Origin of the sequence: Pseudomonas sp. PLB05, assembly GCF_021106615.1 — a bacterium.
GTDB lineage: Bacteria > Pseudomonadota > Gammaproteobacteria > Pseudomonadales > Pseudomonadaceae > Chryseomonas > Chryseomonas benzopyrenica.
The window spans coordinates 806,090-860,393 of sequence record NZ_JAJOHO010000002.1 but is presented as its reverse complement, the minus strand read 5'-3'; the positions used below and the strand labels follow the sequence as shown (position 1 = coordinate 860,393).

Genomic DNA, 54,304 nt, shown 5'->3' with positions numbered 1-54,304 from the left:
CATTGGTCTGGATCTGCAGCGGCGCGAAGTCAGCATCGCCCGCCTGCGCGGCAACGGCCTGGATGCCTGGGGCAATCGCGAGCAGGACGGCACGCTCGACTGGCAGAAACTCTTCCCCACCAGCGATGCCCCCAGCAGTGGCCCGGCCTGGCGCGTGCGGCTCGACGACGCCGAGCTCAGCGACAACCAGCTGCACCTGGTGGACCGCGTGCCCCAGGACCCGGCCAGTCTCTATTTCAGCGGCCTGGACCTGGCGCTCAAAGGCTTCGATACCGCTGGCGACAAACCCTTCGACTTGGCACTCAAGACCACCCTGGGCGACCGCGGTCGCATCACCGCCAGCGGCCAGCTGACGCTCAGCCCCCTGCAGGGCAACTTCGACGTCGACATCGACGAACTCAACCTGCGCCAGGCTCAGCCCTATCTCAGCCCCTATGTGCGCCTGGAGATCCGCAGCGGCCAGCTGGCCAGTCGGCTTAAGGTGGCCCTGAAACCCGGCGAGCCGCTGGGGCTCACCGTCAGCGGCACGGCCCAGGTCACCCAGGTGCATGTGCTCGATACCCTGCACCAGCAGGACTTCATGCGTTGGCGGCGGCTGGACCTGCAGGGCATCGCCTTTACCCTTGGTAAACAGCTGGTCATCGACAGGATCGACCTGGAAAAGCCCTATGGCACCCTGGTGATCAACGAAGACCTGAGCAACAACTTCAGCGCCCTGCTGGTATCCCAGCCGAAAACCGCGTCGAAGGACAGCTCGCCACCGCTGCAGATCCGCATCGGCGGCGTGAGCATCAAGGACGGCAGCGCCGACTTCGCCGACAACAGCCTGAAGCCCGGTTTCGCCACCAACATCCAGTCGCTGGAAGGCGGCATCGGCACCCTCGATACCGCCGCCTCCAAGCCGGCCGACATCCACCTCGCCGGCAAGGTCGACCGTTTCGCGCCGGTGGAGATCAAGGGCCGTCTCGACCCCCTCGATCCCTTGCAGCAGCTGGACGTGACCGCCTATTTCCGCCAGGTCGAACTCACCACCCTGTCGCCCTATACCGGCAAGTTCGCCGGCTATGCGGTGCGCAAGGGGCGCCTCGACCTGGATCTGCAATACCGCATCGACGACGGCCGGCTGCAAGCGCAGAACCATGTGGTGCTCGACCAGCTGGAACTGGGCGAGCGGGTGGACAGCAAGGACGCCGTGGACCTGCCGGTGCGCCTGGCCGTGGCCCTGCTCAAGGACAGCCACGGTCGCATCGACCTGCGCCTGCCGGTGGCGGGCAATCTCGCCGACCCCAACTTCAGCATCATGCCGGTGGTCTGGCAGACCCTGCGCAACGTGCTCAGCCGCGCCGTCCAGGCGCCCTTCCGCATGCTGGCGGGACTGGTCGGCGGGCACGAGGCGGATCTCAGCGCCATCGACTTCGCCGCCGGCAGCACCACCCTCTCGGCCCAGGCCCGCGGCGAGCTGGACAAACTGGCCGCGGCCCTGCGCCAGCGCCCGCAACTGACGGTGGAGGTCAAGGGCCATGCCGGCGCCGCCAGCGATGGCCGCGCCCTGGCCGCCAGCCAGCTGGAAAAGGATTTCCAGACCCAGTACTTCAACCTGCTGCAGCGCCGCGGCGACAAGGTGCCGGCCGATCCCAGCCAGTTGCAGGTGCCCGCCGACATGCGCGCGCCCCTGCTGGAAGGCCTGTATCGCCTGCGACTGCAGGCGCAACCGCCGCAGGAATGGGATAGTCTTGACGATGCCACCCGCACGGCGCGCCTGCGCCAAGCGGTGCTCGAAGCCTGGAGCGGCAACGACGGCCTCCTGCGCAGCCTGGCCCAGCAACGCGCGGGGGCCATCAAGACCTATCTGGTGGAGACGGCGAAACTGGATGCCCAGCGGGTCTATCTGCTGGACGTCAGTACTCAAGCCCAATCCGGCGAATCGCCCACGGCCGCGCAATTGCAGCTCGGGGTGCTCTGACCGGTCAGGAGACTCCCATGCGTTGCCTGCTCGCCGCCCTCACCCTGCTGGTCGCCACCGGCGCCGCCGCCGATTCCATGAGGTGCGGCAACGCCCTGGTCAGCCGGGGCGATCGCGCTTTCGAAGTGCTGCAAAAATGCGGCGAACCCGCCCATCGCGACCTGGTGGGCTACGAACTGGGCCGCAACGAACGCCGCGAGGCGGTGATCGAAGAATGGGTCTACGGCCCGAAGAACGGCGCCAACTACATCCTCACCTTTGAAGCCAACCGCCTCAGTCGCATCGAGTTCCAGCGCCAATGACTCCTCGCGCCCTGCTGTTGCTGCTCCTGCTCGCCACCGGTACCAGCCAGGCCGCGTCGTTGCGGTGCGGCAGCGCCCTGGTCTCCACCGGCTCCACCACTCACGAGGTTCGCGGCAAGTGCGGCGACCCCCTGAGCGTCACGCCCCTGGGCGAGCGCCAGGTCACTGACGGCTACGGCTATCGCCAGGTCGAATTCGTCGAGGAATGGGCCTACGGCCCTTGGAACGGCATGCTGTATTTCCTCACCTTTCGCGGCGGCCGCCTGGACCAGGTGGACAGCAAGAGAGCCAACTGAGACGTTTCGCAGGTTGGCCCTGCACCCGTAGGTTGGGTTGAGCGCCAGCGAAGCCCAACACCGCCCAAGTTCCAGCCACGCTGTTGGCACGGTTCCCGTAGGTTGGGTTGAGCGTAGCGAAGCCCAACATTGCCCAAGCCCCCAGCCACGCTGTTGGGCTTCGCAATGCTCAGCGCCAACCTACGGCGCTTGGCCTCGTGAGCTAAACGCCCGCCTGACCAATCGACTCTGTGCATGGACGGCATACAGAGGTTTGGTTATTCATCTCGTGCCCTGGCCCAGCATCCTTGGTCGCCCTTTACGAACGCTGCAGGACTGCCCGCAGTCGCATGCTTCGTCTGTTCCTTTTCCGGAGTCCGCCATGGCCAAGCTACGCCTCTTCACCTCGCCGTCCGCCTTTCCCAATCCCCAGCGCCTACGGCTGTTCATCCATGAAAAGGGCATCGCCGACCAGTTCGAGGAGGTCATCCTCAAGATGGCGCCCGAGGGCGAGCAGCGCCAGTGGCAGCACCTCAAGCGCAATCCCTGGGGCGAGACGCCTACTCTGGAGCTCGCCGAGGGCGGCTACCTGGCCGAAAGCGCGGCCATCGCCCGCTATCTGGATAACAGCTATCCCGGGCGCAAGGTAATGGGCGAAACGCCGCTGGAGCAGGGCCAGGACGCCATGTGGAACGACCGCATCTTCGTGCACGTGCTCTATCGCATCGTGACCATGTTCCATGTGCAGCACGAAGGCCTCGGCCACAAGCTGGAGCTGACCCACAATCCGCAGTGGGGCGAGCATTGCCGCAAGGAGGCCCTGATGCACGCGGCCCTGGTGGATCGGCACCTGGCCGATGGTCGCGAATGGCTGCTGGGCGGCGCGGCGCCGACCTTTGCCGACATCACCCTGTGCACCGCCATCGCCTTCGCCAAGTTCCCCACCAACCAGACGCCGCTGGACGAGCGCTTCGAGCACCTGGCGGCCTTCTGGGCGCGCTGGCAGCAGCGCGACAGCTTCCGCGCGGCCTATGCCGACGGCCACAGCGGCCTGGACGAACTGGCACCCCTGGCGCGCGGCTGACCGCGCTTTACCCACCCCCTCTCCCCCTGGGAGAGGGCCGGGGTGAGGGTCCTGCCCACCTGACCCCTCTAGCCCAACCGCTCGCGCAACACCGCCAGGGCAACCTCAGGTCCGCCGACGACGAGCGTGGCGGGCACCGCCAACATCAGGTTGAGCGGCAAGCCGAATTCCTCCAGCGTCCAGCCGTCCTTATCCAGCAACCCCTTTCCCACCCACTCGGGATGCCGCGCGCGAATCCGCTCGGCCAGGCTACCCGTCTCCGGGACATAGCCCACCACCGGCTTGCCCAGCGCCACCGCATAGCCCACCTCGAAGCAGGTACCGCTGTCGGGCTCGGCGCCGCGAAAGAAATCCAGACTGGCCAGCACCCCATCTGCCTGCTCGATCAGCGCCAGATTCGCCCGATAGATCCAGGCTGCCTGTTTACGCGGCTCGCTCAGCTCCGGCGGGATGGCGTTGTCCAGTGGAAACAGGCCCGTGCAGCCGTGACGAGCGCACAGCGCCTTGAGGGCCTCGCCATGGGCGACGGCGTCGGGGCGAAAGACCTCGGGACCGGCCAGATAAAGACGGGGTGGCATAGGGAGTCCTCGCTCAAAACTGCCAGTGTAGAGGGCGGGCGAAACCTCGTCTCGGTGGCGAAGACTTCGCGCTGTACGCCAGGGTCGGCTAGACCGGCACCGCCGCCGACCGCGCCAGCGCCTCGTCGAGTAGCCGACAAGCCGTTTCACCGACGCGCCGTACCCCCTCCTCGATCCCCGGGCGCTGGGCCTGGGCATAGTTCAGCCGCACGCAGTTGCGGTACTTGCCCGAGGCGGAAAAGATGCTGCCACAGGCGATCTGGACGCTCTGGGCGAGCAATTCGCGATTGAGTCTGTGGCTGTCGCAGGCCTCGGGCAACTCCACCCAGAGCAGGAAGCTGCCCTGGGGCTGGCTGACCCGGGTGCCGGCCGGAAAGTAGCGCTGCACCCAGGCGCTCATCAGGTCGCGATTGCGCTGGTACTGGGCACGCATCCGCCGGACATGGGCCGTGTAGTGGCCAGCGGCGATGAATTCGGCGATGGCCAGCTGCGGCTGGGGCGCGGTGCAGCCGGTGCCAATGTACTTGAGGTGCAGGATGCGCTCGGCATAGCGCCCGGGCGCCACCCAGCCGACCCTGAGCCCGGGTGCCAGGGTCTTGGAGAAGGAACTGCAGAGCACCACCCGGTCGTCTTCGTCGAAGGCCTTGAGCGCCCGCGCCCGCGGATAGCCATAGAGCAGATCGCCGTAGACGTCGTCTTCGATCACCGCCAGGTCGTGCTTGCGCGCCAGGGCCACCAGCTGACGCTTGTTGGCCTCGGGCATGCAGTAACCCAGGGGGTTGTTGCAGCTGGGGGTGAGTTGGATGGCGCGCACCGGCCATTGCTCCAGGGCCAGTTCCAGCGCCGGCAGGCTGATGCCGGTGCGCGGATCGGTGGGGATCTCCAGTGCCTTGAGGCCCTGCCCCTTGAGGGTCTGCATCACCCCGTGAAAGGTCGGCGAATCCACCGCGACGATGTCGCCCTCCTGGCAGGTGGCGCGCAAGGCCGTAGCCAGGGCTTCGTGGGCACCGCTGGTGATGACGATGTCATCGGCGGTGAGCACGCAGCCGGCATCCAATTGCAGGCGTGCGACCTGCTCGCGCAAGGCCGCCACGCCCTGGATGCTGTCGTAGGACAGCCCGGCATTGCCCGGTCGCCGGGCCAGCCGCGCCATGCCGGCGAGCAAGGGCGCCAGGGTCGGCGCCTCGGTATCCGGCAGGCCACGACCGAGTTGCACCCGCACCGAGTCGGGGGTGGAGGTCATCAGTTCGCGCACCGGTTCCCAGCCGGAGACCTCCACTGGCCAACGCGCCGGTCGGGTCACCCGCGGCAACTCGATGACGCGTCTTTCCAGGCGGACGAAGTAGCCGGACTTGGGCCGTGGCTCGACCAGGCCGCGATCCTCCAGCAGCCGATAGGCCTGCTGCACCGTGGCCAGGCTCACCCCGTGCTCCTGGGCCAGGGCCCGTACCGACGGCAGGCGTTCGCCCGGTCGATAGAGGCCCTGTTCGATACGGCGGCCGAGGGCATCGGCCAACAGCTGATAGCGATTCATGCCCGGACTATAGCGGCGCAGACAGGAATCGCGCGCCATACAGATGGCCATGCCAATCACCATACAGCTGCCCGCTGTAAGGCGGCTGTATGGCGGACAACCGACCGCCCTGGATCTGCCGCTGAAGGTGCCGACGGCGGAGCATGGAGACAGCCCAGGAGAGCCGCCATGCCCAGAAACCCAAGCCTGCACGATCAAACCCGCGCCAGCGGTTGCTGGCTGCTGTTCCAACGCCAGCTGAGCACTCGCCGCAGCCTGCTGGAGCTGTCGGACGAAGAACTGGCCGATATTGGCCTGGATCGGCTGACGGCATTGCACGAAGCCCATCGCCCCTGGTGGCGGGTGCTGCTGGACGCCTGGCGTCAGTCCGGCAGCCGCGACAGCCGCGCCGCCCAGTCCGCCACCGGTGCCGGCAGCTCCGGATGCCAGAGTCTGCGCCAGACCACCGCCAGCTGTTCGCGACCGCCTCGCTCCCGCGGCCACAACGAAGGTTCGGCCACCAGTCGCCAGCCACTCGCCTCGCGCTGAGCCAGCACGAAGCGAAAGCTGTGGTAGCCGGTGGCGCCCAGGCGCAGATCGGTCACCACCAGGTCATCGCCCAGGCGGTCGTACCTCAGCCAGTCGTCGGTGAACCAGCGCAGCCGCTCCTCGGCCGGGGAATCGGCAAGAATTGGCGCCAGTTCGCCGCCCCGCGGCAGCGGCACCAGCTGCGGCGGATGGTCGTCGAACAGCCCGACCCAGGTTTCCCGGTAGCGCTCGGGGCCATCGTCCACCATGACCCGCCAGAGCAGACTGGTGAACGGCAGGGGTGCGCTGAACAGGCGCGCGTCCGCCTGCCCCTGGGCCGCCAGCACCTGGCGCACCTGGCGCTCCGCGGAATACTTGGCCGCCAGGGTCCAGCCCAGGTAGGTCGTGGAGAGCAGCAAGGCCGCCACGGCCAGCCGTGGCGTTCTGTCCCGGGGGCCGAGCACCAGGCCAGCCAGCACTGCCAGCAACAATGGCAGGGTATAGAGCGGATCGATGATGAAGACGCTGGACCAGGCCACCGGAGTGGTCGGCAGTGGCCAGAACAACTGGGTACCGTAGGTGGTGAAGGCATCCAGCAGCGGATGGGTGATGAGCACCAGCCAGAGGGTCAGGAACAGTCGTCGCTGGCTGTAACCCGGATCGCGCCAGCGCCCGCACAGCCAGGTCAGCAACAGGGCCACCCCGGTCAGCACGAACAGCGAATGGCTGAAGCCGCGGTGGTAGGTCATCTCGTTGACGGCGTTGCCGTAGTCGATGACCACATCGAGATCCGGCAGGGTGCCCAGAGCCGCGCCATAGAGAAGGGCGCGGCGGCCCTGCCAACGACCCAACAGCGCGGTCTGGACGGTGGCGCCGAGTACGGCCTGAGTCAACGAATCCATGGATCAGAGCTTCCGGGCGAAATCGAGCATCAACCGCGCCAGGGCCTGGGGCGTTTGCAGCGGCATCAGGTGACCGGCACCGGGAATCACCTCCAGTCGGCTATTGGGAAAGGCCGCCAGGGTGGTCCGGCGCTGTTCGTCCGGACCGGGCACCTGCTGGTCATCGGCGCCGCAGACCAGCAGCACCGGATAGTCCAGGGTCTCGATCCGATCGCTCCAGTCTTCACGACTGCCGTGATCGACCCAGGCACGCCAGGCCTGAAGATTCAGCCGCTGGGCGTCAGCGATCACCACCTCGCGAATGGGATCCGGCAGGCGATGGGCACTGGATTCGTCGACGAAGGCCTCGGCCTCCGCCCGGCTCTTGCCATAGGCGCGCTGGGCATCGCGGTCCGCCTCGCTCATGGGTTGCGGCCCGGGCGGCGAAGGCGCCACCAGGATAAGGCCGACCAAATACTCCGGCCGCCGCGCCGCCAGCACCACAGCCACCTTGCCGGTCATCGAATGGCCGACCAGGATGCAACGGTCCAGACCCAAGGCGCGGATGCTGGCATCCACCTGATCGGCCATCTCCGCCACGCTGTAGCCCTCGACCTCGGCGGCATCGCCAAAGCCTGGCGTATTGAGCGCCACGCAGCGATGTTTGCCATCTAGATAGGGCACGGTGGGAAACCAGGTGCGGTGGGAGCCGCCGAGAAAGTGCATGAGCACGAAGGTGGGCGAACCGCTGCCCTGCTGGCTGTGGGGAAGCATGGAAAATCCTCGGTGCGGGCTGAAGGCGGATACGTCTCAGATGGAGAGGTAGGCAGCGCGCTAAGTTCCGCTTCGCTGGAGGCCTGGCAACCCGGGCCGCGCCGGCCGGTCTCACTCAGAGCCGCCCCTTTCCGGAGTCCACCATGGCCGATCTGTCCCGCTTTCCATCACCCACCGCTGGCCCGCCCGGCATCCCGAGCGCCTGCAGCTCTACTCGCTGCCCACGCCCAACGGCGTCAAGGTCGCCATCCTGCTGGAGGAGCTCGGCCTGCCCTATGAGGTGCATCGCATCGACTTCGACCAGGACGATCAGCACACCGCGGAATTTCTTTCGCTGAGCCCCAACAACAAGATCCCCGCCCTCCTCGACCCCGACGGCCCCGGTGGCGAACCCCTGGGCCTGTTCGAGTCCGGCGCCATCCTGCTCTATCTCGCGGAAAAGACCGGGCGCCTGCTGCCCGAGGATCCGGCCCGGCGCTACCAGGCCATCCAGTGGCTGATGTTCCAGATGGGGGGTATCGGTCCGATGTTCGGCCAGCTCGGCTTCTTCACCACCTTTGCCGGCAAGGACATCGAAGACCCGCGGCCCCGCGAGCGCTATGTGGCCGAAGCCCGGCGCCTGCTCGGCGTACTGGATGGCCAGCTCAAGGGCCGCGCCTGGATCCTGGGCGCGGACTACAGCCTCGTCGACATCGCAACCTTCCTCTGGATCCGCGCTCTGCTGGAGGTCTACCAGGTGGCCGACCTGGTCGGCTTCCAAGACTTTCCCGAGGCCCGTCGCGCCCTCGACGCCTTCCTCGCCCGCCCGGCGGTGCAACGCGGCCTGCGGATACCGGCCGCACCCTGATGCTCGCCAACGCTGGTATGCAGCTGCGCCAGTGGCGAGCGGAGGATGGCCGGGTGTCGGCGCGGCTGAATGCCGATCCGCCCCTAGCGCAACTGACTGTCCTTGCTCGCCCGCCGGTTGTAGCCGCCGGCGCGCTGGTCTTCGGCGTCCTGCTCGGACTGGCAGCGGATGCACAGGTGTACACCCGGGACCGCCTGGCGGCGCGCCTCGGGGATGGCGTCGCCGCACTCCTCGCAGTGGGTGAGGCTCGCGCCTCGATGCAGACGACTGCGGGCGCGCTGCACCGCATCGTCCACCGTGCTGTCGATCTGTTCCTGAACCGCGCCGTCTCCGGCCCACCCATTGGCCATGGCTGACTCCCAGCTGCGTTGCCTTGATACCCATTGGAAGCGAAGCTCGCGCAGATGTTCGCTGCCGTCCAGCGTCCGTCCGTCGTGCTGGCATCTGCTGTCGCTGCTGATGCTGGGATTGGCGCTGACGGGCTGCTCCAACCGCGAGCTGCTGCGCCAGGTCACGACGGCACTCTGTGTGCCCAATGCCCGGCTCACTGGCCTGGCGGCGCCCTGTCGCCAGGTGGTGGAGGATCCCGGCTTCGCCATGCTGCGTGCGCCCGGCGAGCGTCAGCATTTCATCCTGGTGCCCCTACGCCCCCTGCGCGGGCTGGAGAGTCCGGCGCTCTGGCAGCCAGGCCAACCCAATTGGTTCGGCCTGGCCTGGCGCCAGCGCTGGTATCTGAGCGCCTGGGGCCAGGCACCCGTGGCGGATGAGCGGATCGCCCTCGCCCTCAATGCCCCCAGCGGGCGCAGCCAGGATCAATTGCATGTGCACCTCGCCTGCCTGCGGCCCGAGTTGCGCCAACAGCTGTGGCAGCTGGCGCCAGACATCGATGAACACTGGCGCGCCCTGCCAGTGGCGCTGGCGGACAGTCGCTATCAGGCGCAGCGCCTGAGCGAAACCCAGTTGCAGGCCACGGACTTCTTCCAGGTCCTGGCCAGCCAGCCGCCCTATCCACTGCCGGATCCGCGCCTGTCACTGGCGGTGGTGGCGCTGCCGAGCCAGGACGCCGGTCGCCAGTTCCTGCTGCTGGCCGGACGCGCGGGCAGCCAGCCGGGCGATTTCGGCTCAGCGGAACGGCTGCTGGCCGGGGATTGCCAGGGAACGACCACGGCCCCGGCGACTCAATAGCGCCAACGCGCCAGGAGGCCCCCCATGCCGCAGGAATTCCAAGACCTCTTCGACTTCATCGATCAGCTGCTCGCCTGGTCCGACTTCTATCTCAAGTCCGGCCTCCTGCTCTGCGGAGTAGGCATGGTCGCCGGTGCCATCGCCTGGAAACGCTGGTGGGGCAAGGCGCTGGCCTTTGGCTGCGCCGGTCTGGGCGCACTCGCGGCCTTGAGCCTGGATCTGCTCCACCGCCTCTGAAGCACCGCAAGATTCTGAACGGCTTTGCGCCTTCCGCTGCCCAGTACATGGCGGCAAGATGACACTGGCCGTCGCTTTCCGCCGCCAAAGCTTGAACTGCTTCACCGTCTCGAACAGAGGGCGCTACGGGTTGGCGGATAGATCGCGGCAGCTTGCTAGGGTACTGCCCCACAATAATCCGGCCTGTTCACCACGGCCTTCATCTTTTCAGCTCATGCATACAGACCCGATCATGCCCATGTCCCCTTCTCGCCTGTTGTCCCGCCTACCGCATCTCGGCCTCTGCCTGGCCGCCTCCCTCGCCTCCCTGGCCGGCACCGCCGTGGCCCAGGAAGGCAATGCCCGCTGGGTCAGCGACAGCCTGACCACCTATGTCCGCAGTGGTCCCACCGATGGCTATCGCATCGTCGGCACCCTCAAGTCCGGGCAGAAGGTCGAGCTGATCAGCACCCAGGGCGACTACAGCCAGGTGCGCGGCGAAGGCGGCAGCACCGTCTGGATTCCCAACAGCGACCTGCAGGACAAGCCCGGCCAGGCCGAGCGCCTGCCGCAGCTGGAACAGCAGGTGGCCGAGCTGAGCGGCCAGCTCAAGACCATCGACGACAGCTGGAAGAATCGCGTCCAGGGGATGCAGGAGACCCTGGATTCGCGCAAGCAGCAGATCGACGAACTGGAGAGCCGCCGCAAGGACCTCGACGCCCAGCTCACCCAGGCCCAGTCGGAACTGCGCAGCACCCAGGCCAAGCTTGGCAACGAGAACAAGCAGGCGCTGATGCAGTACATGGTCTATGGCGGCAGCATCGCTGGCGCGGGCCTGCTGGCCGGGCTGATCCTGCCGTCCATGACGCGGGGCAGGAAGAAGAACGACCGCTGGTTCTAAACGTCGGGGGCCAGCCGTTCTCGCGGCTGGGCGGAACCCGGGGTCACGGTGCGTGCCTCAAAAAAGGCACCGCTTCTGCTACCGTGGCCCGAAGCCTCCTGTCCAGACGAGCCCCCATGCCCGACACCCCCCGCTTTCGCATCCAGCAGGTCGAGACCCTTTCCGCTGACTGGGGCCTGCTGAAGAAGACCACCTTCGACTACCTGCGCCGCGACGGCAGCTGGCAACGCCAGACCCGGGAGACCTACGACCGCGGCAACGGCGCCACCATCCTGCTCTACGACCGCGACAGACGCACCGTGCTGCTGATCCGTCAGTTCCGCCTGCCCACCCTGGGCAACGGCCTGGACGACGGCCTGCTGGTGGAGACCCCCGCCGGCCTGCTCGACGCGGCCGCGCCCGAAGCGCGTATCAAGGCCGAGGTCGAGGAAGAGACCGGTTACCGCCTGGACAACGTTCAGCACCTGTTCGACGCCTTCATGAGTCCCGGCTCGGTGACCGAGTTGCTGCACTTCTTCGCCGGTGAATACCGCGCCGATCAGCGCATCGCCGACGGTGGCGGACTGCACGAGGAAGGCGAGGACATCGAGCTGCTGGAATTGCCTTTCGACGAGGCCCTCGCCATGGCCCGCGACGGTCGACTGCTAGACGGCAAGACCATCATGCTGCTGCAGTACGCCGCCCTCTACCTGCTGCCACACTAGCCCATGGAGCTGATCCGCGAGCGTATCGAGCGGCAGGTGATGAGCCTGACCGGACTGTCCCTGGGCGAGGTCGATTACGAGCAGCCACCGGGCGATCCCGGGCTGTTCGGACCGGGCAGCGTTCCCTGGCGGGTGCACAGCGACTTCACCTGCATGCTGATCGGCGGCATCGCCGCCCTGCTGATGCAGACGCTGCACCCTCTGGCCCTGGCCGGGGTCTGGGACCATTCGAAGTTTCGCGAAGACATGCTCGGCCGCTTGCGGCGCACTGGTCAGTTCATCGCCGCCACCACCTTTGGCGGTCGCGGCGACGCCGAGCGGCTGATCGCCCGGGTCCAGGCCATCCACCGTCATATCCGCGGCCAGGCCGCCGATGGCCGCCCCTACAGCGCCGAAGACCCGGCGCTGCTGACCTGGGTGCACGTGGCCGAGGTCAGTCATTTCCTCGCGGCCTACCTACGCTATTTCGATCCCCAGTTGCCGGGCGCCGAACAGGACCGCTACTACGCCGAGATCGCCCTGGTCGCCGAACGCCTGGGGGCGACCGACGTCCCCCGTTCACGGGCGGAGATCGCCGCCTACTACCAGGGGATCCGTCCCCAGCTGGTCTGCGACGAACGCAGTCGCGAGGTCTGCCGGGTGTTGCTGCAGGCGCCTGCACCCAGCGCCCTGGCCAAACCCTTCGGGTCCCTGATGATGCAGGCCGGCATCGACCTGCTGCCCACCTGGGCCAGCGAAGAGCTCGGTTTCCACCAGGGCCCGCTGCAAAAACGGCTGATTCGTACCGGAATTAGCGTCACCGCGCCGGTGCTGCGTTGGGCGGTGCGCAATGGCTCCTCGCATCGCGCCAGGCGGCGGATGGGGATCGAGGGTTAGCCTGCACTTAGGTGCGATGGGGCACCGTTGGGCTTCGCTACGCTCAACCCAACCTACGCCACTATCGCGGCCATGGGCCGCTCCTACGGATAGGTTGGATACCTGTAGGAGCGGCCCATGGCCGCGATAGATCAACCTACAACATCCGCACCTTGATCGATCGCCCCTTGATCTTGCCTTCGCTCAGCCGCTGCAGCGCCTGGCGGGCGATATCGCGTTCCACGGCGACGAAGGCCTGGTTGTCGAACAGGGTGATCTTGCCGATCTTGGCACCGGGCAGGCCGGCGTCGCCGGTCAGGGCGCCAAGGATGTCGCCGGGGCGCAGCTTGTCCTTCTTGCCCGCCGCCAGGGCCAGGGTGTGCATGGTCGGCACCAGCGGCTCCGGGGTGTCGCGCAGGGCACCCAGCGGCTGCCAATCCAGCGGCGAACCCTGCTGTACCTCGATGGCCTGGGCGCGGCTGGCCTCGGCCGGTGCCACCAGCGACAGCGCCAAGCCCTGTTCACCGGCGCGACCGCTGCGGCCGATGCGATGCACGTGCACCGCCGGATCGCGAGACAGCTCCACGTTGATCACGGCTTCCAGACCGGCCACGTCGATGCCACGGGCCGCCACGTCGGTGGCCACCAGCACGCAGAGACTGCGGTTGGCGAACATCGCCAGCACCTGGTCCCGCTCGCGCTGCTCCAGGTCGCCATGCAGGGCAGCGGCGGAGATGCGCTGGGCGTGCAGCGCCTCGACCACCTCCTGGCACTGCTGGCGGGTCTGGCAGAAGGCCACGGCGCTGGCCGGGCGATGGTGCCTGAGCAGGCGCACCACGGCAGCCAGGCGATCCTGGGCGGCGATCTCGTAGAAGCGCTGACGGATCTGGGTCTCGCTGTGCTGACTTTCGACGCTGATGCGCAGCGGCGCGCGCAGATAATCCTCGGCCAGGCGCTCGATGCCTTCCGGGTAGGTCGCGGAAAACAGCAGCGTCTGCCGCCGCGCCGGGGTCTGCCGAAGGATGTCGGCGATGGCGTCGATGAAGCCCATGTCGAGCATGCGATCGGCTTCGTCGAGCACCGCGACGTTGAGACCGTCCAGCACCAGGGTGCCCTTGCGCAGGTGTTCCTGCACCCGCCCCGGGGTGCCGACGATCACCTGGGCGCCGTGCTCCAGTGAGGCGATCTGCGGCCCCAGCGGCATGCCGCCGCACAGGGTCAGGATCTTCAGGTTGGGCGTGGTGCGCGCCAGGCGCCGCAGTTCGCGGGCCACCTGATCCGCCAGCTCGCGGGTCGGACAGAGGACCAGGGCCTGACAGCCGAAATAGCGCGGGTTGAGCCCCGTCAACAGGCCGATGCCAAAGGCCGCCGTCTTGCCCGAGCCGGTCTTGGCCTGGGCGATGAGATCCTGGCCCTTGAGGATGATGGGCAGGCTGGCCGCCTGGATGGGCGTCATGCTCAGGTAGCCGAGTTCGGCCAGATTGGCCTGCATGGCCTCGGCCAGCGGCAGGGAAGCGAAGGATGAGGGCACGGGAGTCCTGTGAAACGGCTGGTAAAGGTTTACCAGTCTAGCAGAAGGGTACCGGCTCTCCCGTGAATGGACGCTGGAGCAGGGCCTACCTATGCTAAGGGGTACGACAACTCAAGGAAGTTACACCATGTTCGACCGGCCTGTGCTCTATACCCATCCCATGTCGCGCGGACGCATCGTGCGCTGGCTGCTGGAGGAGCTCGGACAGCCCTATGAAGTGCAGCGGGTCGACTACGGGCCGGCGATGAAATCCCCGGCCTATCGCGCCATCAATCCCATGGGCAAGGTACCGGCGCTGCGCCATGGTGCCGCCGTGGTGACCGAGACGGCGGCCATCTGCGCCTATCTCGCCGACGCCTTTCCCGCCGCCGGTCTCGCACCACCCCTCAACGATCCGGCGCGCGGTGCCTACTACCGCTGGCTGTTCTTTGCCGCCGGCCCGCTGGAGGCCGCCGCCACCAACCAGGCCCTGGGCGTGGTCCTGCCCGAGGATCCGCAGAAACGCGGCGCGGTGGGCTACGGCAGTCTCGCCGAGGTACTCGACACCCTGGAGGCCGCCCTGGCCCCGGGTGAATACCTGGTGGACGACCGCTTCACCGCGGCCGATGTCTACGTCGGCGCCCATCTCGCCTGGGGCATGGCCTTTGGCACTATCGAAAAGCGTCCGCACTTCGAGCGCTATGTGGCCGGGCTGGTAAGCCGCCCAGCCGCGATACGCGCCCGCGAACTCGACGACGCCGAACTCGCCACGCTCAACTGAGCCTCGCCTACAACTCCACCGGTCCGCGCGGATGGTGCAACGGGCAGCCGTTGCGCTCGCTGCGAAACTGCGAAGACATCTCGTAGGCCGGCTGCCGCGATCTCATGATGCCGCCAAGGGGACGATGCGCGGCCAGACCGTGCCAGGGGCTGAACACCATGGCGTCGTCCACCTCGCGCGAGCGTGCCTCGTTCCAGGCCGGTTGCGGCTGGACCTCCAGGCGCGCCACGGTCACATAGGGGGTCAGGTCTTCCGGCCAGACCACCGAGGCGTCCTCGATCGGCGTCAGATCGATGTCTACCCCCAGTTGCACGCGGATCTCCCAGACCCCGCCGTGCTGGGCGAAATGGGCGTTGACCGCTTCGCGCAGGCCGTCGGGCTTGCCGTTGACCTCCACCGCGGCATCGGTCAGGGCGGTCAGCTCCGGCGCCACCGGCACCACGCTGAGCTTGGCGAAATAGGGGCCGTAGAGAAAGGGCACCATGGTGTAGAAGGTCTCGCCGAGCGGATGGGTCTCCGGGTGGCCACCCAGGCTCTTCAGCGTCGGACTCTCGCCGCCAAGGGCCTCCACCACCTTCTCAGCGCCGCGCAGCACCGCCGACGCCACCTTCTTCAGGCCCTCGCCGCGGCCGGTGGTCTTGGTCAGCAGCTTGAGCGTCTTGAGAAAGGTCTTGGGATCCGGCGCGGTAAAGGCCTGGGCGTTCTGCATGACGAAATCCTGGGTCACCTGTCCTTCGCTGCCAGGCCGGCGCTCGCCCGGCACGCCGATCAGCTTGAGCGCCAGGCCACGCGGGGTGGAAACGCTGTCGGCCAGGATGTCGCCGGGGTTGGTAGAGAATCTCAGCACCGCGGCATAGCTGCCCGGGGTGGCGAAGGCGCCCTGGCATAGGCCGGCGGCAGACCATCCAGCACCGTCACCTGGCCGGTGAGCAGACCATGACTCTTGGCGTGCACGCTGCGGATGGCATGACCACCATTGGCATAGGTGGTCTCGGTGATGTCTCTCATGGCTGCGACCATCTCGCGAACGGTGTCGGCTTCATCATCCGGCACCTGTTCGAAGGCGGGCTGGAACGGCAGCGGATGGACAGCGGTAGGCGTGGTCATCACGAGACTCCTCGGATGCCGTCATTCGGATGAGACGGTCAGCCAATGGACCGCTATCGCGCTAACGGCGTTCGGCCATTGCCACTCAGCCGACACAAGGTCGCGCTCGACGGGGTGCTCGGGAACGGCCCCGCCCAGGGGGGTTCGATATCTCCACCACCCACCCAGGAGCCCACCATGAGCGACGCCGACCAGAAGACCTACGACAACCCCAGCAATACCCCGCCACCCGAAGAGCTGCCTTATGCCGACATGGAGCCGGAGGAGTTTCCGGACGACCCGGACGTGGCCGGCGAGACCGAATCGGGCACACCCGGCTAGGCAGTGCCTTGCCCCGCGGACGACAGCCTGAGCGGCGTCCGCGACACTTTATGACTGGCTGGTTTGACGGGGACCCAAGGCCCCGCGAAGATGGGCGGGCGTCTGCCGCATCGAGTCCCCCATGCTTTCCACCAAGGTTCCCTTGCTTCTGCGCAGCCTCATCGGCCGGCTGGTACGGATCGCCATCGCCTCCGGCGTGACCTACCAGACCTTTGATCGCCTGCTGCGCCAGACCTATTTCGAGGTCGCCCAGGATTTCGAACCGCTGCGCGACAAGCCCAATTCCGACAGTCGCATCTCGGTGCTGACCGGCCTGCCGCGCCGCGAGGTCCGCGCTCTGCGCGAAGCCAGCCCGGAACGCACCCCCTGCACGCCCAGCCTGGAATGGCAGGTGCTCAGCGCCTGGACCTCACGACTGGATCTGCTCGATGCCGAGGGCAATCTGCGCCCCCTCCCCCGCACCCAGCGGCGCGGCGGCGAACAGAGTTTCGACGCCCTGGTCGCCAGCGTCGGCAGCGACGTCCGCGCCCGCACCGTGCTGGATGAATGGCTGCGCAAGGGGTACGCCCGTCTCGACGAGGAAGATCGCGTGGTGCTCACGCCCCGCTCGCTGCTGCGCGGCACCGAGAGCCAGGAAGGCGCGGGGCGGCTGCTGGCCCACTTCACCGGCGACCTGCTGGCCGGCTTCGAGCGCCTCTATTTACAGGACCGCGCCGCACCAGACTTCACCTTTCACGTGGTCTACGGCCACAACCTGACCCAGGACTCGACCCTGAGTCTCTATCGCACCGCCTACGACGAATCCATGCACCTGCTCAACCGCCTCAACCGCCTGGTGGTCGAACACGAAGCCCGCGACGCCGGCAAGCCCGACGCCACCCAGAGGGTCACCCTGGGCTTTGGCGGCTATCGCGTGGAACAGGCCCGGGATGCCGGCCTGGTACAGGGACGGGAGGATTAGCGCCAGCAGTCGGCAGCATTGCCGGAACCCTTGACCCCTTTCACGCCCTGGGCATTGAGGGTGAGATCGCCACACACCGTGTCGCGGGTCTGGGTACCACTGCGGGTAGCGGTCAGCAGATAGGGACCGTTGCTAGCGTAGTCCGCGCTGTTGGCGGCATAGATGGCGGCACTCAACTGGTAGTAGCCGCTGGTCGAGGTCACCGTCTGGCTGCCCGCCGGCGTCCTGTTGTTGACGATGTTCAGATTGGCCACGCTGGTGGGATAGGCATTGTTCTGCGCATAGAAACGCTCCATCCGCGCTGCCGCCTCGTTGAGCAGGGCCTGACCCTCGCTGCGGTTGGAGCGCAGTACGTAGTTCTGATAGCTGGGATAGGCGATGGCCGCCAGGATGCCGACGATCGCCACGACGATCATCAGCTCGATCAGGGTAAAGCCTCGTGCTCGCATCGCTACCTCAGGGATCGGGATTCTGATTGGAGAAGGTACGCCAGGTCTGCCGTTCGCGCAGTCCGGCCAGTCCAACGTCTGAACCGGGCGGCACCTTATCAGGCTTCGACTTATCAACACTGCCTGGCAGGATGGTACCGCCCACACTGATAGGACCATCGCCATACACAAAGGCGTTCAGTCCGCTCAGCAGTCCGGCCATCTGCAGACGGGCGTAGCGGAGCTGACTGCCCAGTTGCAGGTGATCGGTCCCGCCACCCGTGTAGGGATCCACTGCATAAAGATAGGTAACCGCGCCCGAATCGCAAGGATTGTCATTGGGCACCAGGGCTGCAGCGAGCAGGGTATCGGCCAGGTAGAGCGGCTTGGTGACGATCATCTCCCCCGTCGACGGCAGATTGAGGTACCAGCCGTACTTGCCGGTCCTGGTGCTGTCGCTGTACCAGTCCACCGCATTGGTGCTCAGGGTATTGGCCGTCGTGGTGATCGAAACCTGGGCCGTACTGGTATAGGTGAGTTGAGTGTCACTGCCCAGGGTCTGCACCTGCAGATTGGCCGTGGTCAGGGTCGGGGTGCTGTCGGCAGCCTTGCCTGCCGTCTGGCGATCCCAGATACCATACAGGCTCATGGCCTTGCCGGTGACGGCGGTGGCATCGCCGGTCTCCAGGTACTTGCCGGTGCCAAAGAGCAGCAGATGGCCGATCCCCGAGGGATGCCGCAGCAGGCGCGGCGCCGCGGTGATGGCCTGGACCTGGTTGGCGTCGCCGCTGGTGTAGCGGGACGCCCGGGCGCGATACAGGGGCGCTCCGCCAAAGGCGACCTTGAAGGCGCTCGCGCTGGCGTTGGCCTTGAGCTCGCTGCCGATCAGGTCGAAGCGCCAGAGATTGCCGTGCAGGTCGCCCGCGTAAACGTAGTCGGCGATCAGATCACCATCGACATCGGCCACCGTCGGCGCAGCCAGGCCATTGGGGGTGGTCAGACCGTCCTTGGGCTCGGGCGTGAACGCGGCGAGGCGCTTGCCGGTCTTGACGTCCAGGGCATAGAGCACCGCCTTGTCACTGGCACCGTTGTAACCGTTGGCCAGCAGCACCGCCCAATCGCCACTGTGCAGCCGAGCGACCACGGGCTGGCTGTAGGTCAGGCCGAGCTCGCTGAAATCCGGATCGCTGGCACTGAGCTCCCAGAGAACCCTGGGATTATCGGGATCGGTGATGTCCAGGGCGAACACCGCCCGATCACCGCCTCTCAGGGTGCCGATCAGCACGCTATGCCAGTCATTGTCGTAGTAGACATCCTGCACCACTGGCGCGCCATCGACATAGAACTGATGGGTACTGCTGGTATAACTCGGATCGGTAAGCTTGTAGAGATTGGGGATGACCGCACTGGGGACGAAGGCAAAGGCCTCGTCGCCATTGTCGTCGAAGGCATGCAGCATGCCGTCGTTGGCACCGACGTAGATCCGCGTGGCTCGCTTGGCCCATTTCTGCTGGAAGGCGCTGTAGCTGCCGGCAGCGCCGAGCGCATTCATCCTGGCAGCGGGACTGCTGGGTGTACTGACCAGCGCCGGTGTCGAATCGATGATGTCGCCGAGCAGATGGTTGCGGATGCGCAGGGCCGGCGTGGCCGTCTGGCTTTCCTTGCTGCGATCGCCACGCAGGTAATTGACCCGGGCCTCGCCATAGCTGTCGCGGGTACCGTTGGCGTTGCGGTTCAGTGTCACCTTCTGGTCGTCGCTCAGATTGCTCCAGATAAATGGCTGACGCACCCCGCCCACGTTCATGTACACCTTGCGCGCGGCAAAGCCGCCCGCGCCATAGGTCGTATCCAGACGACTCTGGGCACTCCAGACCTTGTTGGTGCTCGTCGAGGTCCGCAGGTGCTTGGCGAGATCGCCGCTCCAGTCGCTGCTGGAGAAACTGGGCACATAGCTGTAGTTGGAGCTCTGGGTGCTGTCCAGCAGCGGTGACGAGGCCTGGCCGGCGCTGGCCGTATTGGTCTGGGCGATACGATTGACCACCTGATTCAGGGAATCGACCAGGCCATTGGCATCGTCGGCGCTGAAGAAGTCGCCGCGCGAGTTGATCGCCGCGTGCCAGAGGTCATAGACGTTGTTGTCGCTGTCGCTGCTGGCGGCGGGCCAGCTCATGGTGGGGCTGTAACCGCCGGCGAAGGTGCTGCCGCCCCAGGCCGGATTGGTCAGTGATGAACTCAGGCCGAAGCCGACGGTATAGGTGACCAGATGCTGCCAGGTCGCCGGATCGTTCTTGGGATTCCAGTACTGGGTATCGGTGTTGCTGCTGGCGTCGCGGACATAGGGCGAAAGCTGGTTCGGGATGCCTGGCTGGGCATCGGTCGCCCAGTACTTGAACGCCAGGTCGGCCAGGGTGTTGCTCGCGCTGTCGGTGAAAGGCGCCCGCGGCGAGTACCTGGTGCCGTCCGGGAGCGTCTGCCCACTGCCATCCACGTTACCGGCCCCGATGGTGTCCGAGTTCCACTTACCATCGGTCATCATGATCTGATAACTCGGGCGGCAGGCGTATTCGGGACTCTGGGTCACCCCGGGGTCCTTGGCGTAGGGCGCGTCCTTGCCGCTGCTCTGCAGGAAACGCCCGGCACGATCCAGGGCACTGCGCAGCGGCGTGCCGGTATTGAAGTTGATATCGCCCAGCCACCGGAAGAAATTGGCCCGCGCCTGGCCGTCGAAGGTGCGCAGCTGATTGCTGCCGCGGTAGCTGATTCCTTCACAGTCGGTGCCGGAGTTCAGGATGGTACAGTTGCTCAGGTCCTGCCAGGTCAGCCGCACCGAGCTGGAAAATTGCGAGAAGGCCAGATTGGCCGACGACTGCATGCTCAGGGCGCGATTGCGATAGAAGGCATACCAGATGGCGAAGTTCTGCCGATCCGCCGCGGAAGTGGGATTCACCAAGGCGTAACAGCTATCGTCCCAGGTCCTGCAATTCGGATTGTCGCTGTTGAACCGATAATAATAGGCAGGCACCCCGGTCTCGGTTCTATCGTTCCGCCGATCATAGAAGTCCGCTTGAGGATTTTCCGCCAGGTAATAGATGACCCCAGTGTTTCCACCGTAATTGGTCCCGGCGTTGTAGTTGGTATCCTGGCCACGAGCGGTGTCGTACTCCCAGGCGACGCGATAGTCCCGGCTCAGATCCACGGTGCCGGCCCCAGGTCGGAAGCCGTTCACGTATACCCGGGTGAAATCGAAGCCGGTGCCGCTACTGACCGGATAGTCCGAGGTCGTCAGAACCCCATTGCTGAAGGTGACCTTCTTCGGCACGGCATAGCTCACCGCCGGGTTGTAGTAGAGCGCATTGAAGGCGGCCGACTTGACCCGCCGCGTGGTGCGCAGGCCATTGGCGCTGTAGCCCAATGAGTCCGGAATGAAGCCCCACTTCATGCTGTTGGAGTTGTCCAGCGTGACGATGATATTGGGGTCGACGCCGGTACTCAGGAACAGCGGTTGCTGGCTGATGTTCAAGTTGCTGGCGCTGGCGCTTAGGGAAGCAAGCAGCGTGGTTAGCAGCGCCAGACGGGATGAAAGGTTCATGGCACCTCCAGCTTGACGATGCTTTGCAGAATGACCGGGAAGCGTGCGCCACCGCTGCGTGCAACGGCGGTGACGCGGTAGTAGTAGGTGCTGTCGTAGAGCTCGCTGCTGGAGCTGCCTATCGCAGTGATCACCCAGCGCGGCGCCAGGCGATAGCGGGATTGGCCATCGAAACCGCGATAACCCACGGAGTTTTCCCCTGGTACCGGGTCCAGGGTCTGCAGGGCGACCTTGGCCCAGGCCTGGACCTTGGCCTGGGTGTCCAGATCCTTGCTGTCGCTGAGGATGCACAGATTCTCGACAGTGGCCGCCAGAGCATTCGCACTGGTCGTGCAGGAGTCGAAGCCGCCGCTGGCATTGCCGAAGGCCAGGGTCCCCCGCAGGCTGCTGAGCCGCCGTTCGGCTTCGCGCAGCGCCGATTCGGCGGCGTTGTAGGCGCGTTTCTGTTCGGAGACGTTGCCACCCACCCGATTCTGCAAGGTGGTCTCGCGCATGCTGGTAACGGCCAGCAGGGTGAGCAGCAGAAGCATGACCAGGGCGATCAGCAGCACCGCGCCCCCTTGCTTCCGGGGTGAACGGGACGTCATGGCATCAGATTCCGCAAGGTGACGCTGCCCTGGACGATCTGCAGCACCTGGGTGCTGGCGCCCGCGGGCAACTCGCGCCCGGTGAGGGGCTTCCAGTTGGCGGCCATGGCGTTGGCCATACCCTCGGTGGGAACGGCGCGACTGGAAAACAGCGCGGCATAGCGCACGGCCTGACTCGGCTGGCTGGGGGTGGGCAGTGTGAACCAGACGAAATCCGCCAGGCCGGCGACGATGACCTGGGCCGGCCTGCCCTGGGCGCTGCACTGCAGGGTGCCGCGGCCAAGGGCGCCATTGGGATCGGCGACGTAGCTGATACGGGTCAGCACCTCGGTGCCGTTACCGTTGGCATCTTCGGCGATGGGATTGCCCAGGCAGTCGCTGTCCCTGCCCTTGGTCTCGCCCTGGTAGCGCAGGCACAGCCCGGTCTTGTCGTCGGTCAGGGCGATGACCTGGCCGCTGCTCATCGCCGGACAGCCGTTGGCAGCGGGACGCGCGGCAAAGGCGGTCTCCAGCGTCGTCTGCAGGGTCGGATTGGCCCGGAAGCCCGCGCGCGCCAGTTGCTGGTCGAGCAGCAGCAGGGCGGTCCGGCCGTTTTCCTCGTTGCTGACCTGGCCTTCCTGGAACAGCGCGTGTCGCTTGTTGTTCAGGTACAGCTGGGTCACCGCCAGGATGAGAAAGCTGCTCAGGGTCAGGGCTACCATCAGTTCGATGATGGACAGGCCGCGCTCTGCCCTCATAACGCGCCCCTCAGGGTGTAGAAGCACAGGCCGCCACTGCAGCCGGCGCTGTTGCCGGTATTGTCCTGCCAGGCAAGGACGATCATGACCATGGAGGCATCGGGTGACACGCAGGCATCGGGGTCCGCATAGGGCGCGGCGCTGCCCACCTGCGGCGGCTGGCGCGTCGGGCATACCGCGAAGTTGGCCTTGAGGATGGCATCGCTGACCGGCAGCAGCGTCCGCACCTGCTGCAGCCAGCAGGCGAGATCCTTGCCGGCGATGGCCTCCCCGCCCTGACCGCGAGCGAGGGTGGCGCAGGAGCCATCGGCCGCGTCCAGGGCCCGGGTGGCGAAGTCCTCAGCGACTGGCTTGGCATAGGGGCTGTCGATGCTGAATCGACCCTTGCCGTCCAGCGCGGCCCCGGCATTGCTGCGCATCAGCTCCAGCAGGTCGCCGGCCAGCATGATGGCGTTGTTGCGCTGGATGGCATCCTGGGACAGCACCAGGCTGCGCGACTGCAGCGCCACCAGTCCCAGCACGCCGATGCAGATAATCACCAGGCTGACCAGCACCTCGATCAGGCTGAAGCCTGCCTGGGAAGACTCGCGACTCAACTGCATCCGGTGCTTACCGATGTCGGTGTGAAGTCGGCCACTTCGGTATGGCCACCCTGGGTGACGGTAAGGACCTTGCCCGGGGTGCTCCTGTCGTTGCTGGCGCAGAGCCGGATGGTGAAGGCACTCGCCAGGGTGCCGTTGGGCCTGAAGGTCAGGCGCGTGGCGGTCCCGGTGCTGTTGAGGCCGCTGGGCGCCAGGCCGGTGCCCTCGAAGGTCCTCAGGATTTCCACGCCACCGGTCACGGTGGTGCTGGCGGTAGCGACCTTGAGCGCCCCGGACCAGTTATTGACACCGGGAGCCTCGACGCTGACGTTGAGACCTCGGGTCAGGGCTTCGCTCCGGGCATAGGTGAGCAGATTAGTCAGCTCATTCGTGGCGACGAGGACGCGATTGGCTCTTGTCATGGCGCCGAAGCCGGGGGTTGCGATGGAGACCAAAATCGCCACCAGCGCCATGACTATGAGCAATTCGGTAAGAGTGAAGCCCGCAGCCTTCTGCATGCCAGGTCTGCCTTGTGCGTGACGGAATGGCGAGGATGCTGCACTCAAGCGGGCTGTAAATCAGCAATAGCGGGATATTCGGCCATCTTGGCGGGATGACTGGACGGCGCGGAGATGAGCGAAACGAGTGATGGCAGCGTGGCGGATTCCTTTGCATAACGTAAATAAAGCCACCTATCAATATGCTATCTAAGCATCTGTCGCTTGCTCGCATGCTCTGAAACGCGGGTCTTGATCGGTTGACGCTCTGGAAAAGGCAAGACTTTTAATGGAGATGCCTCACGGCCTGCTGACCATGGCTTTCCCTACCCTCCCCGCCTTCCGCCGCTCCCGGCGGTGTGCTCGTTCTCTCCTACCCGGAGCTGCGCCAGGAAGAGCGCCGCTGGGTAACTGGTCAAGTCCATTAATTGAACGAACAAATAATAAACTGATATTTAAATTGAAAGAACGAACAATCAAAAACAATTAAAACCACCAACTTCTCATCCAGGCGAGATAACACCAGACATAACTAGCCAAACACCGTTAGATTGTTCTAAAACGGTAACAACCCTATCTGGAGCAGCCGCTACGCCTGGCTTGCAGGCCGTGGACAGTCAGGCGGCAGGCCATCTTTCAATCCGCACGACGAAATAGCGAAGCGCCTTTATCCACTCATAGATCGCACTTATCACCCTCGGACGCCGCGCCGAATTCGCTTCGTAACGCCGCTGCTTTCATCTACCGACAATGACAAGGCCGCTATGCACGACTCGAAGAAAATCGATTACTCGCTGAATACTGCCGACACCTCAGCTCCACACTCCGCGCTGGACAATGCGGCCATCATTTCCGCGTACCGGCGCTGGGCTAATGTCTATGACCGGGTGTTCGGCGGCGTTTCCGCCCCCGGCCGCAAGCGCGCGGTGGCGGCGGTCAACGCCCTGGCGGGTACCCGGGTACTGGAAGTGGGGGTAGGGACGGGGCTGGCCCTGCCCCACTACAGCGCCGACAAGCGCGTCACCGGCATCGATCTCTCGCCCGACATGCTGGCCAAGGCCCGGGAGCGCGTCAGCCGCGACGCCATCACCACGGTGGACGCCCTGCTCGAAGCCAATGCCGAGGACACCGGGCTGCCCACCGGCTCTTTCGATATCGCCGTGGCCATGTTCGTGGCCTCCGTGGTGCCCAATCCGCGCAAGCTGATGCAGGAGATGCGCCGGGTGGTGAAGCCGGGCGGTCAGCTCCTGCTGGTCAATCACTTCCAGGCCGAGAGCGGTCTGCGGCTGCTGGCGGAAAAGGCCCTGGCACCGGCCTCGCGCAAGCTTGGCTGGCACCCGGACTTCGCCATGGACTCCATCCTCTCCCGCGAAGACCTGCGCCGCGCCAGTCGCAGCAGCGTGCCGCCCTTCGGGCTGTTCACCCTGGTGCAACTGACCAACGACTGAGCGTTACTCCAGGCGATAGCTACTCCACGCGATAGCCACGCCCCGCCAGACAGGCCGCCAAGGCCTGGCGGAAGCGCTGGGTGAGGTAGGGATCGGCGACCGCGCCGGGTCGTTCGGGATCGAAGCCCGACTCTCCGGCGGCGTAGCGCCGACAGTCGTAGCGATCCGTGGCGTAGCGCTGCGGCGACTGCCCCTGCAAGGGATAGGCGGTGACGTCATAGGCGTCGTAGCCCGTTCCCGCCGGCGCTGCCGTCGTGGTCGGTACGGCCGCCACGTTGGGATCGGCGACGGTGACGAAGCCGCCGCCCGGATCGGTGCGGTAGTAGCTGCCCGCGGCGAAGTAGTAGGTGGTGCCGCCCATCCACAGGGTCTCGGCAAAGGCCGGCAGAACGCTGACGCGCACCCCAGTCGGCGGCAGGGTCACCACATAGCGCGGCCCCTGGGGTCGATACCAGTAGCCGTCGGCATAGTAATACTGGCTGTCCCGGTACCAGACGCGGGTGAAGCCGGCCGGCACGCCCGGCACCTCGAAACCCGGTCGCCACTGGGGATTGGCGCCCCAACCCGGACGCTGGCCGGCCCAGTGCGGATCCCGCTGCGGACGCGGTGGCGGGGGCGGATAGTTCCGACCCGGCTGGTCGGGCGCCGGCATCATGTAGCCGGGACGCGGCACGGGGACGGGTCGATCCTGCCAGGCCGGCTGATAGCCCGGCCGCGGTGGTGGGGGGTCGTTGCGCTCCCAGCGCTCCATGGCCGGACCATTGCCGCGCCCGGGACCGTCGCCCCGCCCGGGCGGGCCGCCATTCCAGTCACCCTGACCGCCGCCCTGCCAGCGTCCGGCATTGCCTGGGGGCATGACCGGTGGTGGCTGGGCGCCCCCCGGGGGCGTGACATAGCCGCCACCGAGGCGATAGTTGTTATCGGCCCAGGCGGGCCCGGCGCTCCACAGGGAAACGCCGGAAAGGACAAGCGCACACAGCACGGCAGGCGATTTCATCGCACGGCTCCACGAGGGGATGACCCAGAGTACCCCAAGGCTTGGACCCTGCCCCAGCCTGGCTGTTAGCCCCGCGCCGATCTGCCATTGAACGGCCACTGCAGGTGCCGAGAGCACGCCGAGAAACCCGGAGCCCGCAAGGACGGAGCGAACGTCCGCGCCTGCAATCATCTCGGGCTTCGGGCATTCCCGGGGTCGATCCCTGGGGGTAGCGGGGAAGTTTCTGCCCCTCTGTCATCGCACTTCTAGCGGTCCGCTCGGGTCTATGGCCCCACGCAAGGAGGAAAACACATGTCGAAACACCATCATCACGTTGGCTGGTTCAAACGCCGCCATGAGGTAAAGCCGGACGACCTCACCATCGTCGACAATTCCCTGGTCAAGCGCGCCGTCGGCGCCGCCGCCCTTGGCAATGCCATGGAGTGGTTCGATTTCGGCGTCTATGGCTACCTGGCCGTGACCCTTGGCAAGGTCTTCTTTCCCGACGGCGATGCCGCCGCCCAGCTGATCGCCACCTTCGCCACCTTTACCGTGGCCTTTCTGGTCCGCCCCCTCGGCGGCATGGTGTTCGGCCCCCTGGGCGACAAGTACGGTCGCCAGAAGGTGCTGGCCCTGACCATGATCATGATGGCCCTGGGCACCTTCAGCATCGGCCTCATCCCCAGCTACGAGAGCATCGGCATCTGGGCGCCTGCCCTGCTGCTGCTGGCACGTGTCGTCCAAGGCTTCTCCACCGGCGGTGAATACGGGGGAGCGGCGACCTTCATCGCCGAGTACGCCACCGACAAGACCCGCGGACGCATGGGCAGCTGGCTGGAATTCGGCACCCTGGCCGGCTATATCGCCGGTGCGGGAACGGTCACGGCGCTCACCGCGGCCCTGACCCAGGAACAGTTGCTCGACTGGGGCTGGCGCGTGCCCTTCTTCATCGCCGGTCCCCTCGGCCTGCTCGGCCTCTACATGCGCCTGAAGCTGGAAGAGACTCCGGCGTTCAAGGCCCACACCGAGGCCAACGAAGGCAAGGCCGCGGACGGTCCGGCGCACAGTCTGCGCGAGCTGTTCACCCTGCACCGGGTCGCCCTGCTCAAGTGCGTCGGCCTGGTGCTGGTGTTCAACGTCACCGACTACATGCTGCTGACCTACATGCCCAGCTATCTGGCGGTGACCATGGGCTACGCCGAGACCAAGGGTCTGCTGCTGATCCTCATCGTCATGGTGGTGATGATGCCGCTCAACATCCTGGGCGGTTTCTTCAGCGACCGCTTGGGGCGCAAGCCGATGATCATCGGTGCGTGCGTGGCGATCCTGATCCTGGCGATTCCCTGCCTCAAGCTGATCGGCAGCGGCCACGACTGGCTGATCTTCCTCGGCCTGATGCTGCTGGGCATGGCCCTGGCCTGCTTTACCAGCACCATGCCGTCCACCCTGCCGGCGCTGTTCTACACCCCGATCCGCTACAGTGCCCTGTCCATCGCCTTCAACATCTCGGTGTCGCTGTTTGGCGGGACCACTCCGCTGGTCACCGCCTGGCTGGTGGAAAAGACCGGCGACCCCCTGGTGCCGGCCTACTACCTGATGGCCGCGGCCGTGATCGGCATCCTGACCATGCTGACCGTGCGCGAAACCGCCGGCCAGCCCCTGCGCGGCTCGCCGCCCTCGGTGGCCAGCGAAGAGGAGGCCAGGGAGTTCCTCGCCAGCGACGCCCCCCTGACCGTGGACAAGCAGCCGCCTGGGCAGGCGTGAGTTTCACGGATTGATCGCGGCCGCTCCTACAAGCATATACCGCTGTAGGAGCGGCCCATGGCCGCGATGCTCTTCCCCCTTACCCAACCTTCCCCAGACGCCTCCCCGCCCCCCTCCAAATCCCACACAAAAGAAAAGGGGGAGACCTTGCGGCCTCCCCCTTGAATTCGTTGTCCTCTCGCACCGCTCGTGACGGTGGCTGCGATCGACCAGGAATGGTGACCTGGGCGGGCCCGGGCGCGGCGGACGGGATACCGTCGTTGGCGATGCGAAAGGCCCTCCTGGGGCGCCTTCGTTGGACAGCTCTACCGGGCTATCGAAGTTGAGTTCAGCTTACGCCCCTGCCGCCGGCAGAGGTTTGCGTTGTGCGCACTCTTTCCTGCCTCTTGCGCAATCCATGACTAGAAACCTAGGATTGGACGCAACCCGATAGCGCAAGGCATGCAAAATGGACAAACTCGATCGCTTCGATCTGAAAATCTTGGCAGAACTGCAGCGCGATGCGCGTCTCTCCAACCAGGAACTGGCCGAACGCATCGGGCTATCGCCTTCCCCCTGCTCGCGACGGGTCAAGCAACTGGAAGACAGCGGCTACATCACCCGCCAGGTCGCCCTGCTGGATCGCAAGAAACTCGGCCTGTCGCTGACCGCCTTCGTGCTCATCGGCATGGACAGACACACCCCCGAGCGCTTCGAGAACTTCCAGGCCATTATCGCCCAGTGTCCTGAGGTGCTGGAGTGCTGCCTGGTCACCGGCATGGATGCGGATTACCAGCTCAAGGTGGTGGTGCCCGACATGGAGCACTACCAGCAGCTGCTGCTGGGCACCCTGACGCGCATCGAGGGCGTCTCCAGCGTGCGGTCGAGCTTCGTGCTCAACCAGATCCTGGCCAGTACCGAGCTACCGCTCAATCATCTGCGGTCTTGAGCGCGGCGCGGCTTCGACGCCGGAGTCGAGAAAACGCGATAGCACCAGCATGTGTGGCACGGCGAAGGCCGCCAGCACGGCGAACAGCGCACGGATGCCGGTGCGTTCCTGTATCAGGAACACCAGGCCACCGGCCAGGGTGAAGAGCGCAGCGCTCAGCAGGATCGGCCACGTCAGGCGCAGATAGGCCTTGAAGGTGGGCGCTCCCAACAAACGTTGGCGCACCCCGGTCTGGGGCGCGGCGTGCAGCAGATAGAAGCTCAAGGCGAAACCCACCAGGGGCGGCGCCAGCACCACGGCGAGCAGCGTCACCGCCAGCCTGGGACAACGTTGCTGCCAGGCCGCCAGCAGCAGCACCGGTAGCGCCAGCAGCCCGCTCAGGGCGAGCACGCGGGCCAGCCAGTCTGCGAGGGCCAAAGAAGCAGTCGGCCCCATGGCCAGAGCCAGCAACCGGGCGACAGCGGCTTCGTGCACCAGCGCCGGACCGCAAAGGATGAACAACCCCAAGGCCAGCGAGGTGAGCCGATTGGGAAACAGCTCGTCTTCATGAGCAAAATGCCAGGCCGAGAGCAGCAGGAACAGCAGCAGCGCCGCCGTGCCTGCCCATTGCCAGCAGACCAGACAGGCCAGGGCTGTCGCCAGATAGCAGCCGAGAAAGACCAGGCGCCGCCCGGGAGCGACCAGACGCAGATCGCTGGCGCCATGCAGCAGGCCCAGACCCAGGCCTACCACCAGGGCATAGGCCAGTTGCCCGGCCCCGCCCGCCAGGCTGGCGAGCCCGGCGGTCAACACCAGCGCCAGCCAGCCTCGCCCGGTCTCTTGCATCTTTAGACGCCGATCCGCGCTAGGGCCGCGCGCAGATTGCGCTCGGAGGTGAAGGCATAGACTACCTTGGCCAGCACGTCGAGGATCAGGAAGACCCAGACCGTGGCGGCATCGCTCACCGCCCAGACGCCCTCCGGCCCCACGGCGAAAACCACCGGATAGATCAGCCAGAGCACGCTGAGAAAGCCGACATTCTTGCGATAGGCCGCGCCGATCGCAGTGTGCTGCCCAGCCAGAGCCGCCAGCGGCTTCCACAGCAGATAGAGCACCCCGACAAAGGCCGCGCAGGACCAGGCGAAGAACACCCACTTGATGGTGCCGTAGGGCGCCAGGGAGGCCACCAGGCCAGTCACGATCATCACCACGTCCAGGGTCACGATGGAGGCCACGAAACCCGCCTGACCTTCTTGCTCGCAGGCACCCAGGTAGGCCGAACTCACCACCCCGGCCAGCAGCAACGGCGTGGTGAAGGTCCAGTCCAGGTAGCGGGCGACGTAGGTGATGCTGCCATCCGGCTTGATCAGATTGCCGACCCCCAGGTACATGGCCAGATAGGCCGTGGCGGCGATGAAGGGCACGGCGGCGTGGACCAGGGTATGACCGCGCAGCGGACCGCGGTGCGCACCCTTGGCATAGATGGCCAGGGAGGCGAGCGACATGATGACGAAGCCGATTAGCAGAGGGGTCTGACTCATGGGGTTCTCCAGGGGACGTTAGTCGCGCCGCGACGAACCAGACCCTCTGGAGTAGGGGTTTCTCGGCTACCGCTGCGCCTAGGGTAGAGAAGCGGCCCTGTGAATTGGTTCAAAATGTTTCAGGGCGGCAAACTGGCTGTCACCTGACCCGGATCAACACGGCCGGCCCCGCGCCCAGGCAGGCTGCGCCGCTTCATGCCTGCCCAGGAACCCGCATGCTGCCGGCCCAGAACGTGATGCTGAGCTACGGACGCTGCTGCGCCAGCCCCACCTTCTTCGATGATTTCTACCAGCGCTTCCTAGCCAGCTCGCCCCAGGTCCGGGAAAAGTTCGCCCACACCGACATGGCTGCCCAGAAGCTGCTGCTGCGCCACGGCATCATGAACCTGGTCCTGGTGGCCCGCGGCATGCCCACCACCAAACTGCGCCAGCTCGGCGAAAGCCATTGCCGGGCACGGCTGGACATAGGCCCCGAACTCTACGAAGGCTGGGTCGACTGCCTGCTCGCCACCCTGGCCCAGCACGATGCCGAATTCTCTCCAGCGCTGCGCCAGGAATGGAGGGACGTGCTGGAGGCAGGGATCGCGGTGATGCGCAGCTACTACTAAGCGGGGCCCTGATTGTTGGGCTTCGCCCCGCTCAGCCCAACCTACGAAACCCGTAGGTTGGGCTAAGACAGCTCCACCGTCGAAGCCCAACACCCCAAGGCACCGCTCCTCACCCAAACGCCCCCTCTCCCCCAGGGAGAAGGCCGGGGTGAGGCAAACCAGACCTCGTAGGTTGGGCTGAGACAGCTCCATCGTCGAAGCCCAACACCCCAAGGCACCGCACCCTACCTAACGCCCCTCTCCCTCAGGAAGAGGGCCAGGGTGAGGGCAAACCACACCCCGTAGGTTGGGCTGAGACAGCTCCATCGTCGACGCCCAACACCCCAAGGCACCGCACCTCATCCAAACGCCTCCTCTTCCCCGGGAGAGGGCCGGGGTGAGGGCAAACCAAACCCCGAAGTACCGCTATACCCCCAAGACAGCCCAATACCGGCCACCTGCCAGCCACCATCGGTCGGCCAACTCGGCCAATCGCCCGGCAACACCCGTCTCACGCTTTACCCGCCGCACCTGCCTGACTAACGTATGACGAAAGGACTTTTGTGCGACAGATCACGGTTTATCCGCCCTGCCCCACACCACGGATGGATGACCGATGGCCCGCTTCTTCCCCGCTCGCAGCCAGTGCCAGTTCGATACCCCCGGTGAACGTCGCTTCGCCGAACGCCTGGAAAAACTGCTCGAAGACGACTACCTCTGCTGGAGCAACGTCCCGGTCGGCCCCAAGGCGCGCTACCCGGATTTCGTCGTACTTCATCCACGGCGCGGCATCCTGGTGCTGGAGGTCAAGGACTGGAAACTCGCCACCCTGGAATCCGTCACCCACGGCAAGGTGCGCCTGCATACCCAGGACGGCCTGAAGACCGTCGCCAATCCCCTGCTGCAAGCCCGCTCCTACATCCTCGAAGTCGACCTGCTACTCAAGAAAGATCCGCTGCTGCGCCAGAGCGCCGGCTCGCCCCATCCGGGCCAGCTGATCATGCCCTGGGGCTGGGGCGTGGTGCTGACCGGCATCACCCGCCGCCAATTCGAGCAGACCGATCTCGCCGACGTCCTCGATCCCCAGCGCGTGCTCTTCCAGGACGAAATGACCGAATCCGCCGACCCGGAAGCCTTCCAGCAACGCCTCTGGGACATGTTCCCCCACGTCTTTCCCTGCGCCCTCAGCCTGCCGCAGATCGACCGGGTGCGTTATCACCTCTACCCCGAGGTACGGGTCAACAGCCAGCCCGGCCAATTCGGCTTGTTCGACGCCGCCGAGGCGCCGCTGCCCAGCCTGATCAAGGTCATGGACCTGCAGCAGGAACAGCTGGCGCGCTCCCTGGGCGACGGCCACCGCGTCATCCATGGCGCCGCCGGCAGTGGCAAGACCATGATCCTCGGCTATCGCTGCGCCCACCTGGCCAAGGTCTCGGTCAAACCCATCTTGGTGCTCTGCTACAACAAGTCCCTGGCCGGCCGGCTGCGCCAGGTGATCGAACAGAAGGGCCTCGGCGAACGGGTAGTAGTACAGAACTTCCACGCCTGGTGCGCCGAGATGCTCACCGCCTACCAGGTCGACAAGCCAGACCACCGGTTGCCGGTAGCGGCCAAGATGGAGCAGTACGTGCTGCGCACCATCGACGGCGTCGAGCGCGGCCAGATCCCCCGCGGCCAGTACAGCGCCGTGCTGATCGACGAAGGCCACGACTTCGCCCCCGAGTGGTTCCAGCTGGTGGTGCAGATGGTCGACCCCAGCACCCAGTCCCTGCTGGTGCTCTATGACGACGCCCAGGCCATCTACCGCGGCAAGGGCGGCAAGAAGGCGCTGGACTTCAGCTTCGCCAGCGTCGGCATCCAGGCCCAGGGCCGCACCACCATCCTCAAGCTCAACTACCGCAACACGGTGGAGATCCTCTCCGTCGCCCGCGCCTTCGCCACCGAACTGCTGACCAGTCGCGACGCCAGCGAAGACGGCGTACCCCTGATCGCCCCAGAAAGCGCCGGCCGCCGTGGCCCCTTCCCCGAACTCATCCAGTGCGGCAGCGACCGTGAGGAATGGGATCTGCTCATCGCCCGCATCCGCGACGAACAGGCGGGTGGCCGCCAGCTCAGCGACATGGCCATCCTCTACCGCAGCACCAGCCAGGCCTACCAGGCCGAATACGAACTCAAGAAGGTCGCCATCCCCTACCGTTCCGGCGCCAGCAACAAGGGCCGCGCCCAGCTCTACGACGCCGAAGACAGCGTGAAGATCGTCAGCATGCACTCCAGCAAGGGGCTGGAGTTCGGGCTGGTGCTAATTCCGGGACTAGGCGAAATGCCCAAGCAGGGCGAGCCGGAGGCGGATGAGGCGCGGTTGCTGTATGTAGCGATGACGCGGGCGATTGATCGGTTGGTTATGACGTATCAGCGAGCTTCCTCATTCACAGAAAAACTCGTCAGAACAATTATATAAACGGCCTCATCTTAGAAAAAGATAAATACCTTTAAAAGCACTAAAGCAAGGAGAGAAAATGGAAATAGAAGGAATTATTGCAGCCCTTTCCCTGGCGCTGTCGACATGCCTGGCTTTTTTCTATCTAAAGGACAGAAAAGCGGCGCGATTCAACCTGATAAGTACTCACGCCACGGCGATCCAAGACTGGCATGAGAAGGTTGTTGTTTTGCTTATTTCAATGAAAAACCTGAAGCTCTCCAGAGACTCAGTGGAGCACCTTACTCACCTGGCGCAACTCTCAGCCCTGATAGAGCAAGGTAGATTCCTATTCCCCAATATCGACAAAGGCGACCACTATGGAAAGGACAAACCACCCGCCTATCAAGGGTATAGAAATCTTACCCTAGACTTTCTAGTCGCATCGCACAAACTACTCAAACAGCAACCAAGTGATGCAGCAAACTCAAAACTAGAGCTACTACAAAAACACTTTACCTCCATAGTTCATGAAATAGTAAATCCGAGAGACCGCCTGAACACCATCCGCAGCCTCACTGACAGATACTTCATCAAAGACAGCTCTTTTGAGGACTTCCTCGAACACCGAGACAACTCCATAATAAGTCACATCTGGTCAGACCCCGAAGCCAGATTAAGAACACACGCCGAAAGAAGAGCACAAAATCAAAAAAGCAAAGTTTGATTATCCTCCCCTCAATAACCTTTGCGATTACTAGCCAACATCAGGCTTTGCCTAGCAGGATCGCCACAAACGCCTCCGCCTGCGGCGACACCTCATCCCGGCGCCGCAGCAACCACACCGCCGATGTCGCCTCAGGATCATCCAACTCCCGATACACCAGCCCTTCCATCTGGGTGCGCTGGTAGGTGGCGGGCAGCACGGTGACGCCGAGGCCGGCGGCGACCAGGCCGAGGATGATGAGGACTTCGCTGGCCTCCTGGACGATGCGCGGGGTGAAGCCGGCGCGGGCGGCGAGGGTGTGGAGCTGTTGGTAGAGGCCGGTGCCGAAGCTGCGTGGGAAGTAGACGAAGGGTTCTTCGGCGAGCGCGGCCAGGGGCAGCGGCGCGGTGCCCTGCTGGGCCAGTGGATGGTCGTGTCTCAGGGCGACCACCAGGGGTTCGCGGAAGAGTTCGACCGCCACCAGGGCATCGGGCAACTCGATGGGGCGGATCAGGCCGATCTGCAGGTTGCCGGCGAGCATGGCGTCGATCTGTTCACGGCTGCTCATCTCCTGCAGTTGCAGGCGCACCTCGGGATAGGCGCGGCGATAGGCGAACAGCGTCTTGGGGATAGTGGCGACGAAGGGTGAAGAGGCGCTGAAGCCCACCTGCAGTTGCCCGGTCTCGCCACGGCCGGCGCGGCGGACCCGTTCGGCGGCGCGCTCGCTGGCCAGGAGGATCTGCCGGGCCTCGTCGAGAAACAGCCGGCCGGCGTCGGTCAGGGCGACGCGTCGGTTGGTGCGCTCCAGCAGGCGAGTACCCAATTCGGTTTCCAGGGCCTGAATCTGCTGGCTGAGCGGCGGCTGGGAGATGTTCAGGCGCTCGGCCGCGCGACCGAAGTGCAGTTCTTCGGCTACCGCCACGAAGTACCTCAGGTGCCGTAATTCCATACCCCTCCACTGAGTCGTACAACCTATCAATTGAGACGAACAATATATTGGATATATGGCAGTCACCAGCCTAGGGTGATGAGGTCAGACTTGCCCCGAGGTACCCGTGAACACGTCCCGGTCGTCCGCCACGCCCCCTGCCCCCCCGCTGCAAACCCGCCCTGCCGCCAATGAGCCGCAGCACGAACCGGATGCCTTCATCGAAAAGGGCACGCCGCAGTTCATGCGTACCGCCCTGGCACTGTTCTGTGGCGGCTTCGCCACCTTCGCCCTGCTCTATTGCGTGCAGCCACTGATGCCGATCTTTTCCCAGGCCTTTGGCCTGACCGCCGCGGCGAGCAGTCTGTCGCTGTCCCTGGCTACGGGCCTCATGGCCTGTGGCCTGCTGGTGACCGGACCGCTTTCCGACGCCATCGGCCGCAAGTCGGTGATGGTCTATGCGCTGTTCGCCGCTGGCGGCTTCACTCTGCTCAGCGCCCTGATGCCGACCTGGGACGGCATCCTGGTGACCCGTGCCTTGGTTGGCTTGTCGCTGGCCGGGGTGGCGGCGGTGGCCATGACCTACCTGGCCGAGGAGGTGCATCCCGAGCACCTGGGCTATGCCATGGGCCTCTACATCAGTGGCAACGCCCTGGGCGGGATGTCGGGTCGGGTGATCAGCGGGGTCCTGGTGGACTTCGTCTCCTGGCGCATCGCCCTGGGCGCCCTGGGGGTGCTGGCGCTGGTGGCGGCGGTGCTGTTCAAGCGCAGTCTGCCAGCCTCGAAGCGCTTCCAGCCGCGGCCCCTGCGGCCGCGTAGCCTGCTCGCTGGCTATGCCCTGCACTTTCGCGATGCCGGCCTGCCCTGGCTGTTCCTGGAAGCCTTCCTGCTGATGGGCGCCTTCGTCACCCTGTTCAACTACATCGCCTATCGCCTGCTGGCCGAGCCCTATCACCTGAGCCAAGCCTGGATCGGCGTCCTCTCGCTGGTCTATCTGGCGGGGATCTACAGCTCGGCCAAGTTCGGCAGCCTGGCCGATCGTTTCGGCCGGCGGCAGGTATTCGCTGGCGCCATCGTTCTCAAGCTGTGCGGTCTGCTGCTGACCCTGTTCACGCCGCTGTGGCTGGTGCTGCCGGGGATGCTGCTGTTCACCTTCGGCTTCTTCGGCGCCCATTCGGTGGCCAGCAGTTGGGTCGGGCGGCGGGCGCGCCAGGCGCGGGGCCAGGCCTCCTCGCTCTATCTGTTCAGTTACTACGCCGGTTCCAGCGTGGCCGGCACCCTGGGTGGCTTCTGCTGGCACCTGGGCGGCTGGACCGGCGTCGGCCTGTTCATCGGCGCCCTGCTGCTCGCGGCCCTGGCCGTAGCGGTCCGGCTGTCTAGGTTGCAGCCGCTGCCAGCGGCGTAACGCCAAGGCTCGACCGCTCCCTTGAGGTTGAAACGCCTCTGGAGCGGTCCCTGCAGCCATGATCGCGATAACCGTCAGCGACAGCTTCACCTTTACCTTCACCTCTCTTCCCCAAATCACCGCTTCCACTGCCGCTCGTCGCACGGAGCGGCGTTTCGTGCCCTGAAAAGGGGCTCTCTACCTCCCGCCACGCTAGCCTGTCCCTGGCTTCGCGGCGCGACTGTCACCTCTTAGCAAAGTTCAGACAAATGTTTGCCTAGGGTAATAGCCGCTTGGATAATGCGCGCCGAACGCTGCAATACCCTGCTCATCAGGGATAGATGAAACGGCAAGCACGTAGGCTCCGGGGTAGATTCAGCCGTGAACATACATTTCCAGATTAGCGATTGGCGCGCCTGGGCGCCTGGTCTTGGCGACCAGGATGCCTGGCGGCAGTGGTGCGCCGCGCCCTGGTGTCCGGCGGACGACGGCAGCCAACCCGATGCCAGCTTCCTGCCGGCCATGCAGCGCCGCCGTCTGAGCCGCCTGGCACGCATGACCTTCCAGGTGGCCTGGCCGTTGGCCGACGCCCATGGCGAGCCGCTGCCGCTGATCTTCGCCTCACGCCACGGCGAGACCCCGCGCACCCTGGCGATCCTCCAGGAGCTGGCCCGCGGCGAGCCGCTCTCCCCGACCCAGTTCAGCCTTTCGGTGCACAACGCCATCATCGGCCAGTGGTCGATCCTGCGTGGCGATCACAGCGAGATGAATGCCTTGGCCACCGGCCGCGATGGCCTCGAACACGCCGTGCTGGAAGCCTCCACCCTGCTCGCCGAAGGCGCCAGCGGGGTGCTGGTGGTGATCGCCGAAGAGGCGCCGCCCACCCTCTATGCGCCCCAGATCGACGATGTCCCCTTTCCCTATGCCGTGGGCCTGCTGCTCACTCCTGGCAGCAGCCATGGCCTGAGCGGCGAGCCGGCCCCGGCGGACGCCGCGACCAGCGCCTGGCCGCATGCCCTGGAAGTGCTGCGCCTGCTGGAAGCCCGCGGTGCGCGGCACCTGGCCTATGCCGGGCGCGCCTGGCACTGGCAGGCGGAGACCTGCTGATGACTGGCCGGCTGGACTACGGCTACCGGCTGCTGGCCACGGGGCTCAACTTCGTGGTGTTCGGCTGCGGCGCCCTGGTCTTCCGCTTGCTGATCCTGCCGATCCTGCTGGTGCTGCCAGGCGATCCGCTGCAGCGGCGTCAGCGTGCGCGGCGGGCCAATGCCCGGCTGTTCCGCTTCTTCGTCGACTTCATGGTGCTGACCCGGGTAATGAACCTGCGCATCCAGGGCCGCGAGCGGTTAGGTCGTCCAGGCCAGCTGATCATCGCCAACCATCCCTCGCTGATCGACGTGGTGGTGCTCATCGGCCTGGTGCCCGACGCCAATTGCGTGGTCAAGCAGGGGCTCTGGCAGAACCCCTATCTCAAGCGGCAGATCCAAGCCGCCGGCTACATCAGCAACAACGGCAGCGCCGAGATGCTCGACGAAGCCGCCGACGCCCTGCGCGAGGGCCAGACGCTGATCATCTTTCCCGAGGGCACCCGCACCACCCCCGGCGAGCCGCCGCGCTTCCATCGTGGCGCCGCGGCCATCGCCCTGCGCGGCGCCCGCTGCATAACCCCGGTCACTATCCGCGTGGTGCCCAGCACCCTGACCAAGGCCACGCCCTGGTATCGCATTCCCGCGCGGCGCTTCGACTTCCAGCTGGAAGTGGGCGCCGACATCGACCCCACCACCTTCGCCGGGCGGCCGTTGCCGCTGGCGTCGCGTGAACTCAACGACCAGCTGCACCAGCTCTACCTGAAGGAAACCGGCAACCATGACTGATCTCAACCTTGAGCTCAAAAGCCTGATCATCGAGGCGCTCGGCCTCGAGGACGTCACCGTCGACGACATCGGCGACGACCAGATCCTGTTCGGCGACGGCCTGGGCCTGGATTCGGTGGACGCCCTGGAGCTGGGCCTGGCGATCCAGAAGCGCTACGGCATCCGCATCGACGCCGAGGCCAAGGACACCCGCACCCATTTCGCCAACGTCAACGCCCTTGCGGCCTTCGTCGCCGCCCAGCGCGCCGCCTGAGGAGATCGCCATGCAAAGCCGTGAAGCCATCTTCGAGACCCTGCGCAGCGCCCTGGTCGAACTCTTCGAACTGGAGCCCGAGCGGGTGACCCTGGAAGCCAACCTCTACGAGGACCTGGAGATCGACAGCATCGACGCCGTCGACCTGATCGACCACCTGCGCCGCCAGACCGGGCACAAGATCGCCGCCGAGCAATTCCGCCAGGTGCGTACCGTAGGTGATGTGGTCGAGGCTGTTTATCGCATCAGCCAGGCGGACGCCTGATCCGCCGCTTATGAGTGTCCTGCCTTCCCGCTCCCCCCTGGGCCTGGTCGCCAGTGCCCTGCTGCTCCTGCTCGGCCTGGCCTATCCCTTCGCCGTCTACTTCGGCCTGCAGCACCTCTCGCCGCGTCTGTTCGCCGCCGGCCTCGGCGCCCTCTGGGGCCTGCGCCTGCTGCAACCCGGCCTCAACGGCCTGCAGCGCGGCACCGCCCTGGTCGCCCTGGGCTTCTGCCTGCTGCTGGCCCTGAGCGACGCCGCCGTGCTCTTGCGCTGGTATCCGGTGCTGCTCAGCCTCTTCCTGCTGGCGGTGTTCGGCCTGAGCCTGCTGCGCGGCCAGCCGCTGATCGAGCGCCTGGCGCGGCTGAGCGAACCCGAGCTGCCAGCACGGGCGGTGCGCTACACCCGCAGAGTGACCCAGGCCTGGTGCCTGTTCTTTCTGTTCAATGCGCTCACCGCCGCTGCCCTGGCGCTCTGGGCGCCCCTGGCCTGGTGGACGCTCTATACCGGGGTGATCGCCTATGGCCTGATGGGCCTGCTGTTCGCCGGTGAATGGCTGGTCCGCCAGCGCGTGCGGAGGCTGTCATGACGTTCACCCCTCTCGCCGACCTGCTGGGCGCCGCGAGCCCGCTGGATGCGGCCCTCAAGCAGCGCGCCCTGAGCCTAGCGGCGGCCTTCCAGGCTGGTGGCCTCAGGCGCCTGGCGCTGCACCTGGACGACGCCGAGGACCTGGCCTGCGCCCTGCTCGGCGCCTGGCGCGCCGGCATCGAGGTCGTCCTGCCGGCCGATGCCCAACCCGCCACCCGTGCTCGGCTGATGCCTACGCTCGATGCCTGGCTCGACGATCTTGCCGGCTGGACGGCCGCCGAGCCCCTGGCGCCCGCCGCGCTCGACCTCCAGGCACCGCTGCTGACCCTGAGCACCTCGGGCTCCAGTGGCGAGCCCAAACTGATCGCCAAGCAGCTGTTCCAGCTGGCCAACGAGGTCGCTGCCCTGGAGCGCCTCTGGGGCGAGTCCCTGGGCGAGGCGACCATCCTCGGCAGTGTCTCCACCCAACACATCTATGGCCTGCTGTTCCGCGTGCTCTGGCCGCTCTGCAGCGGTCGCCCCTTCGCCCGCCAGGCGCTGCCCTTCACCGAGGAGCTGCAGCGGGAGACCGCCGCCCTGCTACGCGCGGGTCGCCGGGCGGTGTGGATCAGCAGTCCGGCCTTGCTCAAGCGCCTGGGCGAGAACCTCGATGACGCCATCCTCGGTCAGGTGGTGCGGGTGTTTTCCTCCGGCGGCGTGCTGCCGGAGGCGGCGGCCACGGCCTGCCAGGCGCGCTTCGGCCAGTACCCTACCGAGGTCTATGGCAGCTCCGAGACCGGCGGCATCGCCTGGCGCCAGGGCCCGCAGCCCTGGCAGGCCTTCGCCGACCTGGAGCTGGGCCAGGACGCTGACGGCGCCCTCTGGCTGACCTCCCCCTATCTGCCCCAGGGCGTGCGCGAGCAGACCATGGACGGCGTCCGCCTGCTGGGTGACGGTCGCTTCGAACTGCTCGGGCGTTTGGATCGCATCATCAAACTGGAAGAGAAGCGCATCGCTCTGCCGGCGTTGGAGGCGCGCCTGCTCGACCATCCCGCCGTCGCCGATGTCCGCCTGGGCGTGGTACAGCAGGGTCGCGCCCTGCTCGGCGCCCTGGTCGCCCTGAGCGAAAGCGGCCTGCATCAGTTGCGCAATGGCGGTCGCCGCGCCCTGGTGGCCGAGTTGCGCGAACACCTGGTCGGCCATTGCGAGGCCATCGCCCTGCCGCGCCGCTGGCGCCTGCTGCTGGCACTGCCCTACAGCGCCCAGGGCAAGCTGGCCCAGGCCGAAGTAGAACGCCTGCTGGCCCAGCCACGGCCAGTGGAGATCGAACCGCTCGACGTCGAGCGGACGGCAGACGGCTGGTGCCTGGAGCTGGAAGTAGCCCCGGACCTGGCGTTCTTTTCCGGCCACTTCCCCACGGCGCCGGTGGTGCCCGGGGTGGTGCAGGTCGGCTGGGCCCAGCGCCTGGCCCGTCAGCACCTGGATCTGCCAGGGGAATTCGCCGGCATGGAGGTGCTGAAATTCCAGCAGCTGCTGCGCCCCGGCGACCGGGTGACCCTGACCTTCCACTTCGACGCCACCCGCAGCAAGCTGCACTTCGCCTTTCGCCAGGGCACCGCGGCCTGCTCTTCCGGGCGCATCCTGCTCAAGGAGGCGCAGCCATGAGCTTTCGGGCCTGCGCGGTGATCCCGGTGTTCGACCATGAGCACGCCCTGCCGCTGGTGGTCCAGGCGCTGCGCCAGCGCGCCCTGCCCTGCGTGCTGGTGGACGATGCCTCCAGCCCCGCCTGCGCCCAGGTGATGGACGAGCTGGCGACCCAAGCCGACGTCCATCTGCTGCGCCTGCCGGTCAACCAGGGCAAGGGCGGCGCGGTGATGGCCGGACTCGCCGAGGCGCAGCGCCTGGGCTTCACTCATGCCCTGCAGGTGGATGCCGACGGCCAGCACGACCTGGCCGACGTGGCCGCCTTTCTCGCCGAGGCCCAGGCCTATCCCGAGGCGCTGATCTGCGGCTATCCGCAATTCGACGACTCGGTGCCCAGGGGCCGGCTCTATGCCCGCTACCTCACCCATGTCTGGGTGTGGATCAACAGCCTGTCCCTGGCGATCCGCGACAGCATGTGCGGCTTTCGCGTCTATCCGCTGGCGCCGACCCTGGCGGTGATCCGCGCCGGTGGCCTGGGCAAGCGCATGGATTTCGACCCGGAGATCCTGGTACGCCTGGCCTGGCGCGAGCAGCCCATGCGCTGGCGGCCGACCCGGGTGCACTATCCGCTGGATGGCCGTTCGCACTTTCGCCTCTGGCAGGACAACGTGCTGATCTCGCGCATGCACACCCGGCTGTTCTTCGGCATGCTGCTGCGCGCGCCGCGCCTGCTCTGGCGCCGGGTGCGCGCGTGAGCGGCCACTGGGCGCAGCAGCGCGAGCGTGGCAGTCCTGTGCTGATGCGGCTTACCGCCTGGCTGGCGCGGCACCTGGGCCGCCGCGCCATCGCTCCGTTGCTGCGGCTGATCGTGCTGTACTTCTTCCTGTTCGGCGCCCGCGCCCGCCGGGGCATTCGCGACTACCAGCAGCGCCTGGCCCGCTGGAGCAATCGTCCTGATCTGCAGCCCAGCTGGCGCAGCGGCTATGCCCAGTTCATGGCCTTCGCCGAAGCCCTGCTGGACAAGCTCGACGCCTGGAACGGCCGCCTCGGCCTGGATCAGGTGCAACTGCACGATCCGGATCAGGTGCACAGCCGCATGCACGCCCCGCGCGGCGAGATCCTGGTCACCGCCCACCTGGGCAACCTCGAAGTCTGTCGCGCGCTGGCCCAGCTGGGGCGGCGGGTGCGCCTCAATGTGCTGGTGCACACCCGCCACGCCGAAGCCTTCAATCGCCTGCTGGAAGAGGCCGGCGCCAGCGATCTGCGGCTGATCCAGGTCAGCGAGCTGGACCCGGCGGTGATGCTGCAGCTCAGCGAGCGCCTGGAGCGCGGCGAATGGCTGGCCATCGCCGGCGACCGGGTGCCGCTGCATGGCGGCCGGACCGTCGAGGTGGACTTCCTCGGCGCCCCGGCGCCCTTCCCCCAGGGCCCCTGGCTGCTGGCGCACCTGCTGCGCTGCCCGACCAACCTGCTGTTCTGCCTGCGCGAAGCCGACGGCTACCACCTCTACCTGGAAGACTTCGCCCCGGCCCCGGCCTGGCGTCGCCAGGAGCGCGCCGCTGGCATCCAGGGTCTGGCCCAGGCCTATGCCGAGCGCCTTGCCGCCCATTGCCTCAAGGCGCCGCGGCAGTGGTTCAACTTCTACCCCTTCTGGAGTCGCGATGAACGCTAGTGTTCGCTTTGGTAGCCAGGCCCTCGCCATCGAAGACCTGGTCGCCCTGGCCGAGGGCCGGGCCCAGGCCGAATTGCAGGACGACGCCGCCTTTCGCGACGGCATCGCCCGCGGCGCCCGCTTCGTCGAGTCGCTGCTGGCCCGCGAGGGTTCGGTCTACGGCATCACCACCGGCTATGGCGATTCCTGCGTGGTCGCCGTGCCCCTGGCCCAGGTCGAGGCGCTGCCGCGTCAGCTCTATACCTTCCACGGCTGCGGCCTGGGGCGCCATCTGGACCCGGCGGCGACCCGTGCGGTACTGGCGGCGCGGCTGCAGTCGCTGTGCCAGGGCGTCTCCGGGGTGCGCGTCGAGTTGCTCGAACGCCTCACCGCCTTCCTGCGCGAAGACATCCTGCCGCTGATCCCCGAAGAGGGTTCGGTGGGCGCCAGCGGCGATCTCACCCCGCTGTCCTATGTCGCTGCCGCTCTCTGCGGCGAGCGCCAGGTGCTCTGGCGCCAGGAGATACGGGAAGCGGCGGACGTCCATGCCGAGCTGGGCTGGACGCCGCTGGTGCTCAGACCCAAGGAAGCCCTGGCGCTGATGAACGGCACCGCGGTGATGACCGGCCTGGCCTGCCTGGCCTTCGCCCGCGCCGAGTACCTGCTGCGCCTGGCAACCCGCATCACCGCGCTCAATGTGGTGGCCCTGGCCGGCAACCCCGAGCACTTCGACCAGCGCCTGTTCGCCGCCAAGCCCCATCCGGGCCAGGGCCAGGTGGCCGCCTGGCTGCGCGCGGATCTGGCTGCAGAGGGTCCGGCCGCGCCCCTGCACCGCCTGCAGGACAGATATTCGCTGCGCTGCGCGCCCCATGTGCTGGGGGTGCTGGCCGACAGCCTGCCCTGGCTGCGCCAGTTCATCGAGACCGAACTCAACAGCGCCAACGACAATCCGCTGATCGACGCCGAAGACGAGCGGGTGCTGCACGGCGGCCACTTCTATGGCGGCCATATCGCCTGCGCCATGGACAGTCTCAAGACCCTGGTGGCCAACGTCGCCGACCTGCTCGACCGCCAGCTCGCCCTCTTGGTGGATGCGCGCTACAACCATGGCCTGCCGGGCAATCTCTCCGGCGCGCCGGCCGCGCGGGCCATGCTCAACCACGGTTTCAAGGCGGTGCAGATCGGCGCCAGCGCCTGGACCGCCGAGGCGCTCAAGGGCACCCTGCCGGCCAGCGTCTTCTCCCGTTCCACCGAATGCCACAACCAGGACAAGGTCAGCATGGGCACCATCGCCGCCCGCGATGCCCTGCGCGTGCTGGAGCTCACCGAGCAGGTGGCCGCCGCCACCCTGCTGGCCGCCCAGCAGGGCGTCTGGCTCAGGTGCGAGCAGGGCGGGCAACCGCCCGCGCCCCTGGCCGCCATGCACCGCGCGCTGGGCGAGACCTTCCCGCCGCTGATCGAAGACCGTGCCCTGGAAGCCGAATTGCGCCAGACCCTGACCCTGATTCGCGCCCGCCACTGGAGGCTCTATGCGTAAGACCGGTGCCCTGCAGGTCGAGGTGGAGATGCAGATCCCCTTCTTCGACGTCGACATGATGGAAATCGCCTGGCACGGCCATTATGTGAAGTACCTGGAGGTGGCGCGTTGCGCGCTGCTCGACCGCCTCGACCATAACTACCTGCAGATGCGCGACTCCGGCTATGGCTGGCCGGTGATCGACCTGCAGATCCGCTACATCCGCCCCCTGCTGTTTCAGCAGCGCGTGCGGGTAAAGGCCGATCTGGTGGAGTGGGAGAACCGCCTCAAGCTCAACTACCTGATCAGCGATGCCGACACCGGCGAGCGCCTGACCCGCGCCAGCACCGTGCAGGTCGCCGTGGACCTGGCCAGCCGCGAGATGCAGCTGGCCTCGCCCAAGGTCTTCATCGACGCCGTGGAGAGGGCCCTGGCATGCGTACGCTGATCGCTCTGCTATTCATCCTGGCCGCGCCCCTGGCCCAGGCCTTCGATCTCGACGACCTGGCCGCCCAGCTGGCGAGCCCCGCGGCGGTCGCGGGCAACTTCGTCCAGCAGCGCTATCTGCGCGCCCTGCCGCAACCGCTCACCAGCAGCGGCCACTTCACCCTGGCCCGCGGCCTGGGCCTGCTCTGGCGGCTGGAAAAGCCCCTGGCGCAGACCTATCGCATTACGCCTGGCGCCATCGCCAAGCAGACGCCGACGGGCTGGACGCCCTTGCCCGGCAGCGACCTAGCCGCGCGCCAGAGCGCCCTGTTCCTGGCCGTGCTCGGCGGCGATCGTAGCGGCCTGGAACGCGACTTCGAGCTGGCCCTGACGGGCGACGCCAATCACTGGCAGCTGCGCCTGACCCCGCGCGGCGCGCTGCTCAAGCAGGTGTTCGACGGCATCCTCATCCAGGGCGGCGCCCTGGTCGAACAGGTGGAGATCCGCGAGACCCAGGGCGACCGCAGCCTGCTCAGGCTGGACGGCCAGCCTGGCGACACCCTGAGCGCCGAGCAGCGCGCGGTCTTCCAGTGACCCGGCTGCAGCGCCCCTTCCTGCTGTTCCTGCTCGCCCTGCTGGCGCTCAGCGCCTGGCAGTGGCGGCAGGGTCCGCCGGTGGCCGCCGATCTGCTGGCGCTCCTGCCCCAGGGCGCCGGCGATGCCCTTACCCAGCAGGCCGAGGCGCGCATGGCCGAGCCGCTCAATCGCGAGGTGCTCCTGCTGGTGGGTCATCCCCAGCGCGAGCGGGTGGCCGCCCTGGCCGAGCGCCTGGGTCAGGCCTGGTCCCATGAGCCGCTGTTCGAAAAGGTGCAATGGCAGCTGACGCCGGATCTGCCCGGCCTGCGCCAGCAACTCCTGGCCAGTCGCCTGGCGCTGACACCGGGGCCGGCGCGCGACGAGTTGCTCAAGACGCCCGACAGCTATCTGCAGGCCCGTGCCGCGGCGCTCTTCGATCCCTTCGCCGGCGCCGGCGCCCTGCCCCTGGAGCAGGACTGGTTCGGCCTCGGCCTGCTGGTGCAGCGCCAGCTCACCCCGGCCAGCAAGGTGCAGTTCGACGCCGGCAGCGGCCTGCTGCTGACCCAGGGCGACGGCCTGACCTGGGCCCTGATCCGCGCCCGTACCCGCGCCGATGCCTTCGACTTCGATGCCCCGCCACGGGTAGAAGCCCTGATCGAGGCCGCCCGCCGTGAGGTGGTCGCGGATGGCGGCCAACTGCTCGCCGCCAGCGGCCTTAGATACGCCGCCGCCGGCCAGGCCACCGCCAGCCGCGAGATGTCGCTGATCGGCGGATTGGCCACCCTTGGCACCCTGGCCCTGCTGCTGGGGCTGTTCCGCCGCTGGCGGGTGCTGCTCAGCCTGCTGGCGGTAGGCGTGGCCCTCCTGGCCGGCAGCGCCGCCTGCGTGCTGCTGTTCGGCCAGATCAACGCCCTCACCCTGATCCTCGGCGCCAGCCTGACCGGGGTGGCCGCCGACTATCCGCTGCACTATCTCAGTAAGAGCTGGAAGGGCGGCCCCTGGGATGCCACGGCCATCCTGCGCGAGACGCTGCCGGGATTGTCCCTGAGTCTGGCGACCAATCTGCTGGGCTACCTGGCGCTGGCCTGCACGCCCTTTCCGGCGCTGACCCAGGTGGCGGCGTTCTCCGCCGCTGGCCTGATCGGCGCCTACCTCACCACCGTCTGCCTCTTGCCGGCCTGGTGGCAACGCCTGGACCTGGCACCGCCCGCCGCGCCCCTGCGGCTGATGCAGCGCCTGCTCGACCTGCGACTGCGCCTGCTGGCGCGCACCGGCAGCCTGCCGCTGCTCCTGGCGCTGCTGGCCTTTTGCGGCGCGGGCGTCTGGCAACTGCACCCGCAGAACGACCTGCGTCTCTGGCTTGGCCAGGACCCGGCCCTGACCCGCGAAGCCCAGGCCATCGCCCGCCTTACTGGGCTGCAACCCACCAGCCAGTTCTTCCTGGTGCGCGGGGCGGATGCCGATGAGGTGCTGCGCCGCCAGGCCGCCCTGGGTCAGCGCCTGGATAGCCTGGTCAGTCAGGGCCAGCTGCAGGGCTATCGCGCCCTCAGCGGCCTGGTCGCCCCCGCCGCGGCCCAGGCCGAACTGCGCCAGGCCCTGGCCGGTTGGGGTGAGCGCCTGCAACCCCTGCTGGCGGTAGGCATACCGGCCGAGGCGCTGGACGCCGAACTCAAGCAACTGCATCAGCTACCCGACCTGAGTCTCGACCAGGCCCTGGCCGGCCCACTGGGCGAACCCTGGCGACCGCTCTGGCTGGGCCAGACGGCCGACGGCAGCGCGGCCGGGCTGGTCAGCCTGCAAGGGCTGGGCAACGCCCAGGTCCTGCAAAGGGTGGCCGAGGGTTTGCCCGGTGTGCAGCTGGTGGATCGCCTGGGCGAATTGCGCGGCTTGTTCCTCCATACCCAGCGCCTGGCGGTGGAGCTCAAGTTGCTGGCCTCGGCGGCCATCTTCCTGCTGCTGCTCTGGGCCTTCGGTCGCCGCGCGGCACTGCGTATCGTCTGCCTGCCGCTCCTGGCGGCCCTCGCGGCCCTGGCCTGCCTAGGGTGGCTGGGTCAGCCGCTGACCCTGTTCAGCCTCTTCGCCCTGCTGCTCATCACCGCCATCGGCGTGGACTACGCCATCCTCATGCACGAGGCCATCGGCGGCGCGGCGGTCAGTCTGCTCGGCGGCCTGCTGTCCGGCGTCGGCAGCTGGCTGTCGTTCGGTCTGCTGATGCTCAGCAGCACCCCGGCCATCGCCAACTTCGGCCTGGCCATCAGCCTGGGCCTAGTGTTCAGCTTCCTGCTGGCACCCTGGGCCTCGCCCCCCGTCTCCCACGAAAAGGACCTTCGTCATGGTTGAACATCATCCCCTGGTCGTCATCGGTGCCGGCCCGGCCGGCGCCGTGGTCGCCGCCCTGCTCAAGCGTCGCGGCCATCCGGTACTGGTGCTGGAAGCCCAGCACTTCCCGCGCTTTTCCATCGGCGAGAGCCTGCTCTCCCACAGCCTGGATTTTGTCGAGGAAGCCGGGATGCTGCCCGCGGTCGAGGCCGCTGGTTTTCAGACCAAGGTCGGCGCGGCCTTCGCCTGGGGCGAGCGCTACACCGACTTCGACTTCCGCGACACCTACAGCGGCGGGCGCAGCACCTTCCAGGTCCAGCGCGGCCCCTTCGACAAGATCCTCGCCGACGACGCCGCGCGCCAGGGCGTGGCGATCCGCTACGGCCAGCGGGTGACCGCCGTGACCCTGGGCGAAGGCGGTGAAAGAACCCGGATCGAGGTGCTGGGCGACGACGGCCAGGCCTATGCGCTGACCACCGACTTCCTGCTCGATGCCAGTGGCTACGGGCGGGTGCTGCCACGCCTGCTGGACCTGGAGGCCCCGTCGGACTTCCCGGTGCGTCGCGCCCTCTTCACCCATGTCGAGGATCGCATCGACGATCCCGGCTTCGACCGCGAACGCATCCTCATCACCACCCATCCGACCCTGCGCGACGTCTGGTTCTGGACCATCCCCTTCAGCGACGGCCGCACCTCGCTCGGGGTGGTGGCCGCCGCCGAGCGCTATGCCGGACACGCCCCCGATCTCGCCACCTGTCTGCGCGACTGGGTCGCCGAGACCCCGAGCCTGGCCCGGGTGCTACACAATGCGGTCTGGGATACCCCGGTGCGCGAGCTGGGCGGCTATGCGGCCAACGTCAAGCGCCTGCACGGCCCCAGCTTCGCCCTGCTGGGCAACGCCGCCGAATTCCTCGATCCGGTGTTTTCCTCGGGCGTCACCATCGCCCTGCGCTCGGCCAGCCTGGCTGCGCCGCTGGTGGATCGCCAGCTGCGTGGCGAGGTGGTGGACTGGGAGGGCGAATTCGCCCGACCGCTCAAGGCGGGCGTCGATACGTTCCGTGCCTATGTGGAGGGCTGGTACGATGGCAGCTTCCAGGACGTCATCTATTTCGAGAACGCCGACCCCGAGATCCGCCGCATGATCTGCGCCATTCTCGCCGGCTACGCCTGGGACCTTCGCAACCCCTTCGTCAAGGAGCCCAAGCGGCGCCTGCGCCTGCTCGTCGAGCTCTGTCAGCTGAATTCGGCCCATCCTGCATGACCCTGCCCCGTCCGTTCGTCTTCGCGCTGGCCTGCCTGCTGCTGCTCGCCGCCTGCGCCAGCCAGCCGCCGCTGCCCAGCAATCCGCCGCCGCTGGCGCGCGCCCTCGTCTACCAGGTGGAGCGCCAGACCGTCGAGGGCAGCGACGCCCTGCTGCTGGCCATCCAGCCGGAAGGTCAGGCCCTGCGCTTTTCCCTGTTCGATCCCCTGGGCGTGCCCCAGGCGCGCCAGCGGCTGCTCGACGGCGCCTGGCACGCCGACGGCCTGCTGCCGCCCAATCCCCGGGCGCGCACCTTCTTCAGCGTGCTGCTGTTCGCCCTGACCCCGGCCGACCAACTGCCGCAGGCCTATGCCGCGGGCGACTGGCAACAGGCCGGCGACGGCAGCCGCAGCCTCAAGGACTGGCAGGTGCGCTATCCCGCTGCCGACCGCCTGGAGCTTCAGGCGCCGGACGGGTCGCGCTATCGCCTGACCCTGCTGCCGGAGTCCGCGCCTTGAGCGCCTACCTGAATGCGCTGGGGCTGCTCTGCGCCCTGGGCCAGGGCAAGGCCAAGGTGGCACGTGGTCTGTTCGCCGGCGACACGGCGGGCATGCAGCCCACCCCGGGCTGGATTCCCGAACGCCAGCCACCGGTGGGCACCGTCACCGCCCCGCTGCCGGCCTGGCCAGCGGCCTGGACGCCCTATTTCAGTCGCAACAACCAGCTCCTGCTGGCGGCCCTGGCCGAGATCGAGCCCCAGGTGCGCCAGGCCATCGAGCACCATGGCCCCGCGCGCATCGGCGTGGTGCTGGGCACCAGCACCTCCGGCATTCACGAGGCCAGCCAGGGCATCGCCGTGCACCAGCGCAGCGGCCAGCTGCCCGAGGGCTATCAGTACGCCCAGCAGGAACTGGTGGCGCCGGCGGATTTCCTCGCCCGCTACCTGGGCCTGAGCGGCCCCTGCTATGGTCTCTCCACCGCCTGCACCAGTAGCGCCCGCGCCCTGCTCAGCGCCCGTCGGCTGCTGGTCCAGGGCCATTGCGATGCCGTGCTCTGCGGCGGCGTCGACAGCCTCTGCGGCCTGACCCTGAACGGCTTCGCCGCCCTGGAAGCGGTCAGCGAGTCGCCGTGCAATCCCTTCTCGGTCAATCGTTGCGGCATCAACATCGGCGAGGGGGCGGCGCTGTTCCTGCTGACCCGCGAGCCCGGTCCCATTGCCCTGCTCGGCGGCGGCGCCAGCTCCGATGCCCACCATATCTCCGCCCCCGACCCCAGCGGCCGCGGCGCCGTCCAGGCCATGCAGGCAGCGCTGCGCGCCAGCGGTCTGCAGCCGGGCGACATCGGCTATCTCAACCTGCACGGCACCGCCACGCCACACAACGACGCCATGGAAAGCCACGCCACCCATGAGGTATTCCCGGCCGGGGTGCCCTGCTCCTCGACCAAGCCGTTGACCGGCCATACCCTCGGCGCCGCCGGCGCCCTGGAAGCCGCCTTCGCCTGGCTGACCCTGGACCCGCAGCTCAACCCGGCCGGCCAGCTGCCACCGCAGCGCTGGGACGGCCAGGCCGATCCGGCCCTGCCACGCCTGGCGCTGGCCCACGCCGACAGCCGCCTGGATGGCCGCCGCCATGCCATGAGCAACAGCTTCGCCTTTGGCGGCAGCAACGTCAGCCTCATCCTCGGAGCCACGCCATGATCCCCTGGCCCCTCGCCGAGCTGGTGCCCCACGCCGGCGACATGCTGCTGATCGAGGAGATCCTCGCCTGCGACGACCAGGGCATCGAGACCCGCCTGGTGGTGAGGCCCGGCCTCTTCACCGACGCCGATGGCGCCCTGCCGGCCTGGATCGGCGTGGAGCTGATGGCCCAGAGCGTGGCGGCCTTCGCCGGCTGCCAGGCGCGCCGCCGCGGCGAGGCCCCGGCCCTGGGTTTCCTGCTCGGCACCCGCCAGTTCGCCTGCGACGTGGCGGCCTTTCCCGCCGGCGGTGAGTTGCGCATCCAGGCCCAGTCGGCACTGCAGAACGACGATGGCATGGCCATCTTCGACTGCCATCTGCAGGGTCCTGGCTGCCAGGCCAGCGCCCGCCTGAACGTCTATCGTCCGCCCCGGGCGGATCTGTATCTACAGGAGCCCGCGCCATGAGCGTCGCCCCCGCTCCGGTCCTGGTGACCGGTTCCAGCCGCGGCCTGGGCCGCGCCATCGCCCTGCGCCTGGCCGCCGCCGGGCACGACCTGGTGCTGCACTGCCGCAGCCGGCGCGAAGAAGCCGAGGCCGTCCGCACCGAGGTCGAGGCCCTGGGCCGCACGGCCCGGGTGCTGCAATTCGACGTCGGCGACCGCGCCGCCTGCGCGGCCATCCTCGAGGCCGATACCGAAGCCCACGGCGGCTACTATGGTGTGGTCTGCAATGCTGGTCTGACCCGCGACGGCGCCTTTCCGGCGCTGACTGGCGAGGACTGGGACGTGGTCCTGCGCACCAATCTCGACGGCTTCTACAATGTCCTGCACCCGGTGGTCATGCCGATGATCCGTCGCCGCGCGCCGGGGCGCATCGTCTGCATCACTTCGGTCTCCGGGCTGATCGGCAATCGCGGCCAGGTCAACTACAGCGCCTCCAAGGCGGGGCTGATCGGCGCCGCCAAGGCCCTGGCGGTGGAGTTGGCCAAGCGCAAGATCACCGTCAACTGCGTGGCCCCAGGGCTGATCGACACCGAAATCCTCGACGAGCACGTGCCGGTGGACAAGATTCTCGAAATGATCCCGGCCGGACGCATGGGCACCCCCGAGGAGGTGGCCCATGCGGTGGCCTTCCTGCTCGCGCCCGAGGCCGGCTACATCACCCGCCAGGTGCTGGCGGTCAACGGAGGGCTGTGCTAATGAGTGCGCGCCGCGTCGTGATCACCGGGATGGCCGGCGTCACCGCCCTGGGCAGTGACTGGCCGACCATCCGCGACCACTTCCTGGCCGGCCACAGCGGCATCCGCCGCATGGACGCCTGGGATCGCTATACCGAGATGAACACCCGCCTGGGCGGGCCCATCGTCGACTTCCAGGTGCCCAGCCACTGGACGCGCAAGCAGTTACGCAGCATGGGCCGCGTCTCCCAGCTGGCGGTGGCCGCCGCCGAGCGTGCCCTGGCCGATGCCGGACTGCTGAACGATCCCAGCATCGCCGATGGCCGCATGGGCGTGGCCTGCGGTTCCTCCACAGGCAGCACCGACGACATCAAGGCGCTGGCCAACATGCTGCTCAGCGACGCAGCCGTGGGGCTCAACGCCAACACCTATGTGCGCATGATGCCGCACACCGCCGCCGCCAACCTGAGCCTGTTCTTTGGTCTCAAGGGCCGGCTGATTCCCACCTCCAGCGCCTGCACCAGCGGCAGCCAGGGCATCGGCTACGCCTACGAAGCCATCAAGTTCGGCCGCCTGCCGCTGATGCTGGCCGGCGGCGCCGAAGAACTCTGTCCCAGCGAGGCCATGGTCTTCGACACCCTCTATGCCACCAGCCTGCGCAACGATGCGCCCCACACCTCGCCGCGTCCCTACGACCAGGGACGCGACGGCCTGGTGATCGGCGAAGGCGCCGGCATCCTGGTGCTGGAAGAGCTGGAACACGCCCTGGCGCGCGGCGCGCACATCCACGCCGAGATCGTCGGCTTCGGCAGCAACGCCGACGGCCAGCACTCCACCCGCCCGGAACAGGCCACCATGCAGCGCGCCATGGAGCTGGCCCTGGAAGACGCCGGGCTGGCGCCGGAGGCCATCGGCTACGTCAACGGCCACGGCACGGCCACCGAACAGGGCGACATCGCCGAGACCCGGGCCACCCAGGCGCTGTTCGGCTCCGGCATGCCCATCAGCTCGCAGAAGAGCTACCTGGGCCATACCCTCGGGGCCTGTGGCGCCCTGGAGTCCTGGTTCAGCATCGCCATGATGAACGAAGAGCGTTTCGTGCCGACGCTCAACCTCGACGACCTGGACCCCCAGTGTGGCGAGCTGGACTATCTGCGTGACGGACCGCGGACCCTGCGTACCGATCATGTGATGAACAACAATTTCGCCTTTGGCGGGGTGAACACCTCGCTGATCTTCCGCCGCTGGTCCTGATGGCCATTTCCCGAGGTATTCCCATGTTGCGTCGCCTGCTGATCGTCTCCGCGCTGCTGTTCCTGGCGGCCTGCACCCGCGCGCCCCTGGTGACGCCCCAGGAGGTCTTCCCCGCCGATCGGGTGGAGAACGCCGCCGATGTCCGGCGCGCCATCGTCGACACCCTCGAACGCCGTGGCTGGAGCGTCGGCCAGGAGAGCCCCGGCCTGGTGGTCGCCAGCATCGTGGTGCGCGATCGCCACCAGGCCTGGGTCGACATCCCCTACAGTACCAAGGGCTACCAGATCCGCTACCGCGACAGTGCCGGCCTCGACTACGACGGCGAGCGCATCCATCGTAACTACAACAAGTGGGTCCAGCTGCTCGACGCCGACATCCGTCGACAACTGCAGCTGCCGGCCCCCGCTGCCGACGCGGAGTAGCGCTCCGCAGCCTGCGCGATATCGCAGAATGCCGGTCCCCAGGCTGACGGGGCGAGCGTTCTGGGTTAAACAGTCATCCCCCACCACAAGGAAGTCACCATGCGTACCCTAGCCGCCACCCTCGCACTGACCCTGAGCCTGACCACCCTGCTGCCCAGCATCGCCCAGGCCCGCGACACCACCCTGCACCTGCCCTTCGCCGAGGTGGTCCAGGAAGCCCTGGCCGCCAAGCGCCTGGACGGCAGCGTGAAGTTCTACCTGGCCGGCAACCCGGTGCCGGGCAAGGCCACGGTGGTCAATTCCAGCATCACCACCAACCAGAAGACCAACGCCTTCAACAAGACCGACGAGGTCGCCTGCCGCTGGGTGCTGCAATCGGCGCTGATCCGCCTGCAGGAAGCGGCCAAGGCCGCCGGTGCCAATGCCGTCACCGACATCACCAGCTACTACAAGAAGAACGAGTGGAGCGATCCCAGCCGCTACGAATGCCACGCCGGCGCGCTCATGGCCGGTGTCGCCCTCAAGGGCAAGCTGGTGATCCTCAAGTAGGTCGGAACGGCGGCGCGTCCGGGTGGGTCTGTCTAGAGACCTACCTGGAGGCCGCCGCCATGCCCCACTTTCGCGTCCACTACCGCAAGGACGGCGAACCCCGCCAGCTCGATCTCGACCGTCCGCAGGCGACGCTCGCGCCCCATGAAGCGGCCCTCGCCGTGCTGGAACACCTGCGCGCCGACGCCGAGAACAGCCTGGCCCTGCCGCCTGCCGATGCACCCGCCGAGGCCATCCTGCGGCAGGCGGAGGTGCATGGGTTGACGGATATCAGGGTGGAAGAGCTGGCATCGTAGGTTGGCGCTGAGCACAGCGAAGCCCAACGGGCAGGACTGGCGGTGTCTGGCCTCCCTCACCCCAGCCCTCTCCCAGAGGGAGAGGGGGCGGTCTGGTTTAGCGTTGGCTTATGGGCTCATCGCGGCCATGGCGGTCCGCCGATGCGGGCGCTCCAGGAGTCCGATATTTCGCTCATCGCGGCCATGGGCCGCTCCTACAATGACATCTGGACCTGTAGGAGCGGCCCATGGCCGCGATCA

At 67.0% G+C, this 54,304-nt stretch carries 57 protein-coding genes and 2 pseudogenes (1 of these 59 only partly in view); 42 read left to right on the top strand and 17 right to left on the bottom strand.

What is annotated here, in order from left to right; translation table 11 throughout:
- The 4 genes from LRS53_RS10670 to LRS53_RS10655 all read left to right on the top strand — a co-directional run.
- Window positions 1-1,963: the 3' portion of a DUF748 domain-containing protein gene (locus LRS53_RS10670; RefSeq protein WP_231355854.1), read on the top strand. The gene continues 890 nt to the left of window position 1, outside the view; only the last 1,963 of its 2,853 coding nucleotides appear in the window; the start codon falls outside the window, past its left edge; it ends in the stop codon at window positions 1,961-1,963.
- Between the two features lie 17 nt (window positions 1,964-1,980).
- Entirely contained in the window at window positions 1,981-2,265 is a 285-nt protein-coding gene (locus LRS53_RS10665) for a DUF2845 domain-containing protein (RefSeq protein ID WP_017642680.1), read from the top strand.
- Entirely contained in the window at window positions 2,262-2,561 is a 300-nt protein-coding gene (locus tag LRS53_RS10660) for a DUF2845 domain-containing protein (RefSeq protein WP_017642681.1), read from the top strand. The genes LRS53_RS10665 and LRS53_RS10660 overlap by 4 nt, the downstream gene beginning before the upstream one ends.
- Before the next feature lie 361 nt (window positions 2,562-2,922).
- Window positions 2,923-3,624 carry a glutathione S-transferase family protein gene (locus LRS53_RS10655; protein WP_231355853.1) on the top strand — a complete coding sequence of 234 codons (702 nt, stop codon included), beginning with the start codon at window positions 2,923-2,925 and terminating at the stop codon, window positions 3,622-3,624.
- A gap of 68 nt (window positions 3,625-3,692) precedes the next feature.
- On the opposite strand, the gene LRS53_RS10650 is transcribed toward LRS53_RS10655, so the two are convergent.
- Entirely contained in the window at window positions 3,693-4,202 is a 510-nt protein-coding gene (locus tag LRS53_RS10650; RefSeq protein WP_231355852.1) for a nucleoside 2-deoxyribosyltransferase, read from the bottom strand.
- An 88-nt stretch (window positions 4,203-4,290) separates the two neighbouring features.
- Window positions 4,291-5,736 carry an aminotransferase-like domain-containing protein gene (locus LRS53_RS10645; protein ID WP_231356121.1) on the bottom strand — a complete coding sequence of 482 codons (1,446 nt, stop codon included), beginning with the start codon at window positions 5,734-5,736 and terminating at the stop codon, window positions 4,291-4,293.
- Window positions 5,737-5,904: 168 nt separating this feature from the next.
- Between LRS53_RS10645 and LRS53_RS23880 the strand changes: the two are divergent.
- Window positions 5,905-6,012: pseudogene (locus LRS53_RS23880) on the top strand (hypothetical protein); the annotation flags it as partial.
- Window positions 6,013-6,098: 86 nt separating this feature from the next.
- On the opposite strand, the gene LRS53_RS10640 reads toward LRS53_RS23880, so the two are convergent.
- Complete coding sequence (locus tag LRS53_RS10640) at window positions 6,099-7,145, bottom strand: metal-dependent hydrolase (RefSeq protein ID WP_231355851.1); 1,047 nt, start codon at window positions 7,143-7,145, stop codon at window positions 6,099-6,101.
- A gap of 3 nt (window positions 7,146-7,148) precedes the next feature.
- The gene (locus LRS53_RS10635; protein ID WP_231355850.1) at window positions 7,149-7,898 is read right to left on the bottom strand and encodes an alpha/beta fold hydrolase; all 750 of its coding nucleotides are present in this window, start codon (window positions 7,896-7,898) and stop codon (window positions 7,149-7,151) included.
- Window positions 7,899-8,064: 166 nt separating this feature from the next.
- Here LRS53_RS10635 and LRS53_RS10630 point away from each other — a divergent pair, with 166 nt between their 5' ends.
- Window positions 8,065-8,745: a glutathione S-transferase N-terminal domain-containing protein gene (locus tag LRS53_RS10630; protein WP_231356120.1), complete on the top strand. Its 681-nt coding sequence runs from the start codon at window positions 8,065-8,067 to the stop codon at window positions 8,743-8,745.
- Between the two features lie 83 nt (window positions 8,746-8,828).
- On the opposite strand, the gene LRS53_RS10625 is transcribed toward LRS53_RS10630, so the two are convergent.
- Window positions 8,829-9,095, bottom strand: a complete 267-nt coding sequence (locus LRS53_RS10625) for a DksA/TraR family C4-type zinc finger protein (RefSeq protein WP_017642690.1) — start codon at window positions 9,093-9,095, stop codon at window positions 8,829-8,831.
- Between LRS53_RS10625 and LRS53_RS10620 the strand changes: the two genes are divergently transcribed.
- From LRS53_RS10620 to LRS53_RS10600, 5 genes are all read left to right on the top strand, one after another.
- Window positions 9,094-9,930, top strand: coding sequence for a CDP-diacylglycerol diphosphatase (locus LRS53_RS10620; RefSeq protein ID WP_231355849.1), 837 nt, complete (start codon window positions 9,094-9,096; stop codon window positions 9,928-9,930). The genes LRS53_RS10625 and LRS53_RS10620 overlap by 2 nt on opposite strands.
- A 24-nt stretch (window positions 9,931-9,954) precedes the next feature.
- Window positions 9,955-10,167 (top strand): hypothetical protein, encoded by a 213-nt coding sequence (locus LRS53_RS10615; RefSeq protein ID WP_007161022.1) that lies wholly within the window; start codon window positions 9,955-9,957, stop codon window positions 10,165-10,167.
- Between the two features lie 238 nt (window positions 10,168-10,405).
- Complete coding sequence (locus tag LRS53_RS10610) at window positions 10,406-11,047, top strand: TIGR04211 family SH3 domain-containing protein (RefSeq protein ID WP_017642693.1); 642 nt, start codon at window positions 10,406-10,408, stop codon at window positions 11,045-11,047.
- A 116-nt stretch (window positions 11,048-11,163) separates the two neighbouring features.
- Window positions 11,164-11,751, top strand: coding sequence for an NUDIX domain-containing protein (locus LRS53_RS10605; RefSeq protein ID WP_231355848.1), 588 nt, complete (start codon window positions 11,164-11,166; stop codon window positions 11,749-11,751).
- A gap of 3 nt (window positions 11,752-11,754) precedes the next feature.
- Window positions 11,755-12,627, top strand: coding sequence for an oxygenase MpaB family protein (locus LRS53_RS10600; RefSeq protein ID WP_231355847.1), 873 nt, complete (start codon window positions 11,755-11,757; stop codon window positions 12,625-12,627).
- 136 nt (window positions 12,628-12,763) lie between these two features.
- Here the strand turns inward: LRS53_RS10600 and dbpA are convergent, their stop codons facing one another.
- Entirely contained in the window at window positions 12,764-14,137 is a 1,374-nt protein-coding gene (dbpA, locus tag LRS53_RS10595) for an ATP-dependent RNA helicase DbpA (protein ID WP_017642696.1), read from the bottom strand.
- Window positions 14,138-14,264: 127 nt separating this feature from the next.
- On the opposite strand from dbpA, the gene LRS53_RS10590 reads away from it, so the two are divergent.
- Window positions 14,265-14,897, top strand: coding sequence for a glutathione S-transferase family protein (locus LRS53_RS10590; protein WP_231355846.1), 633 nt, complete (start codon window positions 14,265-14,267; stop codon window positions 14,895-14,897).
- A 7-nt stretch (window positions 14,898-14,904) separates the two neighbouring features.
- Here the strand turns inward: LRS53_RS10590 and LRS53_RS10585 are convergent.
- Window positions 14,905-16,004: pseudogene (locus LRS53_RS10585) on the bottom strand (catalase family protein).
- A gap of 177 nt (window positions 16,005-16,181) precedes the next feature.
- On the opposite strand from LRS53_RS10585, the gene LRS53_RS10580 reads away from it, so the two are divergent.
- Both LRS53_RS10580 and LRS53_RS10575 read left to right on the top strand, forming a co-directional pair.
- A complete protein-coding gene (locus LRS53_RS10580; RefSeq protein WP_017642700.1) occupies window positions 16,182-16,325 on the top strand; it encodes a hypothetical protein in 144 nt (47 codons plus the stop codon).
- 121 nt (window positions 16,326-16,446) lie between these two features.
- Window positions 16,447-17,286 (top strand): DUF6502 family protein, encoded by an 840-nt coding sequence (locus LRS53_RS10575; protein ID WP_231355845.1) that lies wholly within the window; start codon window positions 16,447-16,449, stop codon window positions 17,284-17,286.
- Here LRS53_RS10575 and LRS53_RS10570 read toward each other — a convergent pair.
- Genes LRS53_RS10570 through LRS53_RS10545 form a run of 6 tightly spaced genes read right to left on the bottom strand, consistent with a single transcriptional unit; the run spans window position 17,283 to window position 23,726 of the window.
- Window positions 17,283-17,735, bottom strand: coding sequence for a type IV pilin protein (locus LRS53_RS10570; protein ID WP_231355844.1), 453 nt, complete (start codon window positions 17,733-17,735; stop codon window positions 17,283-17,285). The genes LRS53_RS10575 and LRS53_RS10570 overlap by 4 nt on opposite strands.
- A 7-nt stretch (window positions 17,736-17,742) precedes the next feature.
- Window positions 17,743-21,303, bottom strand: coding sequence for a pilus assembly protein (locus tag LRS53_RS10565; protein WP_231355843.1), 3,561 nt, complete (start codon window positions 21,301-21,303; stop codon window positions 17,743-17,745).
- Window positions 21,300-21,890 carry a pilus assembly PilX family protein gene (locus LRS53_RS23620; protein WP_269216687.1) on the bottom strand — a complete coding sequence of 197 codons (591 nt, stop codon included), beginning with the start codon at window positions 21,888-21,890 and terminating at the stop codon, window positions 21,300-21,302. The genes LRS53_RS10565 and LRS53_RS23620 overlap by 4 nt, the downstream gene beginning before the upstream one ends.
- Window positions 21,887-22,627 carry a PilW family protein gene (locus tag LRS53_RS10555; RefSeq protein WP_231355842.1) on the bottom strand — a complete coding sequence of 247 codons (741 nt, stop codon included), beginning with the start codon at window positions 22,625-22,627 and terminating at the stop codon, window positions 21,887-21,889. Before LRS53_RS10555 ends, LRS53_RS23620 begins: the two co-directional genes overlap by 4 nt.
- A complete protein-coding gene (gene pilV / locus LRS53_RS10550; protein WP_231355841.1) occupies window positions 22,624-23,229 on the bottom strand; it encodes a type IV pilus modification protein PilV in 606 nt (201 codons plus the stop codon). The genes LRS53_RS10555 and pilV overlap by 4 nt, the downstream gene beginning before the upstream one ends.
- Window positions 23,220-23,726: a GspH/FimT family pseudopilin gene (locus tag LRS53_RS10545; RefSeq protein ID WP_231355840.1), complete on the bottom strand. Its 507-nt coding sequence runs from the start codon at window positions 23,724-23,726 to the stop codon at window positions 23,220-23,222. Before LRS53_RS10545 ends, pilV begins: the two co-directional genes overlap by 10 nt.
- A 743-nt stretch (window positions 23,727-24,469) precedes the next feature.
- Here LRS53_RS10545 and LRS53_RS10540 point away from each other — a divergent pair.
- Window positions 24,470-25,153: a class I SAM-dependent methyltransferase gene (locus LRS53_RS10540; RefSeq protein WP_231355839.1), complete on the top strand. Its 684-nt coding sequence runs from the start codon at window positions 24,470-24,472 to the stop codon at window positions 25,151-25,153.
- A gap of 19 nt (window positions 25,154-25,172) precedes the next feature.
- On the opposite strand, the gene LRS53_RS10535 is transcribed toward LRS53_RS10540, so the two are convergent.
- Complete coding sequence (locus LRS53_RS10535; protein WP_231355838.1) at window positions 25,173-26,150, bottom strand: DUF6515 family protein; 978 nt, start codon at window positions 26,148-26,150, stop codon at window positions 25,173-25,175.
- A gap of 291 nt (window positions 26,151-26,441) precedes the next feature.
- Here LRS53_RS10535 and proP point away from each other — a divergent pair, with 291 nt between their 5' ends.
- The gene (gene proP, locus LRS53_RS10530) at window positions 26,442-27,893 is read left to right on the top strand and encodes a glycine betaine/L-proline transporter ProP (RefSeq protein ID WP_231355837.1); all 1,452 of its coding nucleotides are present in this window, start codon (window positions 26,442-26,444) and stop codon (window positions 27,891-27,893) included.
- 448 nt (window positions 27,894-28,341) lie between these two features.
- Window positions 28,342-28,821: an Lrp/AsnC family transcriptional regulator gene (locus LRS53_RS10525; protein WP_017642712.1), complete on the top strand. Its 480-nt coding sequence runs from the start codon at window positions 28,342-28,344 to the stop codon at window positions 28,819-28,821.
- Here the strand turns inward: LRS53_RS10525 and LRS53_RS10520 are convergent.
- Both LRS53_RS10520 and LRS53_RS10515 read right to left on the bottom strand, forming a co-directional pair.
- Window positions 28,795-29,646: a beta-carotene 15,15'-dioxygenase, Brp/Blh family gene (locus LRS53_RS10520; protein ID WP_231355836.1), complete on the bottom strand. Its 852-nt coding sequence runs from the start codon at window positions 29,644-29,646 to the stop codon at window positions 28,795-28,797. The two genes, LRS53_RS10525 and LRS53_RS10520, sit on opposite strands and share 27 nt — an antisense overlap.
- 2 nt (window positions 29,647-29,648) lie before the next feature.
- Window positions 29,649-30,341, bottom strand: a complete 693-nt coding sequence (locus LRS53_RS10515; protein ID WP_231355835.1) for a bacteriorhodopsin — start codon at window positions 30,339-30,341, stop codon at window positions 29,649-29,651.
- A gap of 215 nt (window positions 30,342-30,556) precedes the next feature.
- On the opposite strand from LRS53_RS10515, the gene LRS53_RS10510 reads away from it, so the two are divergent.
- The 3 genes from LRS53_RS10510 to LRS53_RS10500 all read left to right on the top strand — a co-directional run bounded on the left by LRS53_RS10510 (window position 30,557) and on the right by LRS53_RS10500 (window position 34,071).
- Window positions 30,557-30,949, top strand: a complete 393-nt coding sequence (locus LRS53_RS10510; RefSeq protein WP_231355834.1) for a globin domain-containing protein — start codon at window positions 30,557-30,559, stop codon at window positions 30,947-30,949.
- A 595-nt stretch (window positions 30,950-31,544) separates the two neighbouring features.
- Window positions 31,545-33,386 (top strand): 3'-5' exonuclease, encoded by a 1,842-nt coding sequence (locus LRS53_RS10505; RefSeq protein ID WP_231355833.1) that lies wholly within the window; start codon window positions 31,545-31,547, stop codon window positions 33,384-33,386.
- A gap of 58 nt (window positions 33,387-33,444) precedes the next feature.
- Entirely contained in the window at window positions 33,445-34,071 is a 627-nt protein-coding gene (locus tag LRS53_RS10500) for a hypothetical protein (protein WP_231355832.1), read from the top strand.
- Between the two features lie 40 nt (window positions 34,072-34,111).
- Here LRS53_RS10500 and LRS53_RS10495 read toward each other — a convergent pair whose 3' ends face one another.
- Complete coding sequence (locus tag LRS53_RS10495) at window positions 34,112-34,999, bottom strand: LysR substrate-binding domain-containing protein (RefSeq protein WP_231355831.1); 888 nt, start codon at window positions 34,997-34,999, stop codon at window positions 34,112-34,114.
- Window positions 35,000-35,105: 106 nt separating this feature from the next.
- On the opposite strand from LRS53_RS10495, the gene LRS53_RS10490 reads away from it, so the two are divergent.
- The 22 genes from LRS53_RS10490 to LRS53_RS10385 all read left to right on the top strand — a co-directional run bounded on the left by LRS53_RS10490 (window position 35,106) and on the right by LRS53_RS10385 (window position 54,064).
- Entirely contained in the window at window positions 35,106-36,383 is a 1,278-nt protein-coding gene (locus LRS53_RS10490; RefSeq protein WP_442968499.1) for an MFS transporter, read from the top strand.
- 360 nt (window positions 36,384-36,743) lie between these two features.
- Window positions 36,744-37,469 (top strand): beta-ketoacyl synthase chain length factor, encoded by a 726-nt coding sequence (locus LRS53_RS10485; protein ID WP_231355830.1) that lies wholly within the window; start codon window positions 36,744-36,746, stop codon window positions 37,467-37,469.
- On the top strand, window positions 37,469-38,236 hold the full coding sequence (locus tag LRS53_RS10480) for a lysophospholipid acyltransferase family protein (RefSeq protein ID WP_231355829.1): 768 nt from the start codon (window positions 37,469-37,471) through the stop codon (window positions 38,234-38,236). The genes LRS53_RS10485 and LRS53_RS10480 overlap by 1 nt, the downstream gene beginning before the upstream one ends.
- Window positions 38,229-38,489, top strand: coding sequence for a phosphopantetheine-binding protein (locus tag LRS53_RS10475; RefSeq protein ID WP_017642722.1), 261 nt, complete (start codon window positions 38,229-38,231; stop codon window positions 38,487-38,489). The genes LRS53_RS10480 and LRS53_RS10475 overlap by 8 nt, the downstream gene beginning before the upstream one ends.
- 10 nt (window positions 38,490-38,499) lie before the next feature.
- On the top strand, window positions 38,500-38,754 hold the full coding sequence (locus tag LRS53_RS10470; protein WP_017642723.1) for an acyl carrier protein: 255 nt from the start codon (window positions 38,500-38,502) through the stop codon (window positions 38,752-38,754).
- Window positions 38,755-38,764: 10 nt separating this feature from the next.
- On the top strand, window positions 38,765-39,337 hold the full coding sequence (locus LRS53_RS10465; RefSeq protein WP_231355828.1) for a hypothetical protein: 573 nt from the start codon (window positions 38,765-38,767) through the stop codon (window positions 39,335-39,337).
- Entirely contained in the window at window positions 39,334-40,980 is a 1,647-nt protein-coding gene (locus LRS53_RS10460; protein ID WP_231355827.1) for an AMP-binding protein, read from the top strand. The genes LRS53_RS10465 and LRS53_RS10460 overlap by 4 nt, the downstream gene beginning before the upstream one ends.
- Window positions 40,977-41,714, top strand: coding sequence for a glycosyltransferase family 2 protein (locus LRS53_RS10455; protein WP_231355826.1), 738 nt, complete (start codon window positions 40,977-40,979; stop codon window positions 41,712-41,714). The genes LRS53_RS10460 and LRS53_RS10455 overlap by 4 nt, the downstream gene beginning before the upstream one ends.
- The gene (locus tag LRS53_RS10450) at window positions 41,711-42,631 is read left to right on the top strand and encodes an LpxL/LpxP family acyltransferase (protein WP_017642727.1); all 921 of its coding nucleotides are present in this window, start codon (window positions 41,711-41,713) and stop codon (window positions 42,629-42,631) included. Before LRS53_RS10455 ends, LRS53_RS10450 begins: the two co-directional genes overlap by 4 nt.
- Window positions 42,621-44,147 carry an HAL/PAL/TAL family ammonia-lyase gene (locus tag LRS53_RS10445; protein ID WP_231355825.1) on the top strand — a complete coding sequence of 509 codons (1,527 nt, stop codon included), beginning with the start codon at window positions 42,621-42,623 and terminating at the stop codon, window positions 44,145-44,147. The genes LRS53_RS10450 and LRS53_RS10445 overlap by 11 nt, the downstream gene beginning before the upstream one ends.
- On the top strand, window positions 44,140-44,574 hold the full coding sequence (locus tag LRS53_RS10440; protein ID WP_231355824.1) for an acyl-CoA thioesterase: 435 nt from the start codon (window positions 44,140-44,142) through the stop codon (window positions 44,572-44,574). The genes LRS53_RS10445 and LRS53_RS10440 overlap by 8 nt, the downstream gene beginning before the upstream one ends.
- Window positions 44,562-45,146, top strand: coding sequence for an outer membrane lipoprotein carrier protein LolA (locus LRS53_RS10435; protein WP_231355823.1), 585 nt, complete (start codon window positions 44,562-44,564; stop codon window positions 45,144-45,146). The genes LRS53_RS10440 and LRS53_RS10435 overlap by 13 nt, the downstream gene beginning before the upstream one ends.
- A complete protein-coding gene (locus tag LRS53_RS10430; RefSeq protein ID WP_231355822.1) occupies window positions 45,143-47,467 on the top strand; it encodes an MMPL family transporter in 2,325 nt (774 codons plus the stop codon). The genes LRS53_RS10435 and LRS53_RS10430 overlap by 4 nt, the downstream gene beginning before the upstream one ends.
- Window positions 47,460-48,707, top strand: a complete 1,248-nt coding sequence (locus tag LRS53_RS10425; protein WP_231355821.1) for an NAD(P)/FAD-dependent oxidoreductase — start codon at window positions 47,460-47,462, stop codon at window positions 48,705-48,707. The genes LRS53_RS10430 and LRS53_RS10425 overlap by 8 nt, the downstream gene beginning before the upstream one ends.
- Window positions 48,704-49,204, top strand: a complete 501-nt coding sequence (locus LRS53_RS10420; RefSeq protein ID WP_231355820.1) for a hypothetical protein — start codon at window positions 48,704-48,706, stop codon at window positions 49,202-49,204. Before LRS53_RS10425 ends, LRS53_RS10420 begins: the two co-directional genes overlap by 4 nt.
- Entirely contained in the window at window positions 49,201-50,385 is a 1,185-nt protein-coding gene (locus LRS53_RS10415) for a beta-ketoacyl-[acyl-carrier-protein] synthase family protein (protein WP_231355819.1), read from the top strand. Before LRS53_RS10420 ends, LRS53_RS10415 begins: the two co-directional genes overlap by 4 nt.
- Window positions 50,382-50,831 carry a hotdog family protein gene (locus tag LRS53_RS10410; RefSeq protein WP_231355818.1) on the top strand — a complete coding sequence of 150 codons (450 nt, stop codon included), beginning with the start codon at window positions 50,382-50,384 and terminating at the stop codon, window positions 50,829-50,831. Before LRS53_RS10415 ends, LRS53_RS10410 begins: the two co-directional genes overlap by 4 nt.
- The gene (fabG, locus tag LRS53_RS10405; protein WP_064308899.1) at window positions 50,828-51,565 is read left to right on the top strand and encodes a 3-oxoacyl-ACP reductase FabG; all 738 of its coding nucleotides are present in this window, start codon (window positions 50,828-50,830) and stop codon (window positions 51,563-51,565) included. Before LRS53_RS10410 ends, fabG begins: the two co-directional genes overlap by 4 nt.
- Window positions 51,565-52,797, top strand: coding sequence for a beta-ketoacyl-ACP synthase (locus LRS53_RS10400; protein ID WP_231355817.1), 1,233 nt, complete (start codon window positions 51,565-51,567; stop codon window positions 52,795-52,797). Before fabG ends, LRS53_RS10400 begins: the two co-directional genes overlap by 1 nt.
- Before the next feature lie 23 nt (window positions 52,798-52,820).
- The gene (locus LRS53_RS10395) at window positions 52,821-53,219 is read left to right on the top strand and encodes a hypothetical protein (protein ID WP_231355816.1); all 399 of its coding nucleotides are present in this window, start codon (window positions 52,821-52,823) and stop codon (window positions 53,217-53,219) included.
- A gap of 99 nt (window positions 53,220-53,318) precedes the next feature.
- The gene (locus tag LRS53_RS10390; protein ID WP_017642739.1) at window positions 53,319-53,768 is read left to right on the top strand and encodes a hypothetical protein; all 450 of its coding nucleotides are present in this window, start codon (window positions 53,319-53,321) and stop codon (window positions 53,766-53,768) included.
- A gap of 59 nt (window positions 53,769-53,827) precedes the next feature.
- A complete protein-coding gene (locus tag LRS53_RS10385; RefSeq protein ID WP_231355815.1) occupies window positions 53,828-54,064 on the top strand; it encodes a hypothetical protein in 237 nt (78 codons plus the stop codon).
- Window positions 54,065-54,304: the final 240 nt, after the last annotated feature.

What these genes read in the sequence shown, in the direction of transcription:
- LRS53_RS10665 (WP_017642680.1), top strand. Translation starts at nt 1,981, where the DNA reads ATGCGTTGCCTGCTCGCCGCCCTCACCCTGCTGGTCGCCACCGGCGCC.
- LRS53_RS10660 (WP_017642681.1), top strand. Translation starts at nt 2,262, where the DNA reads ATGACTCCTCGCGCCCTGCTGTTGCTGCTCCTGCTCGCCACCGGTACC.
- LRS53_RS10655 (WP_231355853.1), top strand. Translation starts at nt 2,923, where the DNA reads ATGGCCAAGCTACGCCTCTTCACCTCGCCGTCCGCCTTTCCCAATCCC.
- LRS53_RS10650 (WP_231355852.1), bottom strand. Translation starts at nt 4,202, where the DNA reads ATGCCACCCCGTCTTTATCTGGCCGGTCCCGAGGTCTTTCGCCCCGAC.
- LRS53_RS10645 (WP_231356121.1), bottom strand. Translation starts at nt 5,736, where the DNA reads ATGAATCGCTATCAGCTGTTGGCCGATGCCCTCGGCCGCCGTATCGAA.
- LRS53_RS10640 (WP_231355851.1), bottom strand. Translation starts at nt 7,145, where the DNA reads ATGGATTCGTTGACTCAGGCCGTACTCGGCGCCACCGTCCAGACCGCG.
- LRS53_RS10635 (WP_231355850.1), bottom strand. Translation starts at nt 7,898, where the DNA reads ATGCTTCCCCACAGCCAGCAGGGCAGCGGTTCGCCCACCTTCGTGCTC.
- LRS53_RS10620 (WP_231355849.1), top strand. Translation starts at nt 9,094, where the DNA reads ATGGCTGACTCCCAGCTGCGTTGCCTTGATACCCATTGGAAGCGAAGC.
- LRS53_RS10625 (WP_017642690.1), bottom strand. Translation starts at nt 9,095, where the DNA reads ATGGCCAATGGGTGGGCCGGAGACGGCGCGGTTCAGGAACAGATCGAC.
- LRS53_RS10615 (WP_007161022.1), top strand. Translation starts at nt 9,955, where the DNA reads ATGCCGCAGGAATTCCAAGACCTCTTCGACTTCATCGATCAGCTGCTC.
- LRS53_RS10610 (WP_017642693.1), top strand. Translation starts at nt 10,406, where the DNA reads ATGTCCCCTTCTCGCCTGTTGTCCCGCCTACCGCATCTCGGCCTCTGC.
- LRS53_RS10605 (WP_231355848.1), top strand. Translation starts at nt 11,164, where the DNA reads ATGCCCGACACCCCCCGCTTTCGCATCCAGCAGGTCGAGACCCTTTCC.
- LRS53_RS10600 (WP_231355847.1), top strand. Translation starts at nt 11,755, where the DNA reads ATGGAGCTGATCCGCGAGCGTATCGAGCGGCAGGTGATGAGCCTGACC.
- LRS53_RS10590 (WP_231355846.1), top strand. Translation starts at nt 14,265, where the DNA reads ATGTTCGACCGGCCTGTGCTCTATACCCATCCCATGTCGCGCGGACGC.
- LRS53_RS10580 (WP_017642700.1), top strand. Translation starts at nt 16,182, where the DNA reads ATGAGCGACGCCGACCAGAAGACCTACGACAACCCCAGCAATACCCCG.
- LRS53_RS10575 (WP_231355845.1), top strand. Translation starts at nt 16,447, where the DNA reads ATGCTTTCCACCAAGGTTCCCTTGCTTCTGCGCAGCCTCATCGGCCGG.
- LRS53_RS10570 (WP_231355844.1), bottom strand. Translation starts at nt 17,735, where the DNA reads ATGCGAGCACGAGGCTTTACCCTGATCGAGCTGATGATCGTCGTGGCG.
- LRS53_RS10565 (WP_231355843.1), bottom strand. Translation starts at nt 21,303, where the DNA reads ATGAACCTTTCATCCCGTCTGGCGCTGCTAACCACGCTGCTTGCTTCC.
- LRS53_RS23620 (WP_269216687.1), bottom strand. Translation starts at nt 21,890, where the DNA reads ATGACGTCCCGTTCACCCCGGAAGCAAGGGGGCGCGGTGCTGCTGATC.
- LRS53_RS10555 (WP_231355842.1), bottom strand. Translation starts at nt 22,627, where the DNA reads ATGAGGGCAGAGCGCGGCCTGTCCATCATCGAACTGATGGTAGCCCTG.
- pilV (WP_231355841.1), bottom strand. Translation starts at nt 23,229, where the DNA reads ATGCAGTTGAGTCGCGAGTCTTCCCAGGCAGGCTTCAGCCTGATCGAG.
- LRS53_RS10545 (WP_231355840.1), bottom strand. Translation starts at nt 23,726, where the DNA reads ATGCAGAAGGCTGCGGGCTTCACTCTTACCGAATTGCTCATAGTCATG.
- LRS53_RS10540 (WP_231355839.1), top strand. Translation starts at nt 24,470, where the DNA reads ATGCACGACTCGAAGAAAATCGATTACTCGCTGAATACTGCCGACACC.
- LRS53_RS10535 (WP_231355838.1), bottom strand. Translation starts at nt 26,150, where the DNA reads ATGAAATCGCCTGCCGTGCTGTGTGCGCTTGTCCTTTCCGGCGTTTCC.
- proP (WP_231355837.1), top strand. Translation starts at nt 26,442, where the DNA reads ATGTCGAAACACCATCATCACGTTGGCTGGTTCAAACGCCGCCATGAG.
- LRS53_RS10525 (WP_017642712.1), top strand. Translation starts at nt 28,342, where the DNA reads ATGGACAAACTCGATCGCTTCGATCTGAAAATCTTGGCAGAACTGCAG.
- LRS53_RS10520 (WP_231355836.1), bottom strand. Translation starts at nt 29,646, where the DNA reads ATGCAAGAGACCGGGCGAGGCTGGCTGGCGCTGGTGTTGACCGCCGGG.
- LRS53_RS10515 (WP_231355835.1), bottom strand. Translation starts at nt 30,341, where the DNA reads ATGAGTCAGACCCCTCTGCTAATCGGCTTCGTCATCATGTCGCTCGCC.
- LRS53_RS10510 (WP_231355834.1), top strand. Translation starts at nt 30,557, where the DNA reads ATGCTGCCGGCCCAGAACGTGATGCTGAGCTACGGACGCTGCTGCGCC.
- LRS53_RS10505 (WP_231355833.1), top strand. Translation starts at nt 31,545, where the DNA reads ATGGCCCGCTTCTTCCCCGCTCGCAGCCAGTGCCAGTTCGATACCCCC.
- LRS53_RS10500 (WP_231355832.1), top strand. Translation starts at nt 33,445, where the DNA reads ATGGAAATAGAAGGAATTATTGCAGCCCTTTCCCTGGCGCTGTCGACA.
- LRS53_RS10495 (WP_231355831.1), bottom strand. Translation starts at nt 34,999, where the DNA reads ATGGAATTACGGCACCTGAGGTACTTCGTGGCGGTAGCCGAAGAACTG.
- LRS53_RS10480 (WP_231355829.1), top strand. Translation starts at nt 37,469, where the DNA reads ATGACTGGCCGGCTGGACTACGGCTACCGGCTGCTGGCCACGGGGCTC.
- LRS53_RS10475 (WP_017642722.1), top strand. Translation starts at nt 38,229, where the DNA reads ATGACTGATCTCAACCTTGAGCTCAAAAGCCTGATCATCGAGGCGCTC.
- LRS53_RS10470 (WP_017642723.1), top strand. Translation starts at nt 38,500, where the DNA reads ATGCAAAGCCGTGAAGCCATCTTCGAGACCCTGCGCAGCGCCCTGGTC.
- LRS53_RS10465 (WP_231355828.1), top strand. Translation starts at nt 38,765, where the DNA reads ATGAGTGTCCTGCCTTCCCGCTCCCCCCTGGGCCTGGTCGCCAGTGCC.
- LRS53_RS10460 (WP_231355827.1), top strand. Translation starts at nt 39,334, where the DNA reads ATGACGTTCACCCCTCTCGCCGACCTGCTGGGCGCCGCGAGCCCGCTG.
- LRS53_RS10455 (WP_231355826.1), top strand. Translation starts at nt 40,977, where the DNA reads ATGAGCTTTCGGGCCTGCGCGGTGATCCCGGTGTTCGACCATGAGCAC.
- LRS53_RS10445 (WP_231355825.1), top strand. Translation starts at nt 42,621, where the DNA reads ATGAACGCTAGTGTTCGCTTTGGTAGCCAGGCCCTCGCCATCGAAGAC.
- LRS53_RS10440 (WP_231355824.1), top strand. Translation starts at nt 44,140, where the DNA reads ATGCGTAAGACCGGTGCCCTGCAGGTCGAGGTGGAGATGCAGATCCCC.
- LRS53_RS10435 (WP_231355823.1), top strand. Translation starts at nt 44,562, where the DNA reads ATGCGTACGCTGATCGCTCTGCTATTCATCCTGGCCGCGCCCCTGGCC.
- LRS53_RS10425 (WP_231355821.1), top strand. Translation starts at nt 47,460, where the DNA reads ATGGTTGAACATCATCCCCTGGTCGTCATCGGTGCCGGCCCGGCCGGC.
- LRS53_RS10420 (WP_231355820.1), top strand. Translation starts at nt 48,704, where the DNA reads ATGACCCTGCCCCGTCCGTTCGTCTTCGCGCTGGCCTGCCTGCTGCTG.
- LRS53_RS10410 (WP_231355818.1), top strand. Translation starts at nt 50,382, where the DNA reads ATGATCCCCTGGCCCCTCGCCGAGCTGGTGCCCCACGCCGGCGACATG.
- fabG (WP_064308899.1), top strand. Translation starts at nt 50,828, where the DNA reads ATGAGCGTCGCCCCCGCTCCGGTCCTGGTGACCGGTTCCAGCCGCGGC.
- LRS53_RS10400 (WP_231355817.1), top strand. Translation starts at nt 51,565, where the DNA reads ATGAGTGCGCGCCGCGTCGTGATCACCGGGATGGCCGGCGTCACCGCC.
- LRS53_RS10395 (WP_231355816.1), top strand. Translation starts at nt 52,821, where the DNA reads ATGTTGCGTCGCCTGCTGATCGTCTCCGCGCTGCTGTTCCTGGCGGCC.
- LRS53_RS10390 (WP_017642739.1), top strand. Translation starts at nt 53,319, where the DNA reads ATGCGTACCCTAGCCGCCACCCTCGCACTGACCCTGAGCCTGACCACC.
- LRS53_RS10385 (WP_231355815.1), top strand. Translation starts at nt 53,828, where the DNA reads ATGCCCCACTTTCGCGTCCACTACCGCAAGGACGGCGAACCCCGCCAG.